At 62.7% G+C, this 55,244-nt stretch carries 59 protein-coding genes and 3 pseudogenes (1 of these 62 running past the window's edge); 28 read left to right on the top strand and 34 right to left on the bottom strand.

The window, feature by feature from the left end; translation table 11 throughout:
* The 6 genes in view from NKI58_RS17790 to NKI58_RS17765 are tightly spaced (at most 48 nt apart) and all read right to left on the bottom strand, a layout consistent with a single transcriptional unit that may run on beyond the window.
* Nucleotides 1-926: the 5' portion of an ABC transporter substrate-binding protein gene (locus NKI58_RS17790; RefSeq protein ID WP_352786797.1), read on the bottom strand. It extends 334 nt beyond the left edge of the window; 926 of the gene's 1,260 nt are visible here — the first part of the coding sequence; the start codon lies at nt 924-926; the stop codon falls past the left edge of the window.
* A gap of 48 nt (nt 927-974) precedes the next feature.
* Complete coding sequence (locus NKI58_RS17785; protein ID WP_352786796.1) at nt 975-1,403, bottom strand: DUF4440 domain-containing protein; 429 nt, start codon at nt 1,401-1,403, stop codon at nt 975-977.
* Between the two features lie 8 nt (nt 1,404-1,411).
* Nucleotides 1,412-2,467, bottom strand: coding sequence for an aldo/keto reductase (locus NKI58_RS17780; RefSeq protein ID WP_352786795.1), 1,056 nt, complete (start codon nt 2,465-2,467; stop codon nt 1,412-1,414).
* Complete coding sequence (locus NKI58_RS17775; protein ID WP_352786794.1) at nt 2,464-2,823, bottom strand: TIGR04076 family protein; 360 nt, start codon at nt 2,821-2,823, stop codon at nt 2,464-2,466. The genes NKI58_RS17780 and NKI58_RS17775 overlap by 4 nt, the downstream gene beginning before the upstream one ends.
* On the bottom strand, nt 2,824-3,312 hold the full coding sequence (locus NKI58_RS17770; protein ID WP_352786793.1) for a DUF3830 family protein: 489 nt from the start codon (nt 3,310-3,312) through the stop codon (nt 2,824-2,826). It lies immediately after the preceding gene.
* Entirely contained in the window at nt 3,309-4,046 is a 738-nt protein-coding gene (locus NKI58_RS17765) for a GntR family transcriptional regulator (RefSeq protein WP_352786792.1), read from the bottom strand. Before NKI58_RS17765 ends, NKI58_RS17770 begins: the two co-directional genes overlap by 4 nt.
* A 126-nt stretch (nt 4,047-4,172) precedes the next feature.
* Between NKI58_RS17765 and NKI58_RS17760 the strand changes: the two genes are divergently transcribed.
* The 6 genes from NKI58_RS17760 (at nt 4,173) to NKI58_RS17735 (ending at nt 9,149) form a co-directional block, all read left to right on the top strand.
* Nucleotides 4,173-4,970 carry an ABC transporter ATP-binding protein gene (locus NKI58_RS17760; RefSeq protein ID WP_352786791.1) on the top strand — a complete coding sequence of 266 codons (798 nt, stop codon included), beginning with the start codon at nt 4,173-4,175 and terminating at the stop codon, nt 4,968-4,970.
* The gene (locus tag NKI58_RS17755) at nt 4,967-5,716 is read left to right on the top strand and encodes an ABC transporter ATP-binding protein (protein ID WP_352786790.1); all 750 of its coding nucleotides are present in this window, start codon (nt 4,967-4,969) and stop codon (nt 5,714-5,716) included. Before NKI58_RS17760 ends, NKI58_RS17755 begins: the two co-directional genes overlap by 4 nt.
* Nucleotides 5,713-6,621: a branched-chain amino acid ABC transporter permease gene (locus tag NKI58_RS17750; RefSeq protein ID WP_023676066.1), complete on the top strand. Its 909-nt coding sequence runs from the start codon at nt 5,713-5,715 to the stop codon at nt 6,619-6,621. The genes NKI58_RS17755 and NKI58_RS17750 overlap by 4 nt, the downstream gene beginning before the upstream one ends.
* Complete coding sequence (locus NKI58_RS17745; protein WP_352786827.1) at nt 6,618-7,595, top strand: branched-chain amino acid ABC transporter permease; 978 nt, start codon at nt 6,618-6,620, stop codon at nt 7,593-7,595. The genes NKI58_RS17750 and NKI58_RS17745 overlap by 4 nt, the downstream gene beginning before the upstream one ends.
* The gene (locus NKI58_RS17740) at nt 7,592-8,890 is read left to right on the top strand and encodes an NAD(P)/FAD-dependent oxidoreductase (protein ID WP_352786789.1); all 1,299 of its coding nucleotides are present in this window, start codon (nt 7,592-7,594) and stop codon (nt 8,888-8,890) included. Before NKI58_RS17745 ends, NKI58_RS17740 begins: the two co-directional genes overlap by 4 nt.
* A gap of 112 nt (nt 8,891-9,002) precedes the next feature.
* The gene (locus NKI58_RS17735; RefSeq protein WP_352452379.1) at nt 9,003-9,149 is read left to right on the top strand and encodes a hypothetical protein; all 147 of its coding nucleotides are present in this window, start codon (nt 9,003-9,005) and stop codon (nt 9,147-9,149) included.
* A gap of 51 nt (nt 9,150-9,200) precedes the next feature.
* Here the strand turns inward: NKI58_RS17735 and NKI58_RS17730 are convergent, their stop codons facing one another.
* From NKI58_RS17730 to NKI58_RS17705, 6 genes are all read right to left on the bottom strand, one after another.
* Complete coding sequence (locus NKI58_RS17730) at nt 9,201-10,037, bottom strand: GNAT family N-acetyltransferase (RefSeq protein WP_352575520.1); 837 nt, start codon at nt 10,035-10,037, stop codon at nt 9,201-9,203.
* Nucleotides 10,038-10,042: 5 nt separating this feature from the next.
* A complete protein-coding gene (locus NKI58_RS17725; RefSeq protein WP_023676071.1) occupies nt 10,043-10,783 on the bottom strand; it encodes an aspartate/glutamate racemase family protein in 741 nt (246 codons plus the stop codon).
* A gap of 2 nt (nt 10,784-10,785) precedes the next feature.
* On the bottom strand, nt 10,786-11,604 hold the full coding sequence (locus NKI58_RS17720; protein WP_352451583.1) for an ABC transporter permease: 819 nt from the start codon (nt 11,602-11,604) through the stop codon (nt 10,786-10,788).
* Nucleotides 11,605-11,608: 4 nt separating this feature from the next.
* Entirely contained in the window at nt 11,609-12,520 is a 912-nt protein-coding gene (locus tag NKI58_RS17715) for an ABC transporter permease (RefSeq protein ID WP_023676073.1), read from the bottom strand.
* A 203-nt stretch (nt 12,521-12,723) separates the two neighbouring features.
* Entirely contained in the window at nt 12,724-14,013 is a 1,290-nt protein-coding gene (locus NKI58_RS17710; protein WP_023676074.1) for an ABC transporter substrate-binding protein, read from the bottom strand.
* Between the two features lie 36 nt (nt 14,014-14,049).
* Complete coding sequence (locus tag NKI58_RS17705) at nt 14,050-15,138, bottom strand: ABC transporter ATP-binding protein (protein WP_352786787.1); 1,089 nt, start codon at nt 15,136-15,138, stop codon at nt 14,050-14,052.
* 258 nt (nt 15,139-15,396) lie between these two features.
* Here NKI58_RS17705 and NKI58_RS17700 point away from each other — a divergent pair, with 258 nt between their 5' ends.
* Nucleotides 15,397-16,110, top strand: coding sequence for a GntR family transcriptional regulator (locus NKI58_RS17700; protein ID WP_023676076.1), 714 nt, complete (start codon nt 15,397-15,399; stop codon nt 16,108-16,110).
* A gap of 8 nt (nt 16,111-16,118) precedes the next feature.
* On the opposite strand, the gene NKI58_RS17695 is transcribed toward NKI58_RS17700, so the two are convergent.
* The gene (locus tag NKI58_RS17695) at nt 16,119-17,216 is read right to left on the bottom strand and encodes a lactonase family protein (protein ID WP_352786786.1); all 1,098 of its coding nucleotides are present in this window, start codon (nt 17,214-17,216) and stop codon (nt 16,119-16,121) included.
* A gap of 190 nt (nt 17,217-17,406) precedes the next feature.
* On the opposite strand from NKI58_RS17695, the gene NKI58_RS17690 reads away from it, so the two are divergent.
* From NKI58_RS17690 to NKI58_RS17655, 8 genes are read left to right on the top strand one after another with little or no spacing between them, the layout of a single operon-like run.
* Nucleotides 17,407-17,958, top strand: coding sequence for a MaoC family dehydratase (locus tag NKI58_RS17690; RefSeq protein WP_352786785.1), 552 nt, complete (start codon nt 17,407-17,409; stop codon nt 17,956-17,958).
* Between the two features lie 3 nt (nt 17,959-17,961).
* Nucleotides 17,962-19,122 carry a CaiB/BaiF CoA transferase family protein gene (locus NKI58_RS17685; protein WP_352786784.1) on the top strand — a complete coding sequence of 387 codons (1,161 nt, stop codon included), beginning with the start codon at nt 17,962-17,964 and terminating at the stop codon, nt 19,120-19,122.
* Between the two features lie 20 nt (nt 19,123-19,142).
* The gene (locus NKI58_RS17680; protein WP_352786826.1) at nt 19,143-20,285 is read left to right on the top strand and encodes an extracellular solute-binding protein; all 1,143 of its coding nucleotides are present in this window, start codon (nt 19,143-19,145) and stop codon (nt 20,283-20,285) included.
* 20 nt (nt 20,286-20,305) lie between these two features.
* The gene (locus NKI58_RS17675; RefSeq protein ID WP_352786783.1) at nt 20,306-21,493 is read left to right on the top strand and encodes an ABC transporter substrate-binding protein; all 1,188 of its coding nucleotides are present in this window, start codon (nt 20,306-20,308) and stop codon (nt 21,491-21,493) included.
* A gap of 57 nt (nt 21,494-21,550) precedes the next feature.
* Complete coding sequence (locus NKI58_RS17670) at nt 21,551-22,288, top strand: ATP-binding cassette domain-containing protein (protein ID WP_352786782.1); 738 nt, start codon at nt 21,551-21,553, stop codon at nt 22,286-22,288.
* A complete protein-coding gene (locus NKI58_RS17665; RefSeq protein ID WP_352786781.1) occupies nt 22,281-23,024 on the top strand; it encodes an ATP-binding cassette domain-containing protein in 744 nt (247 codons plus the stop codon). Before NKI58_RS17670 ends, NKI58_RS17665 begins: the two co-directional genes overlap by 8 nt.
* Nucleotides 23,021-23,971 (top strand): ABC transporter permease, encoded by a 951-nt coding sequence (locus tag NKI58_RS17660; protein WP_352786780.1) that lies wholly within the window; start codon nt 23,021-23,023, stop codon nt 23,969-23,971. Before NKI58_RS17665 ends, NKI58_RS17660 begins: the two co-directional genes overlap by 4 nt.
* Before the next feature lie 5 nt (nt 23,972-23,976).
* Nucleotides 23,977-24,942 carry an ABC transporter permease gene (locus NKI58_RS17655; protein WP_352743909.1) on the top strand — a complete coding sequence of 322 codons (966 nt, stop codon included), beginning with the start codon at nt 23,977-23,979 and terminating at the stop codon, nt 24,940-24,942.
* Nucleotides 24,943-25,010: 68 nt separating this feature from the next.
* Here the strand turns inward: NKI58_RS17655 and NKI58_RS17650 are convergent, their stop codons facing one another.
* Together NKI58_RS17650 and NKI58_RS17645 are read right to left on the bottom strand one after the other, a co-directional pair.
* On the bottom strand, nt 25,011-25,847 hold the full coding sequence (locus tag NKI58_RS17650) for an amidohydrolase family protein (protein WP_352743911.1): 837 nt from the start codon (nt 25,845-25,847) through the stop codon (nt 25,011-25,013).
* 65 nt (nt 25,848-25,912) lie between these two features.
* Entirely contained in the window at nt 25,913-26,701 is a 789-nt protein-coding gene (locus tag NKI58_RS17645; protein WP_352488516.1) for an IclR family transcriptional regulator, read from the bottom strand.
* A 157-nt stretch (nt 26,702-26,858) separates the two neighbouring features.
* Here NKI58_RS17645 and NKI58_RS17640 point away from each other — a divergent pair, with 157 nt between their 5' ends.
* The 8 genes from NKI58_RS17640 to NKI58_RS17605 all read left to right on the top strand — a co-directional run bounded on the left by NKI58_RS17640 (nt 26,859) and on the right by NKI58_RS17605 (nt 34,191).
* A complete protein-coding gene (locus NKI58_RS17640; RefSeq protein WP_352782128.1) occupies nt 26,859-28,178 on the top strand; it encodes an ABC transporter substrate-binding protein in 1,320 nt (439 codons plus the stop codon).
* A 142-nt stretch (nt 28,179-28,320) separates the two neighbouring features.
* A complete protein-coding gene (locus NKI58_RS17635; RefSeq protein ID WP_352786779.1) occupies nt 28,321-29,217 on the top strand; it encodes a carbohydrate ABC transporter permease in 897 nt (298 codons plus the stop codon).
* A 2-nt stretch (nt 29,218-29,219) separates the two neighbouring features.
* Entirely contained in the window at nt 29,220-30,086 is an 867-nt protein-coding gene (locus tag NKI58_RS17630) for a carbohydrate ABC transporter permease (protein WP_023676090.1), read from the top strand.
* A gap of 1 nt (nt 30,087) precedes the next feature.
* Complete coding sequence (locus NKI58_RS17625) at nt 30,088-31,185, top strand: ABC transporter ATP-binding protein (protein ID WP_023676091.1); 1,098 nt, start codon at nt 30,088-30,090, stop codon at nt 31,183-31,185.
* A 4-nt stretch (nt 31,186-31,189) separates the two neighbouring features.
* Nucleotides 31,190-32,302, top strand: a complete 1,113-nt coding sequence (locus NKI58_RS17620) for a mandelate racemase/muconate lactonizing enzyme family protein (protein WP_023676092.1) — start codon at nt 31,190-31,192, stop codon at nt 32,300-32,302.
* A 9-nt stretch (nt 32,303-32,311) separates the two neighbouring features.
* The gene (locus tag NKI58_RS17615) at nt 32,312-32,641 is read left to right on the top strand and encodes an L-rhamnose mutarotase (protein WP_023676093.1); all 330 of its coding nucleotides are present in this window, start codon (nt 32,312-32,314) and stop codon (nt 32,639-32,641) included.
* Nucleotides 32,634-33,710 carry a Gfo/Idh/MocA family protein gene (locus NKI58_RS17610; RefSeq protein WP_352782130.1) on the top strand — a complete coding sequence of 359 codons (1,077 nt, stop codon included), beginning with the start codon at nt 32,634-32,636 and terminating at the stop codon, nt 33,708-33,710. Before NKI58_RS17615 ends, NKI58_RS17610 begins: the two co-directional genes overlap by 8 nt.
* Nucleotide 33,711: 1 nt before the next feature.
* Nucleotides 33,712-34,191: a MaoC/PaaZ C-terminal domain-containing protein gene (locus tag NKI58_RS17605; RefSeq protein WP_023676095.1), complete on the top strand. Its 480-nt coding sequence runs from the start codon at nt 33,712-33,714 to the stop codon at nt 34,189-34,191.
* Between the two features lie 214 nt (nt 34,192-34,405).
* On the opposite strand, the gene NKI58_RS17600 is transcribed toward NKI58_RS17605, so the two are convergent.
* The 9 genes from NKI58_RS17600 to NKI58_RS17560 all read right to left on the bottom strand — a co-directional run bounded on the left by NKI58_RS17600 (nt 34,406) and on the right by NKI58_RS17560 (nt 42,230).
* Nucleotides 34,406-35,362, bottom strand: a complete 957-nt coding sequence (locus tag NKI58_RS17600) for a C-terminal binding protein (protein WP_023676096.1) — start codon at nt 35,360-35,362, stop codon at nt 34,406-34,408.
* A gap of 12 nt (nt 35,363-35,374) precedes the next feature.
* On the bottom strand, nt 35,375-36,133 hold the full coding sequence (locus NKI58_RS17595; RefSeq protein ID WP_023676097.1) for an HpcH/HpaI aldolase family protein: 759 nt from the start codon (nt 36,131-36,133) through the stop codon (nt 35,375-35,377).
* Nucleotides 36,134-36,175: 42 nt separating this feature from the next.
* A complete protein-coding gene (locus NKI58_RS17590; protein ID WP_352782133.1) occupies nt 36,176-36,895 on the bottom strand; it encodes a hypothetical protein in 720 nt (239 codons plus the stop codon).
* A gap of 26 nt (nt 36,896-36,921) precedes the next feature.
* Complete coding sequence (locus NKI58_RS17585) at nt 36,922-38,232, bottom strand: TRAP transporter large permease (RefSeq protein WP_352782135.1); 1,311 nt, start codon at nt 38,230-38,232, stop codon at nt 36,922-36,924.
* Nucleotides 38,233-38,235: 3 nt separating this feature from the next.
* Nucleotides 38,236-38,748, bottom strand: coding sequence for a TRAP transporter small permease (locus NKI58_RS17580; RefSeq protein WP_352786778.1), 513 nt, complete (start codon nt 38,746-38,748; stop codon nt 38,236-38,238).
* A gap of 57 nt (nt 38,749-38,805) precedes the next feature.
* Nucleotides 38,806-39,783, bottom strand: a complete 978-nt coding sequence (dctP, locus tag NKI58_RS17575; RefSeq protein WP_352786777.1) for a TRAP transporter substrate-binding protein DctP — start codon at nt 39,781-39,783, stop codon at nt 38,806-38,808.
* A gap of 91 nt (nt 39,784-39,874) precedes the next feature.
* On the bottom strand, nt 39,875-40,420 hold the full coding sequence (locus NKI58_RS17570; RefSeq protein ID WP_352590400.1) for a flavin reductase family protein: 546 nt from the start codon (nt 40,418-40,420) through the stop codon (nt 39,875-39,877).
* A complete protein-coding gene (locus tag NKI58_RS17565; protein WP_352451596.1) occupies nt 40,420-41,514 on the bottom strand; it encodes an LLM class flavin-dependent oxidoreductase in 1,095 nt (364 codons plus the stop codon). Before NKI58_RS17565 ends, NKI58_RS17570 begins: the two co-directional genes overlap by 1 nt.
* On the bottom strand, nt 41,514-42,230 hold the full coding sequence (locus NKI58_RS17560; protein ID WP_352590403.1) for a GntR family transcriptional regulator: 717 nt from the start codon (nt 42,228-42,230) through the stop codon (nt 41,514-41,516). Before NKI58_RS17560 ends, NKI58_RS17565 begins: the two co-directional genes overlap by 1 nt.
* A gap of 435 nt (nt 42,231-42,665) precedes the next feature.
* Here NKI58_RS17560 and NKI58_RS17555 point away from each other — a divergent pair, with 435 nt between their 5' ends.
* Nucleotides 42,666-42,932 carry a hypothetical protein gene (locus NKI58_RS17555; protein ID WP_352620994.1) on the top strand — a complete coding sequence of 89 codons (267 nt, stop codon included), beginning with the start codon at nt 42,666-42,668 and terminating at the stop codon, nt 42,930-42,932.
* A gap of 43 nt (nt 42,933-42,975) precedes the next feature.
* Here NKI58_RS17555 and NKI58_RS17550 read toward each other — a convergent pair whose 3' ends face one another.
* The 5 genes from NKI58_RS17550 to NKI58_RS17530 form a co-directional block, all read right to left on the bottom strand.
* Complete coding sequence (locus NKI58_RS17550) at nt 42,976-43,194, bottom strand: hypothetical protein (RefSeq protein WP_352590409.1); 219 nt, start codon at nt 43,192-43,194, stop codon at nt 42,976-42,978.
* Nucleotides 43,195-43,197: 3 nt separating this feature from the next.
* Nucleotides 43,198-43,377, bottom strand: a complete 180-nt coding sequence (locus tag NKI58_RS17545) for a hypothetical protein (protein ID WP_031193315.1) — start codon at nt 43,375-43,377, stop codon at nt 43,198-43,200.
* A 127-nt stretch (nt 43,378-43,504) separates the two neighbouring features.
* A complete protein-coding gene (locus tag NKI58_RS17540; RefSeq protein WP_023676108.1) occupies nt 43,505-43,663 on the bottom strand; it encodes a hypothetical protein in 159 nt (52 codons plus the stop codon).
* 147 nt (nt 43,664-43,810) lie between these two features.
* Nucleotides 43,811-44,269, bottom strand: a complete 459-nt coding sequence (locus NKI58_RS17535) for a GFA family protein (protein WP_502897406.1) — start codon at nt 44,267-44,269, stop codon at nt 43,811-43,813.
* A gap of 13 nt (nt 44,270-44,282) precedes the next feature.
* Nucleotides 44,283-44,501, bottom strand: coding sequence for a hypothetical protein (locus NKI58_RS17530; protein ID WP_254818791.1), 219 nt, complete (start codon nt 44,499-44,501; stop codon nt 44,283-44,285).
* A gap of 147 nt (nt 44,502-44,648) precedes the next feature.
* Between NKI58_RS17530 and NKI58_RS17525 the strand changes: the two are divergent.
* Nucleotides 44,649-46,949: pseudogene (locus NKI58_RS17525) on the top strand (FdhF/YdeP family oxidoreductase).
* Nucleotides 46,950-47,016: 67 nt separating this feature from the next.
* On the opposite strand, the gene NKI58_RS17520 reads toward NKI58_RS17525, so the two are convergent.
* Both NKI58_RS17520 and NKI58_RS17515 read right to left on the bottom strand, forming a co-directional pair.
* Entirely contained in the window at nt 47,017-47,358 is a 342-nt protein-coding gene (locus NKI58_RS17520; protein ID WP_352620992.1) for a response regulator, read from the bottom strand.
* 14 nt (nt 47,359-47,372) lie between these two features.
* A complete protein-coding gene (locus NKI58_RS17515) occupies nt 47,373-49,151 on the bottom strand; it encodes a chemotaxis protein CheB (RefSeq protein ID WP_352853570.1) in 1,779 nt (592 codons plus the stop codon).
* A gap of 335 nt (nt 49,152-49,486) precedes the next feature.
* Here NKI58_RS17515 and NKI58_RS17510 point away from each other — a divergent pair, with 335 nt between their 5' ends.
* Nucleotides 49,487-50,083 carry a response regulator gene (locus NKI58_RS17510; RefSeq protein ID WP_036238319.1) on the top strand — a complete coding sequence of 199 codons (597 nt, stop codon included), beginning with the start codon at nt 49,487-49,489 and terminating at the stop codon, nt 50,081-50,083.
* Between the two features lie 116 nt (nt 50,084-50,199).
* Nucleotides 50,200-50,907 (top strand): annotated as a pseudogene (tnpC, locus tag NKI58_RS17505) (IS66 family transposase); the annotation flags it as partial.
* 117 nt (nt 50,908-51,024) lie between these two features.
* Here tnpC and NKI58_RS17500 read toward each other — a convergent pair.
* The 3 genes from NKI58_RS17500 to NKI58_RS17490 form a co-directional block, all read right to left on the bottom strand.
* Nucleotides 51,025-51,858, bottom strand: a complete 834-nt coding sequence (locus NKI58_RS17500; RefSeq protein WP_352590416.1) for an SDR family NAD(P)-dependent oxidoreductase — start codon at nt 51,856-51,858, stop codon at nt 51,025-51,027.
* A 68-nt stretch (nt 51,859-51,926) separates the two neighbouring features.
* A complete protein-coding gene (locus NKI58_RS17495; protein WP_352590419.1) occupies nt 51,927-52,649 on the bottom strand; it encodes an SDR family oxidoreductase in 723 nt (240 codons plus the stop codon).
* Between the two features lie 33 nt (nt 52,650-52,682).
* A complete protein-coding gene (locus NKI58_RS17490; protein ID WP_352786775.1) occupies nt 52,683-53,999 on the bottom strand; it encodes an aldo/keto reductase in 1,317 nt (438 codons plus the stop codon).
* 147 nt (nt 54,000-54,146) lie between these two features.
* Between NKI58_RS17490 and NKI58_RS17485 the strand changes: the two are divergent.
* Nucleotides 54,147-55,043, top strand: a pseudogene (locus NKI58_RS17485) (LysR family transcriptional regulator).
* Nucleotides 55,044-55,244: the final 201 nt, after the last annotated feature.

Here is a 55,244-nt window from a genome sequence, read left to right as displayed (position 1 = left end):
GCCGCCGGGTTCGACGGTTCGATGCCCGAAAATTCCTTGTAGTTCTTGGTGAAATACTCGGTCGATGCGGTCGGGCTGGTGCCGGAGGAAGTGCCGTACGCATCCTTCAGGTAATCCGCGCCAACGGATTCGATGAAGTCCGGGCTGTTCATGCCGTCATTGAGCAGGAATTTGTGGACACCGCCCTGCGAAATCCAGGTGCGGGCGATGGTTGCGCCGTCGACAGGCGTGCTGACGAGATAAAGCCCGTCGGGCTCGCCAGCCATCGCCGCCGTCACTTCCGAGGCATAGCTCGACTGCTTTTCATTGTAGGGCGTGTCGGAGACGATGGTGCCGCCGAGTGCCTTATAGGCGCGCGAAAATTCCGCCACCATGTTGACGCCGAAGTCGTTGTTGACGTGGATGACCGACAGCTTCTTGAAGCCTTTGTCGATGGCATATTTGGCGGCAGCGACGCCCTGCAGCGCATCAGATGTGATGGTGCGGAAGAAGATGCCGTTGGTCTTGCCGTCGCGCCCGAGCGCCGTCAGCGTCGGCGACGAGGAAGCAGGCGACACCTGGACTATCTTGGCCGGAGCGGTGACCGAGGTCAGGATCGGGATCGACACAGAGGAGATGATGCCGCCGATGATCACCGGCACCTTCTTGACCTGCACGAGCTGCGTCGCGGCGTCGACCGCAATGTTGCCCTGGCTCTGGCTGTCGCGCGTGTCGGTCGCGAGATCGCAGCCGCGGACGCCGCCCGCATCGTTGATGTCGCGGAAGGCCATCTCGACCGATTTGGCGCCGGCCTGGCCGTACTCGCCGGCCGGGCCTGTCAGTTCCATGACGAGGCCGACGGTGATCTTGCAATCGGCGGCTTGCGCTGCGCCGGCCGCTGTCAGCAGTGCGAGCGCGGTGGTGATCTGAAGTATGGTCTTTTTCATTGTTGTTCCCCTTTCGTTGCACGACTCTCATTGATGTCTTGAGCCTGTTCAGCCTTCCGGCATCTGCAGCCAGGTTTCATGCAGATGTCGCCATTCGACGCCGTTGGGCGCCGATGAACTGGTGGTGAAAACGGCACCCGAGCGGCGGCGGCTATGTTTGCCGGCGCGCTGCTGCGCTTCGATGTAGCTGACGACGATCGTGTCGCCTTGTTGCCAGCCGGGCCGGATTTCCTCGATCGAGATGGTGAAATCGCCGTCACAAGTGGCGCGGCTTGCCCTGACATGGTCGAGCACCGCGTCACGATCGAGGACCTGGCCATCCGGCACAACCATGCAGAAGCCTTCGCCCATGACGCGTTCGAAGCGCCTGAAATCTGAATTGTCCGCACTCGCCGTATTGAACCAGTCGACGAAGAAGCGGTGGAGATCGACCACCTCGGCGCTGGCGCGGGAAAGCAAGGAGGGCTTTTCGTCCATGGCCGCGTTCATTTCCTGCCTGCATTCAAATTGTAATGCATGATCGAGCCGTGGCGGCCGTGACGGTCGCGTTCCAATGTGTAGACGTCGCCCCGCGGCCCACGGCTTTGCGCGATCACGGCAGCGATCCTCGCCCGGTCGTCGGCATCGAGCGCGACGTCCATGATTCTGGCATTGGCAAGGGCGTGCGCCTGGTTGCGGGCGCCGACGATGACGGCCGCCACTTGCGGCTGCTCCAGCACCCAGGCGCTGGCGATGGTGGCGATATCGACGCCGTGGCGGTCGGCGACGGCCTTCAGTGTGCGAAGCAACTCCTGGAAAAGCTCCCAGCCACCAAAGTCGTCAATGATCAGCTTGTATTTGACCAGCGATCGGTTTTCGAGCGGCGTCTGCGGCTCGGCAGCGCCAAGCCATTTTTCGCTGAGGAAGCCGCCCGCCACCGAACCGTAGCAGAGGAAACTGACGCCATGCCGGCTGGCGAGCGCTGCAAGGCTGTTGGCTGGCCGCTGGTCGAGCACCGAGTATTGCAATTGCTGGCTGACCAGCGGCACACCGGCGGCCAGGATCTCGGCCAACCGCGGCGTGTCGAAGTTCGTGGTGCCGATGTTGCGCACCTTGCCTTCCCTGCGGATTTCGTTGAGCCAGCCCATCGCTTCGACGTAGCCGGGCAGCGCATAGTCCCACCAGTGGAACTGCACGAGATCGAGCCGCTCGGTCTTCAGCCGCCGCAGCGACTGCTCGACGATGCCTCTGATGTAGTCGCGACTGATATTGGAAAGCCTTTCCAGGTCAGGCACCAGCTTGGTGTGCACCTTCATTTTGGTGGCAGCGTCGAGGCCACGCTCATTGGCAAGGCGCAGGCGCGCCGCGCCGATCAGCTCTTCGACACCGGTATAGATATCGGCGCAATCATAGGTCCTGATGCCGGCGTCGAAGGTGGCGATCAGGTCGGTTACCGCCTGTTGGCGGTCGATCGCGCCGTGCCCGCCGGCAAGCTGCCAGCCGCCGCGGATAACGCGCGAGATCGTATAGCCGGGGCTGAGCTCGAAAGCCTTGGCGGTCATCTCCGGTCATTCTCCTTCGGCAGCGGCACCGCCGTCGTTTCGGCATGGCTGAACCGCCGCTTGCCGGTCCTGACGATCCGGAGCCGGCTGGCACAATTGGGATCCGGACAAGCGATCTCGGCGTCCGACGTCATCCAGTCGTTCCTGTGGGTCGGGCGCTGCTTTGCGGCCAGAAGCGGCAACACTGCCGCAATGGAATAGATCGAGAAACCTTGCCCCGCCGGCATCGACAGCATCTCGCCCTTCAACTCGAAATAGTCGCCGGCCTTGGCGCCGCAATAGATCGGCCTGCCCTCGGGGACAACCGCCTCGACGCGAAGGTCGAAGAGTTCGAAACTGTCGTCGGTCTCAGCCATTCAGATCTCCACCCGGGTGAAGGTGATGTCGCAGGCACCGTTGCGGCGGATCACGCCACAAGCGGCTGCGAATTTATCGCGATCCTCAGGCACCACCTGCGCGACGACGCTTCCGGCAAGCCAGCCGATCGGGAACAGCAGGCGTGCACCCGCTCCGTAGAACAGGCCGACGTCAAAGATGGCATTCGGGTTGCCGCCCCACATGCGCGGCGGCACGTAGGACAATACGACGTCGCCCGGCTGCGGCGTCAGCGTTGCGTTCTCCGCCGGCAAGGGCCTGGCATAGGTTTGGCCCTCAAGTTCGGCTGATGGAACCGGGCAGGAAATCTCAGGCCCGGTCCACATAGCATGGATGCCTGCAACGACGCGCGGCTGACCGAGATACGCCAGCAGGAAGGCAACGTTGTCGGGCGCCTTTTCAGGCAACAGCAGCGCGGTCACGGAAAGCATCGAGCGTGGCTCGGTGATGTTGATGCCAGGCACCGTCATGCCCTCAATCCTTCCTTGCTTGTGGATTGGAGCTTGTCGCGCAGAAAGGCGAAGGGCCGGCTGATGTCGGCCACCAGAGCCTCACGCGCCGCTTGCGCATCCTGCCTTGAAAGCGCTGCGACGATGCTGCGGTGATAGTGGGCCGTATCGACCTCGCCGGCGTCGGAAAAGGCGTAGATGGCTACGCGGATGCACGGTCCGGATTGCAGCCAGAGGCTCTCGATCATCGGGATCAGCACGGCGGAGCCACAGCATCGGTAGATCTCGAAGTGGAAGCTCTGATTGAGCATCGCCTCCCGGTCGATGTCCTTCTTGTGCTTGAGCGCGCGCATCTCGTCCCATTGCCCCAGCATGGCTTCGACCGAAGCGATCTGGCGCGGGTTCATGCGCGTGGCGGCCAGCGCGATCGCTTCGCCCTCGATCAGAGAGCGGGCGCGCAAGAGGTCATCGATGCGCTCCAGCGTGATCGGCGGCACGCGCACCGAACGGTTGGGAAGCGCCTCCAGTGCCTTCTCGGTGATCAGCCGTCCGAGCGCCTCGCGCACCGGCATGGTGCTGGTGACCAGCGCGTCGGCGAGGCCGCGGATGGTCAGAACCTGGCTCGGCTCGAAAAGGCCGCCGATCAAGGCGCGGCGCAGCTCCGAATAGACGCGATCCTGCACGGTCTCGCGGCCGACGGGCGTAAGCTGGGCTGCGATCATCTCATTGTTCTTTTCGATGGCGGCCTTCTGCATAGGCAATCCCGGTCTTGGCCGTTTTCGGCTTGCGGAAGAAATTAAAGCCGAATAGCGTGATCAAAGCAAGCGTGATCACAAATCAAATCATAGGCGACGAAGATCGCTTTTCGGCCAGAGGAATTGATGAGCGACACGACGGAACGGCAGGAGGAGATCCGTACGCCGGTCCTCACGGCCAGGAACGTCCTCAGACGCTTCGGCGGCCTGGTCGCGGTCAACAATGTCTCGTTCGACGTCCGGCCGGGCGAAATACTTGGCCTTATCGGCCCGAACGGCGCCGGCAAGACCACGATGTTCGACCTGCTCGCCGGCAGCATTCTGCCGACCAGCGGCGAAATCTCCCTCAACGGCGTATCGGTGTCGGGGGAAGCTGCCCATCGCCGCATTGGCCGCGGCCTTGGCCGCACGTTCCAGATCCCCCGGCCCTTGCCTAACCTGACGCTGATCGAAAACGTCATGCTGGCCGCGCAAGGGCAGGCCGGAGAAAAACTGCTCGCCAATTTCCTGACGCCCCGGCGGGTCGCTGCCGAAGAAAGGGCTGCCGAGACAAGAGCCGTCGAACTGCTCGAGCTCGTCACGATCGCTCACCTCGCGCACGAACCTGCGCGCGTGCTTTCAGGCGGCCAGCGCAAGCTGCTCGAACTGGCCCGCGTGATGATGGCCGACCCGGCGATCATCCTGCTCGACGAGCCGGCGGCCGGGGTTAACGCAACCCTGCTCGAGATCATTATCGACCGCATCCGCGACATCAATGCGCGCGGCATCACCTTCCTGCTGATCGAGCACAATATCGACATGGTGACGCGGCTTTGCCACCGCGTGCTGGTCATGGCGAGCGGCCAGCTTCTGTGCGAAGGCACCCCGGAGGAGGTGGCGCGCGACCCGCGCGTCATCGAGGCCTACCTCGGAGGCACGGCATGAGCCAAAAGGTACTCGATGTCCGCGATCTCGAAGCCGGCTACGAGCCTGGCGTTCCGATCGTGCGCGGCGCTTCGATCACCGTCGACCAGGGCGAGATCGTCGTCGTTCTCGGCCCCAACGGCGCCGGCAAGTCGAGCCTTATCAAGGCCATCGCCGGCCTTGTCCCGATCACCGGCGGCACGGTGCTGCTGGACGGCAAGGATATCACGGCGTCGCCCGCTCACATCATGGTCCGCCTTGGCCTTGCCTTCGTGCCACAGACAGAGAACATCTTCCCGCTGATGTCGGTCGAGGACAATCTCAGGGTCGCCTGCGGCATCCTGAGGCCGCGCGAGGTCCCAGCCCGCATCGAGGAAATGTATGCGGCCTTTCCCGATCTCGCCCGTCAGCGCAGAACGGCCGCGGGCAATCTGTCGGGTGGACAGCGGCAGATGCTGGCCGTCGCCCGGGCGTTGATCATCCATCCCAAGGTGCTGGTGCTCGACGAGCCGTCGGCCGGCCTGTCGCCGAAATTCGTGGCGATGGTGTTCGAGATGCTGGCCGGCATCCGAAAGTCCGGCGTCACCATTCTGCTGGTCGAACAGAACGCCAAGGCAGCGCTTGCCATTGGAGACCGCGCCTATGTGCTGGTCGAGGGCAAGGAGCGGCACCAGGGCGTCGCCTCCGAGCTCTGGAACGACCCGGTCGTCGCTGAACTCTATCTTGGCCGGCGCCGCCTCGACCTTGGACAAGGAAGCGCGGCATGAACCTGCAATTCGTCGTCGACGGACTGCTGGCAGGGTCGATGATCGGCCTCGGCGCCATCGGCGTGACACTCACCTATTCGATCCTGCGCTTCTCGAACTTCGCCCATGGCGACTTCATGGCCTGGGGCGCCTATGCGACGCTCGCCGTGGTTGGCGCCATTGGCGCGATTTTCGGCAAGATCGCGCCGATCGCGCCCCTCTCCTTCGGTTGGCCGCTGATCGTCGCGCTCATCATCGGCATGGCGGCCACCGGCCTGCTGGCGCTGGCGCTGGACATGGTGCTGTTCGCGCGGCTGCGGGCCAAGGGCCAGGCGATCATCGTGGTGATGGCGAGCTTCGGCGCCTCGATGGCGCTGAGAAGCCTGCTCGAATTCATCTTCACCTCGCGTCCGACCTATTTCAGCCGGGCGATCCAGATCGCCATGCCGATAGGTTTCGGCATCCGCATCACCCCGGACCAGATCGCGCTGCTGCTGCTGACCGCCGTGCTGGTGCTCGGCGTGCATCTCCTGATGACGCGGACCCAGACCGGCCGCTCGATGCAGGCATTGAGCCAGAACGCGGCACTTGCCCGCATCGTCGGCATCGACGTCGCCAGGGTGGTGCGCGTCACCTGGATCATCGGCGGCGCGCTGGCCTGCGTTGCCGGCGTCATGATCGGCATTCTCATCCAGATCCGCCCGTTCATGGGTTTCGAGATGCTGCTGCCGATGTTCGCGGCCGCCATCCTCGGCGGCATCGGCAGCGTGCCCGGCGCCGTTCTCGGCGGCCTGATCATCGGCATGGCCGAAGCGGCTGCCGTGCAATTGATCGGCGCCGAATGGCGGGCAGCCGTCTCGTTCATCATCCTGATGGCGGTGCTTTTCGTGCGGCCCATCGGCCTTTTCGGAGTGAGGGAACGCTGATGGATCTGCTCGGCTACGGCGCCTTCTTCCTGACCACCGCGCTGATCTTTTCGCTCATCACGCTCGGGCTCAATCTGCAATGGGGGCTGACCGGGCTTTTCAATGTCGGGGTCGCCGGCTTCGTTGCCATCGGCGCCTACACCTCGGCGCTGCTGACCACGCCCGACGATGCCGCGCGCCTGGGCGGCTTCGACCTGCCGATCCTTATCGGCTGGCTTGGCGCCATGCTGTTGGGCGGCGTCGCCGCCGCCATCACCGGCATTGCCACGCTACGTCTGAGATCGAACTATCTGGCGATCACTACTTTCGGCGTCGCCGTCGTCGTGCAACTGGTAGCGCTCAATGCCCAGAAGCTGACCGGCGGGCCGTTCGGCATCGGCTTCATTCCGCGTCCGTTCGGCGGTCTTGCCGAAACGCCGTTGCTGTTCAACCTTTCGAACCTTGCGATCGTCTCGGTGGTGACGCTGACCGTCTATCTCGCGCTGGAGCATCTGTCGCGCAGCCCGTGGGGGCGCGTGTTGAAGGCGCTTCGCGAGGATGAGCGGGCCGCGATATCCCTAGGCAAAAGCGCACGGTTCTACCGCGTCCAGGCCTTTGCCGTCGGTGGCGCCATCATGGCGCTTGCCGGTGCGCTGCAGGCGCATTTCACCGGCTTCATCGCCCCGGACAATTATTTGCCGGCGCTGACTTTCCAGGTCTGGGTGATGCTGATCGTCGGTGGCTCGGGCAGCAACATCGGCGCCGTCATCGGCAGCATCCTGGTCTGGGCGATATGGGCCGGATCGGGAGCCTTGACCAGTACGTTGTTCTCGCCCGAACAACAGGCCCGCGCCGCTTCGCTGCAGATCGTCGCCATCGGCGTGATGCTGTGCGTCATCCTTCTGGTCAGGCCGAACGGCCTGTTTGGCGACAGGCCGCGGCGTCCAAGGTTCGGAAAGCGTGCACGCGTGGCCCCGAGCGAGAGCGGCTCATGAACGCTGTGACCCGGCCGCACGGCGTTTCCCTTTGGCATGCCGTCAGCCGCAGTCGCCGCGACCGGCCCACCCTCGAAGGCGCACTCGATGTCGATCTGGCAATTCTCGGCGGCGGGTTTTCAGGCCTTTCCACCGCGCTGCACAGTGCCGAGAAAGGCATCTCGGTTGCCGTCCTCGAGGCGGAAATCATCGCCTGGGGGGCAACCGGCAGGAATGCCGGCTTCGTCGTGCCGAATTTCGCGAAAAGAGACCCCGACGATATCATTGCCCAGCTCGGGCCCGAACGCGGCGAACGCCTTGTCGATTTCGCCGCCGGCAGCGCCGACCTCGTCTTCGACCTGATCAGGCGGCATGCCATCGAATGCGATGCCGTCCAGAGCGGCTGGATACAACCAGCCCATTCACCGGCCGCTTTGCAAAAGACCAGATCGCGCGCCGAACAATGGGCACCACGCGGAAGGCCGGCCGTTGCGCTGGATAGACAGGCGGTCGAAGAGCTGACCGGCGTTCGCGGTTATCTCGGCGGCTGGATCGACAGATCGGGTGGCGTCCTCAATCCGGTCGAATATGCGCGCGGATTGGCCGACGCGGCGGAAAAGGCCGGAGCGCGCATCTTCGAGCATACGCGTGTCGCGTCGATCGATCACATAGGCGATGGTTGGGCTTTGAAGACGGCCTCCGGTTCGGTACGCGCAGGAAAGGTGCTGGTCGCCACCAACGCCTATGGCGGAGCGCTGGATCGCACGTTGCAGCGAACCTATTTCCCGCTGAAAATCTTCCAGATCGCGACAGCGCCGCTGCCGCGCGAAATACGCACTCGCCTGCTTCCTGGCGGGCAAGGCGTCGGCGACACAAGACGCAATCTCTTCACCTTCCGCTTCGACGGCGAAAACAGGCTGATCACCGGCGGCATGCATGTTTTTGGCCCCGGTGCCGACACGCGGGTGCCGCGGGCGATCTGGCGGCGGCTGGCGAAGCATCTCGATCTCCCGGACATCCCGCCGCTTGAATACAGCTGGTCGGGGATGGCTGCCGTCGAGCCCGACTTCCTGCCGCACCTCGTCGATCTCGGCCCCGGCCTGATTGCGGGCTTTGCCTGCAATGGGCGCGGCATCGCCATGACGACTGCCATGGGCAAGGTGCTTGCCGACTGGGCGAGCGGAACAAAGCCTCAGGATTTGCCGCTGCCGTTTGGACCGCCGTCGCCGATCCCGCTCCACAGTCTGATGCGGCATGCGCCAAACATGCTGCTCCCCTGGAGCATGCTGCGCGACCGGCTGGATGGGGTAGGCTAGCTCGCCCTCGCTGCGCGCGTAGGATACCAAGGCTGATCGACGGCGCGTGTCCGTCCGCCGTCCTGATACCGAACCGCTAGACTCGCTCAAATCATGTTGTTAACGACAGCGGATGAAGCAGAACTATCTTTATCTCATCATCGGCGCTTTGGCCGTCGCCGTTATTGCGTTGGGGATTTACGTTTATCGCGAGGAGACTAGGCCGAAAGGCGTGGAACTTCGCATCGACGATTCCGGCATTTCAGTTCAGGAAAAATAGACCGCGTAGTCCTGTTGCCCGGCTTTGCACTGGAAGTCGGCTTGTACCGCCTCACCCCAACTCCAACGTCGTTATCGCAAAAACTCCGGACTGCTTGAGCTGCGGCGCCTTTCCCTTGTACATCCGAGCCGTCTCGAAGCCCGGTTGAAGGCCTGCGGACGACAGCAAGTCTGCAAATTGCCGGCTGGTTTCGGGAACGTCGAGATGGACGTTTCCGGGACCGGACATGTGCGCGAGCGCGGCGAAGAGATGGCTTGCCGCGTCCAGGCTGTCGGCAAAGAGCGGGCCGATCTTGCAGCCGTCCCGGCATTGGCGCGCGACGCCGTATCCCGCAATGGCGCCGTGCTTGAGGATGGCAAGCGCCATATGCGGCGGGCGCAGCCAGTGTTCCAGGAAGGATCGCCTCGGGCCGGGAAAGAAGCAGCGGTCATAGTCCAGTATGTCCGGCACGAGTTCCGGCCCTATGGCGCGAATGTCGTTGCCGACGGCTGCCGGGACATTCGGTGACCCCATGAACCGGATCGTCCGGTAGGCCGGTGCAAAACCCATGCTGCGGTAGTTGGCCTGCTGTTCGACGACACCGTCGAGGCCGATCGTGCGCTTGCCGAGCCGCGCCGTGCCGGCATCCCAAACGACCTTGCCATGGCCTTGGCCACGCCTGTCCGGCCGGCAGATGTAGAGGCCGATGAAGCCGAAACCGTCGCCATAGGCGACGGCCGAAATGCCGGCCGCCATCTCGCCATCGATAAAGGCGCCGATGAAGCCCTGCGGGTCGGCTGCCTGAAACAGCGCGGCATCGTTAAGGCCGGGATTCCAGCCTTCCGCCGCCGCCCAATCGACAAGGGTTTGCACTTCTTCACGTGCGAGCGTTCGGATCGTTCGGGGCATTGCGATCACTCGGCGGCGCCAGGCGCGAAGGATTTCAACGCGCCATGATAGGACTTTGCCAACGGGCTTGCATAGGCGCCGCGCTTGGATGTCGTCAGGCCAAGGGCGATCAATGCCTCGGCCTGTTTCACGGCAGCGCCCACGCCGTCGATGACCGGAAGCCCGAATTCCCGCTGCAGCGCCGCCGCCAGATCGGCCATGCCGGCACAGCCGAGCACGATCGCCTCGGCGCGATCCTCGTCGATGGCGCGCGCAATCTCGTTGCGCAGCCTGAGCAGTGCGTCGGACGCCGGATCTTCGAGGGCAAGAACCGGGATGTCGGCGGCGCGCACACGCGCGCGCCCTGCCATGCCATAGCGCTGCACCAACCCTTCGACCGGCACGCGCGAACGTCCGGTGGTGGTGACGACGGTGAAGCGCTGGGCGATGAACGAGGCCGTGCTGAGCGATGCCTCGCAAATGCCGATGACCGGAATGTTGGCCATGGCGCGCGCGGCATCGAGGCCGGTGTCGTCGAAACAGGCAATGATCGCGGCTTGCGCGCCCGAGCGTTCGCCGGCGGCGATCTCGACCAGCAGGCCGGGCACGGCAAGTGCTTCATCGTAATAGCCTTCGATCGATACAGGTCCCATCGACGAGGTGACGGCAACGATCTTCGTCGATTGAGCAGCGACCGATCGGGCGGCGACCGCGATAGTATCGGTCATGCTGGCGGTGGTGTTTGGATTGACGACGAGGATCTGCACTGTCAGGCACGCTCGCGGCGGCGGCCGACATAGACGATTGCGCCGAGCGTCAGCAGGATCACCAGGAAGGAAAACACGGTCGTCACGGTGCCCAGCGCATAGAGCACCGGCGTCGTGACATTCGTCGTCATGCCGTAGATTTCGAGCGGCAACGTGTTGAACGTGCCCGAGGTCATCAGCGTGCGGGCGAACTCGTCATATGACAGAGTGAAGCCGAACAGGCCGACGCCGATCAGGCTGGGCGCGATCATCGGCAGCACGACATGGGCAAAGGTCTGCCACGACGATGCTCCGAGATCGCGCGCGGCTTCCTCATAGGCTGGCGAGAACCGGTTGAAGACAGCAAACATGATCAGCACGCCGAAAGGCAAGGTCCAGGTCAGATGGGCGCCGAAAGCGGAGGTGTACCAGGCGGGGCGGAAGCCGATCTGCTGGAAGACGACGCCGATGCCGAGACTGATGATGATCGACGGCACGACCAGGCTGGCGACGGCCAGATAGAACAGTGCGGTTGCGCCGCGAAATTTCTGCCGGAAGGCCAGGCCGGCGAGCAGCGACACGGCGACAGTGACGACCATCACCATCAGGCCAAGGACGAGCGAGCGTTTGAAGCTGCCGCCGAAGTCGCCGACCGCCTGGCGCTCGAACAAATTGGCGAACCAGTGCAGCGACACGCCGTTCAGCGGAAATGTCAGACCGCCGTTCTCGCCCTGGAAAGAGAGGATCAGGATCGCCGAAAGCGGGCCGTAGAGGAACAACACGAAAAGACCGAAGAACGCCGCCAACACATAGAATTCGAGGGTGCGCTTGTCCTGGCTCATCGCCTCACAGCTCCTTGCGGATGTCGACGATGCGCAGGATGCCCGCGACCATCAGCAGCACCAGCACCAAGAGCACGACGGCGTTGGCGGCGGCTGCCGGATATTGCAGCAGCGACATCTGGTTCTTCATCATCAGCGCGACGGAGGCGCTCTGCCCGCCGGACATCACCTGCACCGTCGAGAAGTCGGCCATCACCAGGGTGACGACGAAAATGGTGCCGATCGCCATGCCGGGCTTGGCGAGCGGAATGACGACGTTCCACAGAACCTGCCAGCCGGAAGCGCCGGCGTCGCGCGCGGCTTCTATCAACGACTTGTCGATGCGCATCAGCGTGTTGAAGATCGGCGTCACCATGAACAGCGTATAGAGATGCACCATGGCCAGCACCACGGCGAATTCGGAATAGAGCAGCCATTCGATCGGCTTCGGGATCAGCCCCATTTGCACCAGCGTCGAGTTGACCAGGCCATTGCGGCCAAGCACCGGAATCCACGAGATCATGCGGATGATGTTGGAGGTCAGGAACGGCACCGTGCAGACAAGGAACAGCACCATCTGCATGGCCGTGGTCCTGATATGGAAGGCAAGGAAATAGGCGACCCAGAAACCGATGAACAGCGTCAGCGCCCAGACGATGGCGGCGTATTTCAGCGTATTCAGGTAGGTTTTCCAGGTAACCCAGGAGCCGAGCGTGTCGGAATAATTGGTGGTCAGGAAATCCGGATACATCGCCGCGAAATCGTAATCCCAGAATGAGACCACGGCGATCATCAGAATTGGCAGCAGGAGGAACGCGCCGAGGATCAGGGCAAGTGGTGTTGCCTGGAGATAGGGGACGAGGGCGCCGATCGAGAGCCGGCGGCGTCTGGCGGGTTTGGCGGCGGCGGTGGCGGGGCGTTCGAGCGCGGCTGTCATGAACATCTCGGTATAAGTCAGCGATGCGGCGAAGCCGCCTTTCCTTCTCCCCCTTGTGGGAGAAGGTGGCCGAGCGAAGCTCGGTCGGATGAGGGGTGTTCCAGCTTGGCACCAACAGCGCTCCGGCCGGCACCCCTCAACCGTCTTGGCGCTGCGCGCCAATCCACCTTCTCCCACAAGGGGAGAAGGGGAAGACGTTGTACCTACGCAGCGATGAACTCGTTCCAGCGCTTCACCATGTAGCGGTCTTCGTCCATGACCGAGTTCCAGCAGGCGACCTTGCCCATGCGCTCTTCGAAAGAGCCGCCGTCACGCACGGCGCCAGCCTTTTCCATGACCTTGCCGTCCGGCGACAGGATATCGCCCTTTGCCGGCTTGCCTTCGATCCAGTAGCCCCACTCGTCCTCGGACATGAACTTCTTGGCCGACACCATGTTGGCCGAGTAATAGCCCTGGCGGTTGAGATAGCCGCCAACCCAGCCGGACGTGTACCAGTTGATGTATTCATAGGCGGCATCGAGTTCGGCGCCGGAGAGATGGGCTGCCAGGCCAAGCCCGCCACCCCAGGACCGGTAGCCTTCCTTGAGCGGCTGGAACCGGCACGCGATGCCCTTGGAGCGGACCGCGGCCACGGCCGGCGACCACATCGACTGGATCACCACTTCGCCCGAAGCCATCAGGTTGACGCTCTCGTCGAAGGATTTCCAGAAGGCGCGGAACTGGCCGGCTTGCTTGGCCTTGATCAGGAAGTCGATCGTCTTGTCGATCTCCTCCTTGGTCATGTTGCCCTTGTCGGCGTATTTGATGTTGCCGGTGGCTTCCATGATCATCGCCGCATCCATGATGCCGATCGACGGGATGTTGAGGATGGCGGTCTTGCCCTTGAAGGCCGGATCCATGATGTCGGCCCAGGTGGTGATATCGCGGCCGACGAGGTCGGGGCGGATGCCGAGCGTATCGGCATTGTAGATCGTCGGCACCATGGTGAACCAGTTGGTCGGCGCCTTGGCGAAGACCTTGCTGTCCTGCGCCTCGACGTAACCGACCGTGTGCGGCGCGGTGCCCTGGGCGATAACGCTGTCCGGCGCCAGCTTGCCGGTTTTGAACAGCGGCACCAGCTCGTCGTAATATTTCAGCTTGGTGACATCCATCGGCTGCAGGACGCCTGTCGGGAACACCTTCTTGCAGATCCAGTATTCGATGTCGGCGATGTCGTAGCTGTCGGGCTGCGTCACGGCGCGCTGTGCGGCGGCGTCGGAATCGGTTGCTGTCATCTCCAGCGTGATGCCGAGATCGGCCTTGCACTTGTCGGCGATGGCATTGAGGTTGGATACGCCGGTGCCGAACTGGCGCAGCGTGATGTTCGATTGCGCCCAGATGGTCGGAAAGCCAGATATGGCGCCGGAACCGGCGGCGAAACCGACGGCGGCGGCACCTGTCTTGAGCAGCGAACGTCGCGATATTCCAGTCTTCTTGTCGGTGGTGTTGGTCATGTTCAGTTCCCCTGTTTTGATTGGTTATGCTGGATTTCAGGAATCGAGACGACCAAGGACGATCGCGTCCTCGGCGTCCCAGGCGATCGGCACTGCGTCGCCGACGGCAACCGGGCTGGCGAAGAAGCTGGTGTCGTCGACGATTACGGTGAAATCCTCGATGCCGGCGCCATTGACCGAGAGCTTCACGGTCGAACCGCGGTACTCGACGTTTGAAACGATGCCGGTGAAGCCGAGCCCGGCTGCCGGCGGCTCGCCGATGCGCACGTGGTCGGTGCGAATGGCGATGTCGATGGGTTCCCCGGTCTCCCTGCCCTGCCCGCTGGCCGCGAGCGCGACGCCGCCTGGCACGTCGAAAACGACCATGCCGTCGCGACTGCCGGCGACGCGCCCGGAGATGACATTGTGGTCGCCCATGAAACGAGCGACGAAGGCCGTGGCCGGCCGCTCGAACACCGTGCGAGGGTGCGCCGCCTGCTCGATACGGCCATCGTTCATCACCACGATCAGGTCGGCCAGCGCCATCGCCTCTTCCTGGCTGTGGGTGACGTGGACGAAAGTGATGCCGAGCGACGTCTGCAGCTTCTTCAGTTCGGCTCGCATGCGGATCTTCAGGAAAGGATCGAGCGCCGAAAGCGGTTCGTCGAGCAACAGCGCCTCGGGGTCGGTGATCAATGCGCGCGCAAGAGCAACGCGCTGCTGCTGCCCGCCGGAAAGCTGCGCCGGGCGGCGGCTGGCATAGGCCTCCATCTGCATCAGCTTCAGCATGTCGAGTGCCTTGGCGCGGCGCTCCTCCTTGCCGACGCCTTTCATCTTCAGGCTGAAGGCGACATTGTCGATCAGGTCGAGATGCGGAAACAGTGCGTAGGACTGGAACATCATGGCAGTGCCGCGCCTGGCCGGCGGCAGGTCGGTGACCACTGTGTTGCCGAGACGCACGTCGCCACTCGATATGCTCTCGTGCCCGGCGATCATGCGCAGCGTCGAGGTCTTGCCACAGCCGGACGGACCGAGCAGGCAGCAATAGGTACCCGCAGGGATTTTCAGGCTGATGCCTTCGACGGCAGTCGTCGCGCCATAGACTTTCGAAACGGACACAATGTCGATTTCGGCGGCTTTGGACATCCAGCTTCCCCTTTGGTCGGATTAGCCAAAGCATCATGCGTGCCAGTTGCGCGCCGCCGCACCAACCGACTGAATCCTCGAAGAAATCAGGGCCGCCTCTATATAGCTGCCGATACGTCGCCCTTGTGCAATGCACAAATTATAGGCGATTGCCGCCGATCTTCGCAAAGATCGTATGCAATCTTTTTCATCTCTGTATTCACTTTGTCTCTCGTCCAAGCGATGCGATTCAGGGTAGAAGAACGCAGGACCACTGCCATGAACATTGCCGACCAGACCTTCCCTGCTATCGAGGCCGCCAACGAGGATCGCGCGCAGGCGATCCGCGACCAGTTGCGCGACGCGATCGTCGATCGCCGGCTAGCGCCGGGAACAAAGCTATCCGAAGGCGAAGTCGGCACGCTGTTCGATGTCAGCCGCACCGTGGCGCGTGCGGCACTGCAGATGCTTTCCTTCGAGGGATTGGTGCGCACCGAGCGCAATCGCGGCGCCTTCGTCGCCAATCCGTCGCCGGAGGAAGCGCGGCAGGTTTTTGCTTCGCGCCGGCTCATCGAACCAGGCATCGCGATTGCCGCCGCCGGACGGATGACGCCGGCGCATGTCGCCGCGTTCAAGGCCCAGCTCGACGAAGAAGGCCGTTTCATCGCCGAACGCGGACCGAACGCAAGGCGATCGGAGATCAAGGCGTCGGGGGATTTTCACCTGCTTCTGGCGTCGGTCGCGGGAAACGTCATCCTGCAGCGCTTCATGGAGGAATTGGTCGCTCGTTCATCGCTGGTGATCGCACTCTATGGCCGCTCGGGCATCTCGAGCTGCGGCCACAACGAACACACGCAGATCCTCGAGGCGCTGGAAAATGGCAATGCCGAACGCGCCAGCGCGCTGATGCTGCACCACATCGACCATATCGAGGCCGACCTCGATTTGCGCGTCAGGAGCGGCCCGGCACTCAGGCAGGCGCTCGAGTTCTGAGATCGCGCTCAACGCACGATCCTCACACACATCGGCGTGCCAATATCGATGGATCGGCCGGTGTCGGTCAGCCGGCCGGTTGCGGCATCACGGGCGAAAATCGAGATGCGGTCGGCATTCTGGTTGGCCGAGAACAGATGGCCGCCCGAGGGCGTCAGTGCCAGATTGCGCGGCGTGGCGCCGCCGCAAGGCGTATAGCCCACAAGGGCAAGCCTGCCGGTTTGCTGGTCGATCGAAAACACCACTATGCTGTCATGGCCGCGGTTGGAGCCGTAGAGAAAGCGGCCGTCAGGCGAGATCTGGATGTCGGCGCAGTGATTGCCGTCGCGCGCCTCGGGCGGCACGGCCGGCTTGCTGTCGATCACCGTAAGCTTGCCTGATGCTTCGTCCAGCGCCAGCGAGACAACCGTCGAATCCAGCTCGTTCATGACGAACACGAAGCGACCGCCCGGATGCAGTGCGAGATGGCGCGGACCCGCGCCTGGCGCAAGCGCCGACTCGGCGAGCTTCGTCAGGCTGCCGTCTGAGCCGGTGCGATAGGACACCAGCCGGTCGATGCCGAGGTCAGCGACGATCGCCATGCCGCCGGCAACCGTCTCGGTTACGCTATGGGCATGCGGCCGCTCCTGGCGGGCCGGATCTGGTCCGGTCCCGCTATGGGCAACGCTCGACAACGGCGCTGTCAGGCCGCCATTCTCACCCAACCCATAGACCACGACCGAGCGATCGGGGCCGCCCTCGCCCATGCCGTAATTGGCGACCAGCAGCTTCGTCCGGTCCCGCGTGATGGTGTTGTGCGCCGTGATGCTGCCCAGCGTCGGCTGCTTGTTGATGTAGGACAGCGTGGCGGTCTGCCTGTCGAAACGGTAGGCCGAGACCACCCCTTCGCGCCAGGTGAACACTTCTGAGTTGGCATAGATGTGGGAGCCGTCCGGCGTCACCGACAGGAAGGTGGGATTGTCGATGTCTCCCGTCTCGGCCAGTTTCTTCGTCTGCAGCGTCCCTTCGTCGAAACTGTAGACACCCAGCCCGATGCCGCGCGCGCCCTGAAAATACGGGGCGTCGCGATTGAGGCTGCCGACGAAAACCAGACAGGCATTCTGCATCACTTCCTCCCTTGTTCCGCCGGCATTGGCCCCGACGGAGCAGGCAAAATTTGGCCGAGACTCGCTTGCAACACAACCCCATATGTGAAAATACTATTCACAAAAGAAGATTGACGGGAGGATCGATTATGCATTTCGCCGGTCTGCGGCGCGCCCTGATGGACGATTCCCGCTCCCAGAGGAAGTCGTCATGAGCGGTTTCGCGCCAACCGTGGGCGTGGCATCGACACACCCCGCCAACATGCGTAGGGATCACGCCGACCTTCCCGTCTGGAACGCGGAGAACTGGTTCTACGAAGACTGGCCGGTCGGCCAGAAGATCCGCTCGCTGCGCCGGACCATTGCCGAGGGCGACAGCCATCTCTTCAACACGCTTGTGCTCGACATCCATCCATACGTGCAGGACCAGATGTTCGCCGAGACGCAAGGCATTTTCGGCAAGCGGCTGGTGGCAGGGGCCTTCGTGTTCTCGGCCGGGCTCGGTCTCGTCGCCACCAATTGCATCAACGCCTTTTCGTATGGCTACGACAAATTGCGCTTCATCAAGCCGGTGTTCATAGGCGACACGATCTATTCGATCCGCTCCAACATCGACAAGAAGCCAAAATACAAGGAAATGGGGCTGATCCGCGCCAGCTATGAAGTCTTCAAGGGTGAAGGCGAGCTCGTGCTTTATTGCGAGCACCTGCAGACGGTGAAGTACCGCAATCCGGCCGATTTCGCCGGCAAGACGGAGAAATAGGCAATGGCTGCCATTGCCGAACTGCCGCTGACCGGGCTCATCGTTGTCGATATGAGCCAGTTCTTGTCCGGACCTTACTGCTCGCTGCGACTGCTCGACCTCGGCGCTCGCGTCATCAAGATCGAACGGCCGGACGGCGGCGATCTGTCGCGCCGGCTCTATCTCAGCGACACCGAGATCGGCGGCGATTCCACCATTTTCCATGCGATCAACCGCGCCAAGGAAAGCCTTGCCATCGACTTGAAGGACGAGGCCGACCTTGCGGCGCTGCGCGGCCTGCTGGCCAGGGCCGACGTGCTGATCCAGAATTTCAGGCCCGGCGTCATCGAACGCCTGGGCTTCGATTACGAGGCGGTGCGCAAGATCAATCCGCGCCTGGTCTATGCCTCGATCAGCGGCTATGGCGAGGAAGGTCCGTGGGTCAAGCGGCCCGGGCAGGATCTGCTGGCGCAGGCCCGCTCCGGCGTGATGTGGCTGAACGGCGACGAGGACCAGGGGCCGGTGCCCTTCGGCCTGGCGATCGCCGACATGCTGGCGGGTTCCGCCGCCGCGCAAGGCATCCTCGCCGCACTGGTGCGGCGCGGCGTGACCGGCAAGGGCAGCCATGTCGAGACCAGCCTGCTCGAAGCACTGGTCGACTTCCAGTTCGAGGTGCTGACCACGCATCTCAATGACGGGCGCCGGCTGCCGCGGCGGTCGAGCTTCCGCAGCGCGCACGCCTATCTCTCGGCGCCCTACGGCGTCTATCCGGCCAAGGACGGCTATCTGGCGATCGCCATGACGCCGATCTCGAAACTCGCCGATCTCCTCGGGCTCGAGGAGCTTGCGCCCTATCGCGACCAGCCGTCGACCTGGTTCACCGCCCGGGACGAGATCAAGGCGATCATCGCGCAAAAGATCGCAACGAAGACGGTCGACGAATGGCTTGCCATTCTCGAGCCTGCCGACATCTGGTGCGCCAAGGTTTTGAGCTGGCCGGAAATGATGGCCAGCGAAGGCTTCCAGGTCCTCGACATGCTGCAGACGGTGACGCGCGAGGATGATGTTTCGATCCTCACCACGCGCTCGCCGCTCAGGGTAGACGGCATCCGCGCGAAGGTCGAGCGGGCCGCGCCACGCATCGGCGAGCACAGCGCAAAAATCCGCGCGGAGTTCGGGCTGTGAGCGACGTCACGCTCAAAGGCATGACCTGGAGCCATCCGCGCGGCTATGACCCGATGGTCGCCTGTTCGGCAGTGTGGACGGAACGCACCGGCGTCGCCGTTGAATGGGACAAGCGCTCGCTGCAGGATTTCGAATCCTTCCCGGTCGAGGAACTGGCTCGTGCCTACGACCTGATCGTCGTCGACCATCCGCATGTCGGCCAGATCACCGCCGAGAACTGCCTGGCGCCGCTCGATGTCGCCGGCCGGGAAGCCGAACGTGCAGCACTTGCGGCGGGCAGTGTCGGCCGGTCCTTTCCGAGCTACAACTGGCAAGGCCGGCAGTGGGCGTTTCCGATCGACGCGGCCAGCCAGGTGCAGGCATGGCGGCCCGACATGCTTTCGGCTGCGCCGGCGAGGTGGGCCGATGCCCTCGATCTGGCCCGGCAAGGCCACGTGCTGTTGCCGCTCAGGCCGCCGCATTCGCTGATGGTGTTCTACACGCTTGCCGGCAATCTCGGCCGACCCGCCGGTGAAGGCCCTGGCGACCATGTGGATCCGGCAGCGGGCAAGCAGGTCTTCGAGATGATGCGCGAGATCGCAGCCCTCGTCGACCCGGCCTGTCTTGGCATGGATCCGATCGCGGTTCTGGAGCAAATGGCCGGATCCGGCTCGCGGATCGCCTGCGCACCGCTGATCTATGGCTATGTCTCCTATGCCATCGCCGGGTTTCGACCCAACCGCCTGGCTTTCGCGGATATCCCGGCCGCTGGCAATGCCGGCCCCAAAGGCTCGGCGCTCGGCGGGACCGGCATCGCCGTGTCGGCCTTCTCGAAGGCCGGACAGGAAGCAATCGACTTCGCCTACTGGATCGCCAGCGGCGACGTGCAGCGTGGCCCCTACGCCTCGGCCGGCGGCCAGCCCGGCCACGCCGCGGCCTGGGCGGATGCCGCCGTCAATGCCGCCGCCGGCAATTTCTACAAGGACACCCGGGCCACGCTCGAAGGTGCCTGGGTGAGGCCGCGGCATGATGGCTACATGGCCTTCCAGCAGGCGGCGTCCGATCGCATCAATCTCGGCCTGAGCGAAAGGCACAATGCCGCTCGCGTCGTTGCCGGTCTCAATCGCCTGTTTCGGGAGAGCCTTTCGACGCAGGTGTCCGGCGTTGCCGGCGGAGGAGCCTGAACAACCGAACGGAGGAGAACATGAACAGCCTGATCCGCGGCCTTATGGCCGCAACCGCACTTGCATCGGTCACGACCATAGCCTGCGCTCAAGACGTTTCGGGCGTGATTGCTGGATTGCCGACCGAACTGAAGGCACAATATGACGGCGCGCCGCAAAAGGTGCTGCCGTCGGCCTGGGATAATTTCACGCCGGCGCCAAAGCCGTGGAAATGGTGCCACTCCGAGTCCTACCAGGGCAATCCGTGGCGCGTCACCGTCACCAAGGAGTTGAAGCGGCTGGTCGACGGCCTGATCGCCGACGGCACCGTGGCGAGCTTCGAGGTATCGGATTCCAACAACGACGCCAGTCAGCAGATCAACCAGATCCGCGCCTTCATCGACAAGAAATGCTCGATCATCACCTCGATCCCCGGCTCGGCGACGGCGCTGGACGATGCCATCGATGCCGCAGCCAAAGCCGGCATCCCCTTCATCACGGCAGCTGGGTCGGTGACCAGCCCGAATGCGATCAACGTCGATTCCAATTATGCGCGCTGGGGCTACGACATGATGACCGCGATCGGCAAAGCAATGCCGGACGGCGGCAGCGTGCTTCTGGTCGAAGGCATTGCCGGTCACCCGATCGTCGTGCAGGAGCGCCAGGGCGGCGACAAGGCGCTGGCCGAAAATTCAAAGCTCAAGGTCTCGCGCAGCGTCAACGGCAACTGGACGGCCAACGTCACCAAGACAGCGGTGCTGCAGGCAATCGCCACCAATCCGGCGCCGATCGATGCAGTGTGGACGACGGGCAGCGAAAGCCGCGTCGTCGCCGAGGCCTTTGCCGAGGCCGGCCGCCCTGCCCCGCTGATCACCGGCTCGATCACCGGCGATGCGCTCGGCTACTGGAAGGCCAATCCCGACAAATACCGGTTCGAAGGCCATGCGGTTCTGCCGCACTGGACGGCCGAGACGCTGTTTCGTGTCGGGGCGCGCATGCTGGATGGGCAGAAGCCGAAGCTCAACACGCTGCTGATCCCGATTCCGCCGGTGCACAATGCCGACCTCGGCGCCTGGTACAAGGACTGCATGACGCCGGACGCCGTCTCGATCTTCCCGGTCCCGCCGAAGGATCCGATGCCGGAGGAATGGCTCGATGCCTACTTCGCCAATCCGGCACCGACCAAGGGCTGGGATTATTCGAAGGTGCCGGACGCCTGCGCCAAGTAGCATTTATGCGGGCCGGCTCCGCACCAGCGGTGCCGGCTTTCTCGATCAGGATTGCTCATGCTGGAAGTCCAGGCCATCTCGAAACGCTACGGCGAAACGATTGCGCTGGCCAATGCCTCCATCGCATTCCGCGCCGGCACGATCCACACCATCCTGGGCGAGAACGGTTCGGGCAAGAGCACCCTGGTCAAGCTGCTGTCGGGGATCGTCCAGCCGGACAGCGGCGCGATCCTGCTCGACGGAGCGCCCTTTACCGGCCTCTCGCCGGCGGCGTTCCAGACCGCCGGGTTGGCCACCGTGTTCCAGGAAGTGCTGATCGCGCCTGACCGTTCGGTGACCGACAACATCCTGCTCGGCCTCGACGGCTTGCTGACGCGCACCGTGCCGCGCGCCGAGCGGCGGCAGCGCGCACAAGCGGTGCTGAAGCGCTTCGCGGTGACCGAGATCCCGCTCGACCAGTTGGCGGGGCAATTGCCGCTTGCGGTTCAGCAATTGGTAGTGCTCGCCCGCGCCGTGGTGCGCAACCCGCGCATTCTCATCCTTGACGAGGTTACAGCGGCGCTCGACTTTGCCGATCGCGAGGCGGTCTTTGCCATGATGCGCAAGCTTGCCTCCGAAGGCTGCCTGATCCTGTTCATCACCCATCGCATGGACGAGGTGATGTCGCTTTCGGACCGGATTTCCGTGCTGCGCGGCGGCAGCGTGGTGACGACTGAGGAACGCGGCACGTCCACCGCATCCGAACTTCTCAGAGCGATGGCGCCACGCACGGCGGCGGAGCTGGCGCATGGCTGATCGCGCCAGCCTTTCGGTGCGTGGCCTGGTGATCGCGCCGGGCGCAAGCCCCATGACGCAAACCATTGCGCCGGGCGAGATCGTCGGCCTTGCCGGCCTCGACGGCCACGGACAGGAGCGGTTCCTGAAAGTGCTGGCCGGCCTGGAACGCCCGGCCGGCGGCGAGGTGACCGTCGAGGCGCCAACCGGAGCGCGCGCGATCACCAATTTCCGCAAGGCGGTCGCCGGCGGCATCGCCTATTTGCCGCGCGACCGGCGCACCACCGGCATTTTTCCGACCCAATCGGTGCTCGACAATTTTGCCGTCTCGACGCTGTCGCGCGATATGCGTTTCGGCCTGCTCAGCTTCGCCGCGCGGCGGCAGCGCTATGAGAGCTACCGGGACAGACTGTCGATCATCGCGCCACGGCCGGACGCCCCGATCACCACGCTTTCCGGCGGCAATCAGCAGAAGGTGCTGCTGGCCCGCGCATTGGCGCTGGAACCGGCGATCCTGCTCCTCAACGACCCTACCCGCGGCGTCGACGTGGCAACGCGCCACGTCCTTTATGACGTGTTCCGCAGGCTTGCGGCGGACGGCATGGCGCTGGTCATCCTATCGAGCGAGATCGAGGAGATCCTGCTGCTTTGCCATCGCGTGCTGGTGTTCCGCGAACGGCAGGTGGCGGCTGAAATCACCGGAGACGAGATGAAAAGCGATACGGTGATCGCCGCCATGTTCGGGCGCGCGGCATGAGCGGGTTGCGGCGCATGGCGGCGCGATGGCGCGGCGCCGGCTTTGCGGCAGTGCTGTTGGTGATCCTGATCGCGGTCAATCTGCTGCTCAATCCGGCGCGCTTCCATCCTGCCGCCTGGGGCGCGCTGATCGGGCTCGCCGCGCCGCTGATCGGCGCAGCGCTCGCCTCGGCTCCAGTGATCCTCGCCGGGCGCGGCGGCATCGACATTTCCGTCGGGCCATTGATGGGCTTCGTCAATGCGATGGTGATCCAGCTGCTGTTCCTCAGGCTTGGCATATCTTCGCCGCTGGTCATCGTGCCGGCGGCGCTTCTGATCGGCGCGATCGTCGGCGCTGCCAACGGCTTTCTGGCGACCATCGTCCGCATCCAGCCGATCGTTGCGACGCTCGGCACCTATCTGATCCTCACCGGCATGACGCTGACCGTCCTGCCGGCGCCGGTCGGGCCGGCGCCGGGCTGGCTGAAGGCAATGGCCGGACCCTGGTCGGCGCTGCCGCTGGCGCTGATCTTGCTGTTCTGGTGGCTGGTGCGACAGACGCCTTATTACGACCAGCTGATGGCGGTGGGCAGCGACGACCGCGCCGCCTACACGGCCGGCATTCCGGTGACGAAAGTGCGTTTCATCGCCTATGTCATGACCGGCATACTTGCCGCCTGTGCCGGCCTGATGCTGACCGCGCTGATCGGTTCGGCCGACCCTAATATCGGGCCAACCTACACGCTGATCGCGATTGCCGCGGTGGCGCTCGGCGGCGTCAGCCTTGCCGGCGGGCGCGGCGGGCTCGCCGGCGCCGCCATCGGCGCTGTCGACATCTTCCTGCTGCAGAGCGTGCTGACCGCCTTCAACGTCTCCACCTATGTGCTGCAGATCGCCTATGGCGCGATCCTGGTTGTGGCCGTCATCATGACGGCGCTGCAGGAGCGGCTCTCGGGAGGGAAAGGCTGAGAAGCATGCGCCAGACCTGGTTCCAATCCACCAATGCGCGTGTCGCCGGTGCCTTTGCCGTCGCTGTCGCCTTGCATCTCCTTGGCACCTTGCTCATCCCGGGCTACTCCCAGCCGTTCGCCATCCGGGCGCTGCTGGTGATCGCCTCGCTGCTGGCGGTGGCATCGATCGGCCAGACCCTCGTCGTAATCCTGGGCGGTATCGATCTGTCGATCCCCTTCATCATCGGCTTTGCCAATGTCGTTGCCGCACAGCTCTACGGCGTCGGCTGGAATTTTGCCCTTGTCTGCGCAGTCGTCGTCGCGCTCGCCATACTGATCGGGGCGCTGAACGGCCTGATCTCACGTGGGCTCGATATCCACCCGCTGATCGTCACGCTCGGCACTGGCATGATCGTGCAAGGTGCCGTCCTGTTGTGGACCGGTGGCTTTCCATCCGGATCGGCGCCTGCCGCGGTTTCCGCCTTCGTTTCGATCGGCGGTTCGGTCGGACCGCTGCCGGTGCCGGGGCTGGTGCCATGCGTCGCGGTGCTGACCTTGCTGGTGGCGCTGGTGCTGGCGCGCACGCCATACGGCCGCCGTCTCTACGCCCTAGGCAGCAATCCAGGTGCTGCGCCGCTGGCGCTGATCGATCCGGTCCGCATGTGGACCGTGACCTATGCCGCGAGCGCCTTCTTCGCCGCCGCGGCCGGCGTGCTGCTGCTCGGCTTCACCGGCTCTGCCTATGGCGATGTCGGCCAGCCCTATCTGTTCCAGACGATCGCGGCAGTGGTGGTCGGCGGCGCCGCCCTTGTCGGCGGCCGCGGCAGCTATTTCGGCACCATTGCCGGCGTGCTGGTGCTGACGGAGATCAACACGCTGCTGATCGGCCTCGGCTTCCGGCCCTCGACCGTGCAGGCGGCACTTGGCCTGGTCATCGTGCTCCTGGTTTCGCTCTACGGTCGCGAGCGGCACGTGTCGGCGACGATCTGAGGCCACCTATTCGTTTTAGCCGCATTTGTGCGACGCCATGTGATTCCATCACTTAGCTGCAAAATGCTCTACAAACTCCACAGCCGCTTGGCGTTGCCGGACAGCAGTTGCTGCCTTTCATCGGCGCTGGTGCCGGCGAGCAGCGCGTGCGTTGCCGCCACCCAGGTCGCAAGCCCGCCGCCAAGCGTGCAGACCGGCCAGTCGCTGCCCCACACAACGCGGTCCCAGCCGAAGCATTCGATGGTGTGCTCGACATAGGAACGCAGCGTTTCGACAGTCCAGGATCCGGCATCCGCATAGGCGACCACACCGGAAATTTTGCCGACGACGTTCGGGCGCCGCGCGATCTCCGCCATGTGCTCGCGCCAGGGGTGCTCGGCACCACCCTTGATGTCGGGCACGCCACAATGGTCGAGCACGAACTGCACATCCGGCGCGACGTCGGCGAGTGCAATCGCCTTGGGGATCTGGTGCGGCAGAACGACAAGGTCGAAGGTCAGGCCGCTGCCGGCAAGCCGCTTGATGTTTTCGCGAAACAGCGCGCCCTCCGAAAGCTCGTCCGGCATGACGTGCAGCACGCGGCGAAAGCCTTTGACGAAAGGATCGGCGCGCTGGCGCTCGAGATAGGCGGCAAAGCCGGGCTCTTCCGGACGGCAGGAGGCAATTGCCCCCCGCAGCAAGCTGGCCTTTTCCCGCGACAGCGCTTTGACACGGCTGGTTTCAGCCTCGATGTCGGCAGGATCGACATCGACCTCCATATGCAATGCGCCCTCGATGCCGGCACGGCGGGCCTGGACTGCATATTCGACGTAGGAGAAATCGCGGTTGAGCGCCGGCACGCCGGCCAGCCAGGGATAGCGCAGCGCGGACTGGTCGATCAGGTGCAGATGGGTGTCAAAGATCATGGCGGCGCTCCTCCCTGGCGACTTCGAGATCATCTCACGGAGAAATTCTTCATTCAAATAAGAATTCATCGCGATTGCTTGACGGTCGATCCCGCCAGTTGCGACAGCTTTTCGGTCGCTGCCAGCAGCAGCTCTATCGTCCTGGTGATGTCGGGCGCCTTGGGTGCGTTGACCAGGGTTATGTAGGGGATCGACAGTGCGGCGATGGCCTTGCCATCCGAGCCGAGAACGGGCGTCGACAGATTGAACACGCCGGCCGTCTGCATCGACGCCATCATCTCGTAGCCGCGTTCCCTGATCTGGTCGAGGCGGGCGAAGAATTCCGGCGATTGCGGCGGCTTGTCGGTACTGCGCAGATGTTCTGAGATCATCATCTGCCGCTCTTCCGGCGGGCGGAACGCCAGCAATACATGGCCGGACCCGGTGTCGAACAGGCTGATATGCGAGCCGACGCGGATGGAGATGCCCCAGTAATCCGGCGCCTCCTGCTGTGCGATCACCACCGCGGAACCGCGGTCGAAGACGACCAGCTGATTTGCCTGCTGTGTGGTTTCGGCCAGTTCGCGCATCAGCGGCGTCGCGTAGGAAGCCAGCCGGCGCACCGGCGCGTGCAGCTGCGCCAGGCCAAACAGCTTGAGCGTCAGCGAGTAACGGTCGCCATCCGGCCGCGTGACATAGCCGCGCCGCACCAGCCGATCCAGCATGCGATAGAACTCGTTCGGGCTGCGGTCGAGTTTCTTGGCGATTTCCGCCTGCGTCAGGCCGCCGTCGACGCCGGCCAGCAGCTCGAGAATGTCGAGCCCCTTGTCCAACGCCGGGGCTCGATAGCGCTCGTCTTCCTCGTCCTCTGCCATTGGGCTTCTCCAGTGAATTTCATATTTCATATACGCATAACGGTTGCTTCCGGAAGAACTTTCGGCTTGACGATCTTATAAATATTTTGTTTGTATATGAATGAACCTGCCGATCGACCTCACTACGCGATCGACGCAGACTCTTGGGAGGATACCAATGACGAAACTGTTTTGCGGCCTGTCGGCCGGCGTAACGCTGCTCGCACTTGGTGCGAGTGCTGCCCTTGCTGCCGACCTGCCCGGTAAATTCGACGGCGTCACCATCGACGCCAAGCTGATCGGCGGCCAGCAATATGAAGGGCTGTACGCGCGCATCGGCGAATGGGAAAAACTGACCGGCGCCAAGGTCAACGTGATCTCGAAGAAAAACCACTTCGAGCTCGACAAGGAGATCAAGTCGGACATCGCCTCCGGCAGCATCAACTGGTGCGTCGGGTCGAACCACTCGTCCTTCGCGCCGCAATATCCTGATATCTACACCGATCTCAACAAGCTGCTGCCGAAGGAGGAGATCGACGCCTTCGTGCCGTCGACGATCAAGGCCTCGACGCTCGAGGGCAAGCTGGTCATGCTGCCGCGCGCGCAGTTCGACGTCTCGGCGCTCTACTACCAGAAGAGCCTCTACCAGGATGAAGCCAAGAAGGCCGCCTACAAGGCCAAGTACGGCAAGGAACTGACACCGCCCGACACCTGGGACGAGGTCGCCCAGCAGGCGGAATTCTTCGCCAGCCCGCCCGATTTCTATGGTACCCAGTTCGCCGGCAAGGAAGAGGCGATCAACGGCCGCTTTTACGAGATGCTCATCGCCGACGGCGGCGAATACCTCGACAAGGATGACAAGCCGGCCTTCAACTCGGAAGCCGGCGTGCACGCGCTCGACTGGTTCGCCAATCTCTACAAGGCCAAGGCGGTGCCGGCCGGCACCACCAACTATCTGTGGGACGATCTCGGCCAAGGCTTTGCCTCGGGCACCGTCGCAATCAACCTCGACTGGCCGGGCTGGGCAGGCTTCTTCAACGATCCGAAGTCGTCGAAGGTCGCCGGCAATGTCGGCGTGAAGGTGGCGCCGAAGGGATCGGCCGGCATTCGCACCGGCTGGTCGGGGCACCACGGATTTTCGGTCACCGAAAACTGCGCCAGCAAGGAAGCCGCGGCATCGCTGGTCTGGTTCCTGACCAATGAGGACAGCCAGAAGCTCGAGGCGGCAAGCGGCCCACTGCCGACCCGCACGGCGGTGTGGGACTGGGACATCCAGCAGGCGGCCAACGATCCTTACAAGAAGGAAGTGCTGGCGGCTTTCCAGGAAGAGGCAAAGCACGCTTTTGCCGTGCCGCAGATACCTGAATGGATCGAAATCTCCAACGCCGTCTATCCCGAATTGCAGGCCGCCATCCTTGGCGACAAGACCTCCAAGCAGGCGCTGGACGACGCTGCCGCCAAGGCCACGCAAATCCTCGAGGACGCCGGCAAGCTTTGACCATTCTCCCAAGGGGGCGCCGCGCTCATCGAAGAGCGGCGTCCCCGAACTTTTTACGAACCATGCGCAACACGCTTTGTCTTGATCCCAGCTCGCCGATGGCGGCCTTCGGTGTCCGGGCACCAACCAGAACCGGATCGCCATGAAAGGCTGGAGACCTTCGCCGCCATTGCTGCTCCTGCTGCCGGCGGTGATCGTTCTGGCGGCGGTGGTGGTGGTGCCGCTGCTGCTTTCGCTCTATTCCAGCTTCACGCCGTTCCGGCTGACCAGGCCGGAGACGTTCTGGGTCTTCATCGGCGCGCGCAACTACGTCACCATCCTGACCAGCCGCGCTTTCTGGGTCGCCTTTGCCCGCACCGTGGTGCTGCTGACGGTGGCGCTCAACCTGGAAATGCTGATCGGGCTCGGGCTGGCCCTGCTGGTGGAGAAGGCATCGCGCGGCCAGCGGATCCTGCGCACCATCATGATGTTTCCGATGATGTTTTCGTCGATCCTCGTCGGCTTCCAGTTCAAATTCATGTTCAATGACAATATCGGCCTGGTGAACAATGCCCTGCAGGGGCTCGGCCTGACCGATCGCGCCATCCCGTGGCTGATCGACGGCAATCTCGCCTTCATCGCCATCCTGATCGCCGAGATCTGGTCGTCGACCTCGGTGTTCGCGATCCTGATCCTGGCCGGGCTGCTGGCGATGCCGCGCGAACCGGTCGAGGCGGCCCGCGTCGACGGCTGCACGCCGTGGCAGACATTCCGCTATGTCACCTGGCCGTTCATCATGCCGTTTGCCTTTATCGCCATGACCATCCGCTCACTCGACGTCGCGCGCGCCTATGACATCGTAAAGATCATGACCGACGGCGGCCCCGCCGGCCGCACCGAACTGGTCTGGACGCTGGTCGCCCGCACCGCCTACAGCGACGCCAGGATGGGAATGGCCAATGCCATGGCCTATTTCTCGATCCTGCTGTCGATCCTGTTCACCGTCTATTTCTACCGCAAGCTCGCCGCAGCGCGCACGCAGATCGCGGCGGAGTGGTGAGGATGGACCAGAACAGCCTGCATCGCGTCGGCAACAAAGCGCTCGGAATCGTTCACGGCATCGGACTGTTCCTGGCCATGCTGGTCATCTGCCTGCCCGGCATCTGGATCGTGCTGTCTTCGCTGCGGCCGACCGTCGAAATCATGGCCAAGCCGCCGGTGTGGATCCCGCAGCAACTCTCGCTCGACGCCTACGTCGCCATGTTCAGCGGCGTCGGCCAGGGCGGCATTCCGGTGCTCGATTACTTCCGCAATTCGCTGATCATCTCGGTGACCTCGACGGTGATCGCCATCGTCATCGGCATGGCCGGCGGCTACGCCTTTGCGCGCTACCGCTTTCGCGCCAAGTCGGCGATGTTCCTCGGCCTGATGCTGACGCGCACGGTGCCCGGCATCGCGCTGTCGCTGCCGCTGTTCTTTGTCTTTGCGCGGCTCGGCATCATCGACACGCATTTCGGGCTGATCCTGGTCTATGTCGCGCTCAACGTGCCGTTCACCGTCTGGCTGATCGACGGCTTTTTCCGCCAGGTGCCGAAAGATCTCGCCGAAGCCGCGCAGATCGACGGCTGCACGCGCTGGCAGGCCTTCTGGCAGGTCGAGTTTCCACTCGCCGGGCCCGGCATCGCCTCGGCCGGCATCTTTGCCTTCCTCACCTCCTGGAACGAGTTCGCGCTCGCCTCGCAGCTGACGCGCTCGATCAACTCCAAGACCCTGCCGGTCGGCCTGCTCGACTATACGGCCGAATTCACCATCGACTGGCGCGGCATGTGCGCGCTCGCCGTGGTCATGGTCATACCGGCGCTCACGCTTACCTTCATCGTCCAGAAACACCTCGTCGGCGGCCTCACTTCCGGCGCGGTGAAAGGCTGACATGGCAACCGTATCGCTCAAGAACCTCACCAAAAGCTACGGCCCGGTGGCGGTGGTGCACGGCATCGACCTCGAGGTCGCCGACCGCGAGTTCATCGCGCTGGTCGGGCCGTCCGGTTGCGGCAAGTCGACAACCCTGCGCATGATCGCCGGCCTCGAGGCGATCAGCGACGGGATCATCGAGATCGGCGGCCGCATGGTCAACGACCTGCCGCCGCGCTCGCGCAACATCTCGATGGTGTTCCAGTCCTATGCGCTCTATCCGCATATGACCGTGCGCGAAAACCTCGGCTTCTCGCTCAAGATAGCCGGCGCCGCGAAGGAAGAAATGGACCGTCGCGTCGCCGAAGCGTCCGGCATTCTCGGCCTCGACCAATTGCTCGACCGCCGGCCGTCGCAGCTGTCCGGCGGACAGCGCCAGCGCGTCGCCATGGGCCGCGCCATCGTGCGCGATCCCGACGTCTTCCTGTTCGACGAGCCGCTTTCCAATCTCGACGCCAAGCTTCGGACGCAGATGCGCACCGAGATCAAGAAACTGCATGCCAAGGTCCGGTCGACGGTGATCTACGTCACCCATGACCAGGTCGAAGCGATGACATTGGCGGACCGTATCGTCATCATGCGTGACGGTTTCATCGAGCAGGTCGGCACACCCGACGAGGTCTTCCGCCGGCCGCAGACACGCTTCGTCGCCGGCTTCATCGGCTCGCCGCCGATGAACCTGCATGAGGCGGTTGTCGACGACGGACAGTTGCTGTTCGCCAGCGGCGAGAGATTGCCTCTGCCCAGCCAGTTCAAGGCCAATGTCGGAACCGGCGACAAAGTCGTGTTCGGCCTCAGGCCCGACGACATCTATCCGACCGGGCATGGCATCAGCTCCGGCGAAGACGTCGACGTCCACCAGGTGGAGTTGCCGGTGACCGTCACCGAGCCGCTCGGCAACGAGACGCTGGTGTTCGCCGAATTCAACGGCAGCGACTGGGTATCGCGGATGCTCAATCCAAAGCCGCTGAAAGCCGGCGACCGGGTCAAGATGAGCCTGGACCTGTCGCAGGCCCATCTGTTTTCCGCCGAAACAGGCAGGACATTGCGAGGTTAAAATCATGGCAAAGATCGAGAAAATCGAACTGCGGATGGTCGACCTGGTGCCGAAGGTCAAGCGCACCGATGCCATCCAGAGTTTTGTCAGCCAGGAAACACCGATCGTCACCATCACCGACGCCGACGGCGCGGTCGGCACCGGCTACAGCTATACGATCGGCACGGGCGGCTCTTCGGTGATGCGGCTGCTGGCCGACCACCTTGCGCCGCGGCTGATCGGCCGCGATGCCGACATGATCGAGGCGATCTGGCACGAGCTGGAGTTCGCCACCCATGCCACGACGATCGGCGCGATCACGGCAATCGCGCTGGCGGCCATCGACACTGCCCTTTGGGACCTGCGGGCCAAGAAACAGAGGCTGCCGCTGTGGAAGCTGGCCGGCGGCGCCAAGGACCGCTGCCCGCTCTACACGACCGAAGGCGGTTGGCTGCATATCGAAACCGAGGCGCTGGTCGCGGATGCGCTGGCCGCCAAGGGCAAGGGCTTTCGCGGCTCGAAGGTCAAGATCGGCAAGCCGCACGGCTCCGAGGATCTTGTCCGGCTGACGGCGGTGCGCCGGGCGGTTGGAGACTCCTACGAAATCATGACCGACTGCAACCAGGGCTTCTCGGTCGACGAGGCAGTCCGCCGGGCCGAGCGCTTGCGTGAACTCGATCTCGCCTGGATCGAGGAACCGTTGCCGGCCGACGACATAGACGGCCATATCCGCCTGTCGAATGCGACGTCGACGCCGATCGCCGTCGGCGAGTCGCTCTACTCGATCCGGCATTTCCGCGAATATATGCAGAAGGGCGCGTGCTCGATCGTGCAGGTCGATGTCGGCCGCATCGGCGGCATCACGCCGTGGCTGAAGGTGGCGCATGCAGCCGAGGCGTTCGACATACCGGTCTGCCCGCATTTCCTGATGGAACTGCATGTCAGCCTGACATGCGCCGTTCAGAACGGCAGATATGTCGAGTATATTCCCCAGCTCGACCAGCTGACCGGCAAGAAAATGCGTATCGAGGACGGGCACGCATTGGCACCGGACGAACCCGGCATCGGCATCGACTGGGACTGGGATGCGATCAAGGCGAAGAGCATCGCGGAATTCACCATGGCGATAGAAAAATAGGAGGCGGACATGCAGCGAATGGGAATGGTGCTCGGCCTCAAGCCGGAGAAAGTCGCCGAGTATGTGCGGCTTCACGCTGCTGTGTGGCCGGACGTCCTCAAGATGATTTCCGCCTGCAACATCAAGAATTATTCGATTTATCTGAGGGAGCCGGAGCACCTTTTGTTCAGCACCTTCGAGTACCACGGCACCGACTATGCCGCCGACATGGCGAAGATGGCCGCCGATCCCACGACGCAGGAATGGTGGGCGCTCTGCATGCCGTGCCAGGAGCCGCTGCCGACCCGCAAGGAGGGCGAGTGGTGGGCGTCGATGGACGAAGTCTTCCATTATGACTGATGACATTTTCGATCCTGCCTCGCTCTCCCAGGCCTGGGCACAGCCGTCAAAGCCCAGGCCGATCGTGATCTTCGGCGCCGGCTCGATCGTCGGCGATGCGCATTTCCCGGCCTATGGGAAAGCCGGTTTCCCGGTTGCCGGGCTTTTCGACCCCGACCTGGCCAAGGCGGAAGGACTGGCGCAGAAATGGGGCGTCACCGCTTACCGGTCGGTCGAGGAAGCTGCGTCAATCAAGGACGCCGTCTTCGATCTGGCGACGCCGCCGGCCTATCATGCCGGGGTGCTCAGGGCGCTGCCCGATGGTGCGGTGGCGCTGATCCAGAAGCCGATGGGCAGCAATCTCATCGAGGCGACCGACATCCTCGAAATCTGCCGCTCCAAAGGCCTGAAGGCGGCGGTGAATTTCCAGCTGCGCTTCGCGCCGATGATGCTGGCGCTCAGGGATGCGATCGCCAAGGGCTGGCTCGGCGACGTGGTCGATTTCGACGCATGGCTGGCGCTGGCGACACCCTGGCAGCTCTGGGAATTCCTGTTGCAGGCGCCGCGCGTCGAGATCACCATGCATTCCATCCATTATCTCGACCTGATCCGGCAATTGCTCGGCGACCCCAAGGGGGTTCATGCCAAGACACTCGGCCACCCCGGCCATAAGGTTGCGCAAACGCGCACCAGCGCGATCCTCGACTATGGCGACACCGTGCGCTGTGCACTGTCGATCAATCACGATCACAAATTCGGTCGAAAACATCAGGCCTGCGAATTCCGCATCTGCGGCACCGAAGGCGCCGCTTACCTCAAACTGGGCGTCAACCTCGACTATCCGCGCGGCGAGCCGGACATTCTCGAAATCTACCCCAAAGGCGGCACGGACTGGGTTGCGGTTCCACTCGTCGGCGCATGGTTTCCGGACGCCTTTGCCGGCCGCATGGCCAATGTCCAGCGCTACGCGTCGGGCGAGGACGCCGAGCTTGTCAGTTCCGTCGAAGACGGCTGGAACACGATGGCGCTGGTCGAAGCCGCCTACCGATCGAGCGCGGCGCCGGCAACACCGATCGCGGCGAGGCCCTGACATGGAGCAGACTGTCTATTTCGAGGACTACCGGATCGGCTCGTCGCGCATGACCAGCGGGCGCACCATCACCGAGACCGATTTCGTCGTCCATGCCGGCCATACCGGCGATTTCTTTCCCCACCACATGGACGCCGAGTTCATGAAGACGACGCCGTTCGGCCAGCGCATCGCCCACGGCACGCTGGTGTTTTCGGTCGGCGTCGGGCTGACGGCCAGCGTCGTCAACCCGGTTGCCTTCTCCTATGGCTACGACCGGCTGCGCTTCATCAAGCCGGTGTTCATCGGCGATACGATCAGGACCCGCACCACCATCTCGGCTAGGGAAGACGACCCGAAGCGACCCGATTCAGGCCGGGTCGTCGAGCGCTGCGAGGTGATCAACCAGCATGGCGACGTGGTGCTGGTCGCCGATCACATCTACATCGTCGAGCGTCGCGACAAGCCGAGCAGAGCCTCGACGGATGGCGCTGAAACCTAAAGACAAAAAAACCGCCTTGCGGCGGGTCCTCGGTGCGAATCAGCACCATACGCAAATTAGTAGCATAGCTGCCGGCACAAAGCAAGAACAAAATGTGGCAAACCGGACAACCGCGACAGGTTGCGCTGCCCCTTATCGCCCTGCGAACGCCGACTTGCAGGACTTGGGTTCCGCGGAGCAGGCGGATAGAGGTGGTGCAGACATCGGGAATTGGTCATATCCGGTTGACCGGATATACCGGCTTGCCGCCGCGCAGGACCGATGCGACATCGGCAAACACCTTGTTGCGAACCTCCGCGTAAGACTGGGTCGAGTAGTGCGCCGCGTGTGGACTGACCAGGACGGTGTCCAGCGCCAGCAGCGGATTGTCGGGCGAAGGCGGCTCCCGCTCGAACGTGTCGATGCCGGCGCCTGCCAGATGGCTGCGCCGGATCGCGTCCGCCAATGCGACCTCGTCGACCAGGCCGCCGCGGGCCACGTTGATGAGTATCGCCCCTTCCTTCATCCGCGACAGGGCTTGCGCCGACATGATGTTTCTGGTCTCCGGTGTCGCTGGAACGTGCAGCGAGACGATATCGGCCCTGGCCAGCAGATCGTCGAAGCCGACCGGTTCGGCACCACTGGCCGCGATGCGCTCGGCCGGCATATGCGGGTCGTAGGCGATGATGTGGTAGCCGAAGACCCGCGCCCGCTCGGCAGTCAGCCGCCCGATCTGGCCGAAGCCGATCAGGCCGAGGATCTGCCTGTCGGGCCGCGTGATGCCGGCGCCGTCGGTCATTGCAGCCCAGCGGCCGGCGCGCACCGCGCTGTCGAACTGTTTCAGCCTGCGCGTCAAGGCCAGGATCAGGGCTATGGCGTGGGTGCTGACTTCAACCAGATTGGCGTCCGGCACGTAGGTTACCTGAACACCGGCACGGCTGGCGGCCTCGACGTCGATCGAATCGAGCCCTACGCCGAACCGCCCGATGACCTTGAGCCTCTTCAGTTCCGCCAAAACGCGAGCCGTGATCGGCTCCCGCAATACCATCAATGCGTCGGCGTCGCGGCAGTGTTCGATCAGGGCATCTTCCGTGAGCAGCGTCTTTTCGACAAACTCGGCGCTCAAGCCGTCGAGGTAGCGCAGCTGCTCTTCCTCGACTGACAACACGCCGTCGGTCTTGATGATCTTCATGGCAAACTCTTGCTATGAGGCGCTGCGCGCCGAGGCGACGCCGGCGGCAAGGCCGGCCCCGAGAAACATCGTATCGCTGGCCAGCATGTAGAAGCTGATGCCGTGCCGCGACCATTTGCCGACATCATCCGCCGAAGGGCGAAAGATGCCGACGGCCTTGCGCGCCGTGCGCGCCGCGGCCGCGATCCTCATAATCGCGGCATTGAGCTTGTCCTGGCCGGCCGGCCCCATCGCGTCGATCGAGACCGACAGGTCGCCGGGGCCAATGAAGACCACGTCGACGCCGTCGACCTGGACGATGTCGTCGATGTTGGCGAGCCCTTCGGCCGTCTCGACCTGGATGGCGACCGTCAGGACCTCGTTGGCCGATTTGAGGTAGTCCGGAATCCTGTAGCCATAACCGGCGGCGCGGCCCGGGCCGACACCGCGGGCGCCGACCGGCGGGTACCGGCAGGCCATGACCGCCATGCGCGCTTGCTCGGCCGTGGAGACGCGGGGTACCAGGACACCCGACGCGCCGGCGTCGAGCGCGGCCGCCATCCACTCCGGCGTGTGGCCGGGAACGCGCACCATCGCGGGAATCCTGTGGACATCGGCGGCGCGGATCAGATCCTCGAGCCGTTCGCGGCCGATCTGCGAATGCTCCCAGTCGATGCACAGGAAATCGACCCCGCTGGCGGCGGCCACTTCGACCGCCACAGGGTGCGGGATGGCACAGAAGGTACCGATGAGGCGATCGAGAGAGACACATTTCTTGCGAAAGTCGTACATGAAATCTCCAGAAATTTTCGGCGTCGGCGAAAACTGTTCGCGCTAGGTTGCGGTGGTCCGCGACAAAGGAGGCATGGCTTCCGTCGACATCGGGAAATGCCGGCTGCCGCCTGAAAACGGCGGGAAGGTCTTGTAGTCGGCGCGCATCTCCAGCCGCGCCGGCGATTGCAGTGCGTGCGTCAACGCCGCTGGGCTGTCGAACATGACGCGATTGCGCTGCATATGGTCGACCCGCGGCCAGGGCAGCGAACCGCACCAATCCAGTCGCGACAGAACCTCGATGTGGCGAATGCCGGGAAAGCCCCGCATCAATTGCGGATGATGCGTCACATAGTGGTAGAGCCAGGCATTCATGTCTTCGGCCGGCCCGGGATAGTGGACAAGATAGCTGCAGGGGAGCCCGGACGTCTTGACGCCAGCGTCGTCGACGGGAAACGGACGCACGCACATTGCCTGTTGCGTCGGCCTCGAACCGGCGATGCTCGACAGCATACCAGGTGCGGCAAGCGCCTGCAGATGGCCGGACGGCGCCAGCGCCGCCTCCATGTCCGCCAGTTCGTCGAAATAGAGCTGGAAGCCAAAGACCGGCGGTGGACCATCGTTGTTGAACATGTCCGTCGCCACTTCGGGTAGATAGATGTTTGCAAGCGCAAGACCCGGCGTTGAAGCAATCACACGCCGCACGGCGTCAACATCTTCGCCGGCGATGGCCAAATTTGCCTCGCGGTCATCATGAAAGAAAGCAAGATAGGCAAAGCGCATGTGGACACCTGCTGGATCGAGTTCGACTAGATCAAATTCGGAAGAAAGAGAGCGATCTGCGGAAAGAGGACAATCAGCAGGATCAGCAGAAGCGTCAGCGCGATGTACGGCGCCGCAGCCATGGCAACCGTCTTGAGCGATGTGCCTTTCGGCGCAACGCCGATCATGATGAACAGCAGCAGACCAAACGGCGGCGTGGTGAAGCCGACCTCGTAGGCGAGCAGCAGGATCAGCCCGAACCATACCGGCTCGTAGCCGAATTGCTGGGCGATCGGCAGGAAGATCGGCAGCGTGATCAGCATCATCGAGACCTGATCCATGAACATGCCGAGCAGCAGGATGACGAGCACCATCATGAGCAGCATGGGATACGGTCCAAGATCGTAGCCCACGATGAACTGGATAAAGCCGTTGGAGGCGCCGGAGAAGGCGAATATCTGCGAGAACGTCGTCGAAGCCGAGATGATCAGGAAGGTCATGCCGGTGACCTTCATCGCATCGTCCAGCGACTTCCAGACAACCGACCAGCTGAACCGTCGGTAGACAAACAACAAGGCGAAGACGGCGGCACAGCCGAGTCCGGCCGATTCCGTCGGCGTCGCTATCCCAAGGATGATCGTGCCGACCACCATGAACACGATGACGCTCATCGGAATGATGTTGACGGCGACCGCCCTCACCTTCTCGGCCGCGGGAACGGCGGGTACCGGATAGTGCGGAGCGGCGTCCGGATCGATCTTCGTCTGCGCGAAGATCAGGGCCGCGTACATGACAACGAGCAGCAGTCCAGGCAGAGCCCCCGCTATGAGCAGCGCGCCGACGTCGATCTGGGCAAGCGAGCCGAGCAAGACGGCCAGCGAGGATGGCGGGATGATGACGGCAAGGCTTCCGGCGCCAAGCACCGGGCCGTAGGCCATATGCGGCTTGTAGCCTCGCTTCAGCATCTCGGGCACCATCAGCGAGCCCATCATGCCGGTATTGGCGAGGCTGGAACCTGACAGCGCGGAAAAGATCGTGCCGGCGGCGAGGACGACATAGGCGAGGCGTCCGCGCAGATTGCCGATGCACAGGTCGAGCGCATAGATGACTTTCTCGCCGAGGCCGGAGCGGAAGAACAGGCTGCCCATGACGAGAAACATCGGCAGCGGGGCAAGCGCATAGGTCGAGACAGCGTCGGAGAAGTTGGCGACCATCTGCGTCACGCCGATCGAACCGCCGAAGAACATGTACAGCCCGATCACATTGGTGACGAAGAATGCGAAGGCGACCGGCAGCCCAAGGCCCATCAAGACAAGGATGGTGCCAACGAGCACAGCGAATGGAAACAGCCAGGCCACTACTCAGAGCCCTTCCATTTCCAGCGGATCGAGCGTGTACAGCGTGTCACGGCCGAGCAGATATCTGAGCCATTCCAGCGCCGAGAGATAGAAGGCGAGCATGATGGGCAGAAAGACCAGCCATTTCGGCATATCGAAACTGCGCGTTTCGTATTCGCCGCCCGCAACGGCACTTGTCAGCGAAGACAGAGCGACGCTGCCGAGGTAGAGGCTGACGGCAATGCAGGCGAGGTAGACCAGCTTTTCAAGCACCGCCCGTGCCCGCACCGGCAGCGCCTGGCGCAGGAACTCGACGAAGACATGGCCCTTGCTGTGGACCAGCCAGGGCATCGGCAGAAATGCCGCATAGAGCAGGCCGTATTCCGTCGCGGACACCGCCCAGGCAAGCGGCCTCAGGCCGAGATTGCGGACGCACACATCAGCAACCACCGCGACGATGATGAGGCCAAGCACCGCTTTTGCCGCCGCGGCCAACGCAAGGCTCAGCTTCCCGATCGCTGCAAACAATCTGTCCATTCCCGACGACCCTCATGTCCACCTTGATGAAGGGCGCACCAGCGCCCTCGGCTCGGGCTACTGGAAGAATTTCTTCAACTGATCGATGTTGGTGGGATCGCGTTTGGTCATTCTCGCCCAGCTCGCCTGCGTGGCAGCCGCCAGGAATTTGTCGCGGCCGGCGCCGGTCAAGCTGATCACCTTCTGCCCGCCGCCGATCATTGCCTGTGCCTGCTTTTCGGACTCGGCGAGATTGGCGTCATAGCTCACGCGCTCGTATTCGACGGCCGTGTCGGCAAGCAGCTTCTGCGCCTCGGGCGACAGCGTGTCCCATTTGGCCTTGTTGATCGAGATCAGCACATCGGTTTTGAAGAATTGCGGGTCGACACGGTATTTGGTGAATTTGTCCCAGCCGAACGACGCATAGCCAAATACGGTATACGCGTTGGCATTGACGACGCCGCGCTCGAGCGAGGTGTAGACATCCCCCGGCGCCTGCACGATCACCGTCGCGCCTAGCGATTCGAGGAAATCGCGGTAGAGCGGCGAGGAACGGATTTTCAGGCCACCCCAGTCGATGCTGCCTTCGCTATTGAGCTTGGGTTCGTCGACGGTGAAGACGTTGAAGCCCGAACCCGCGTCGACATGCGCCAGCAGATGGGCATTGGCCTTCTTCTCGAAAATTCCGTTGATGAAATCCCAGCCGCCATTGTCGCGGACCTCCCACGGCGTCTTCGACGATGCGGAGAAAACCTCGCCTTCGGGCACGAGCTCCAGGAACTGCCCTGCCGGTGTGTCGATCACATCGATCAGGCCCCTCCTGAGCGCCGCGCCCTGCTGGATCGGCGGAATGACCTCCGGCCCGCCACGGACGTTGATCTGGACCACGCCCTTGCCCTTTTCGTTTACTTTCTGAACGAATTTCAGGAAGCTCTGGGCGTAGCCGTTCTGCGTCGGCGTAAAATGCACGGCGTTGAGGACGACCTCTTCGGCCGTGGCGATACCCGCTACACCCGACATGAGTGCAGCCAAAACAAGGGATTTCCAAATGCGCATTGCCGTACTCCCTCTGATAGTTCGCCCATGATCCGGCCCATGATCGGGCCGATCTGAAATTGCAATCGCTGCGCCGCCGCGTGAACGGCGGTTAGTTGGCATCATCTCCTACTGTCAGGAACCGTCCATGCGCGTAGAAGACCGGCGATCGGTCAGCGCGGTCCAGCGCGACGCCTGAGACGATGCCGATGACGATCATGTGCGACGCCCGCACAATGATTTCGGCCACCCGGCATTCGAATATTGCCCGTGCGCCGACAAGCAAGGGCGCGCCGGTTTCGCCACGCACCCATGATCCGGTCGAGAACCGCGCGGCGCCCTTGGCTTTGGTCATGCCGCCAAAGGCACGTACAACGTTCTCCTGGTCGCCGGCGGGAAGATTGACCGAAAACGGCAAACCTTCGCGAATGGCCGAGGCAAAGGTGCTGCCGCGGTTGACGCAGGCCAGCAGCGACGGCGGCTCGGCGCTGAACGAGCAGAGAGCCGTCGCCGTGATGCCGCAAAAACCGATCTCGTCATGTTCCGATGCGAGGATGGCGACCGAGCCCGCCACGGCCCGCATCGCCTGCTTGAAGGCGCGCGGATTGATGGCGTCGTGCCCATGCACCCACGGGGTCGGAATGGCGGCCGCCGGCATCAATTGACTCGAAGCCCGGCCTGGCGCATCAGCGGCAGCACGCGGTCGCAGAAGAAGGGCAATTCGTAGGTGTAGTTGACGAATGTGAGGGCGGCGCCGGAATAACCCTGGTCCATGATCTCGGTGAGATCGTCGACGATCTTTTCCGGCGTTCCGATGAGCGGGAACGTTCCGGCACCACCGGCGAACCTTTGCCGATATTCGGTGAAAGCCTTCGCATCGTGCGAGTTCGCGAATTCCTTCTTCTTGCGCATGTGCTCGTCGACCGCACCCTCGTCCGCGCATTCCAGCGCGTAGTGCCGGTAGTAGTCCTCGGCTTCCTGCTGGGTCTCCCGGCAGACGACGTGACAGACCGTATAGACGCCGACTTCGCGCCCGACTTCGGCCGCGCGGTTGGTAATGTCGACCACATGCGCACGGCCGTCGGCAATTTCGGAAAAAGTCGAAAACAAATAGTCGCAGTGGCGCGCCGCATAGTTGCGCCCCGGCGCGCCGAAGGCGGCGTTCATGGTCACCGGTCGTGGCGCCTGCAGACTTGGCGGGCGGCTGACCACCCCCTTCAGATCATAGAACTCGCCGCCGAAGTCGAACGGCTCCCTCGATTGATAGGCACGCACGATGATGTTGATCCATTCCTCCGCTTGATCGTAGGTTCGATCGCCGACCGTCTGCCCGAACATCGCGAACTCGTCGGGGTTCCAGCCGCAGACAATGTTCAAGCCAGCCCGCCCGTTGGAGATGTGGTCGACCGTCGCCAGCGCTTTTGCAGCCTGCAGCGGATGTACCAGCGGCACATGCACGGTCATGAACAGGCCGATGTTCTCGGTGGCGACAGCAAGTCCCGCCGCCCAGGTGAAAGTCTCGAACGACCATTCCCGCACATGCGTCAGACCGCCGAAGCCGCGCCATCGGGCGATCGGCAGCAGAAACTCGAGGCCGGCGCGATCGGCGATACAGGCGGAGTTGAGGTTGTCTTCCCAGCGGGCACGCCAGCGCTCGGGAACGGTGGTCATTGCCAGGCCGCCATCGGCATTCATTGAAAAGACGCCGAGCTTGAACCTGTTCGGCCCTTTCAGCGGGTGCTGCTTCCTGATCATGCTTTCCCCCGACGCGACATGCCCTCACCTTCACCGTTGGAGTTTTGAAACGGCGGGCTCAGCTTCATGAAACGCTCCTCGGCGTTCTGAATGAAGTGGGTCATGCGGTCGTAAGCGGCGACGGCGTCGCGCTTGACGAATGCCTCATAGATTGCGCGCATGCCGGCAACGATAACGGCCTGCGTCGGCTGGTGCGACAGCGTCCTTAAGCGGACGACGAGCACGTGATCGGCGAACCTTGCAATCGTTTGTGAAAGGCGCTCGTTCGCGACGGCGCCGAGCCAACAATTCCTGAATGCCGAATTGGCCTGGAAAAAGCGGTCGGCATCGCCGGCGGCGGCCGCAGCCTCGGCCTCCCGAAGCGCGGCTGCCAGCGTCTTGAGGCCAGCGGCGTCAAGTGTCCGTGCGGCGTGCGCGGCGGCACGCGGCTCGAGCAAGCGGCGGACCTCGAAGATGTCGGCGACATCCGTCGCGGTAAGCGTGGGCAGGGTGAAGCCGCGTGTGGTGCCGACGAGATAGCCCTCATGCACCAACTGCATCAAGGCGTCGCGAACAGGCATTCTGGAAATACCGAGCTGGGCGGCAATATCGACGTCGACGAGCTTCTGGCCAGGCGCCAATTCGCCATGCTGTATCGTCAACCGGATTTGTTGATAGACCTGGGCACGCAGATTGCCATCGCCAACCCGTTTGAGCTCTATCGTTTCCGTCATCCACGCCTTCCCATGCGAAGATTTGAGGCTGTGTTCTCGTAGTCGTGCCGTTTGAAATGCAGCCACGTGTCGGCAGAAATCGACCTATCAGCCATGTTCCCGGCTCAAGTGGAGCATAGGCTGGATCACCTGGCAAGATGTTTTAAGTTTATAATGTATACTGTTTGAGTTCGCTGTCCGGAGGGCAATGGATCGCGCCATCTGTGCTGCCGCGCCGCGCGACGGCGGGGACAGCTAACGATCCGTGCGGTTCGGTAAAAAACGTACAGACGTTTTTCCGTGACACATCGAAGTTGACGGATTTAACTAAAATTACTTGCGATCTGCGCGCGCCGGCACGCCCACCCCGATCCCCTCGCCGGGACGCATTACTGGATCGCCCGCCGTGTCGAAAGGTGCGGCGGGCTTTTCGTTTCGTTTGGCGGGGAGGCGCTTATGCGAGACTTGCCCAGGAATATCGACGCCGACGTCGTGATCGAAATCAGCAAGCTGCTCGACGACCGGGCGAAGTCCGTGCCGGTGCCGGTGCACAAGCTGGCGGCGATGATCCGGCTGGGCGTCGAGACCCGTCTGACCGATCACTCCATCGAGGAGCTGATCGTGGAAATGGCCGCGACGCGCGGGCTTCCGATGCTGTTCGACTTGCCGGTGGCAATTGTCGACAATGTCGTGCCGTTCGCCTCGGCGCGGCGTCCCCGCTGACACTTCGCTCGAACCACACCGATCATCGCGTCGCCGCCCGACTTCACTTGCCCTGATGCGCGGGCCGAGTGTCGCCTTTCTTTTCGGGGTCGTGGGTATGGTGGCTGTCGCGTTCGCCGCCGCCGCCGGAGACCTTGCTGTGGCTGCGACGGTCGGAGTCGGCCGGCGGCTTTTCGACGCTCAGCGGCTTCTTGGCGTTTTCGTGCGCGGCGCCGGGACCGCCCTGGCGGATGCTGGCAGGAGTCTTCTTCGACGTGGACATGACCTAGCGATCCTGGACGTTGCCTTGATGGGTGGTGTTGACCTTCGTATTGCCTTGCTGGCCCTGCTTGTCGGGATCCGGCACGGTCGATTGCGGCGCCTGGTCGGCTGCTACCGATTTTTTGTCACCGGCGCCCTTTGGGCTCAGATTCTTCGGCGGCACAGGCGGAGGTTTTGTGCTCATGGCGTTTCTCCTTCCGCCACCCAAACAAGCGGCTCGGGAGAAAGGTTCCCGAGGGTCCGATACTAACGGTGATTGCCGCAACGAGCCGGGTCCACAGGCCGTGGCTTGGGGCCGGCGGGATCCAGGATTATTTCTTGATGATGTTTCCGTTGTTCAGATCGAAGGCCTGGGCACCGAACGCCTGCCTGAAGAAATCCTCCTGCAGATCGCCCCATTCGCCGAGATAGGCGCCGCAATTGCTGCAATGGATCGGCGTCGAATCCTTCGGGTTGTCGGGAATCTCCATCAGGATCGTCCCGCACGCCTTGCAATCGAGCTTGTCATCCAAACGGCGGCCCATTGGCACATGATCGCGCGTTTTCGGCCGCGCGCCAATTGTCGTTTTCGTACGAGGCTGCGAACGGTACTTTTCCACCTGCAGGCGGGCAGTAGGCTATCGGTCTGCCGGATTTCCGAACGCCGGATCTCGCCGCCTCGAATACGTCCCCACCCGCGGCAGCTCGTCTGGAAAGTCGACCCAGGGAAGCCTCATGTCCCAATATGCGTGAGCCTGCGGCGGAAACCGTTCGGGATGATCGAGGAAGCCGATCGCCAGATAGAGTTCGTCGGGCAGGCCCTGGTCGACATAGCCGATCGATGTTCCGCAATCCGCACAGAAGGACCGAAGCACGCCTGGGGTTTTCGAAAAGGTCTTCGGCGTGCCGGTGAGCAACGAGAATTCGGAAGGCCGATAACCGACCCACACCGTTAGTGGGCTTCCTATCGCCTTGCGGCAGTCGTCATCGTGATCGGAGCAAATCCAGAAAGGCTCGCCGCGCATCTCCGCCGTTATGGCGCCGCAAAAACAGGACCCCGTTTCAGTTCGTGGTATTGCCTTGCTGCTGGATTTCATTGCTGGCCTTACGTCATTGCTGGCCTGGCATTTCGGTATTTTCCTTGGGGTTCTTTTTGATGCCGGCGGCAGGCGAGGTGTCGGCTGGAGCATTGCCACCCTGGTTCTGCTCAGGGGCTCTTTTGAGCGGCGAGGTTTGCCAGCCCATATCGCCGTACAAAAAGCCTATGAGAAAGCCGACGATAATAATGGCCGAAATCACCATCGCAATTAACGCGTTACGTCGCTCCATTTCGCGCGGCTCCTTTCTTCGAGCCGAACAAACGATGGCGGAAATGGTTCCGGCGAGACGGACCGGCGTGACGGTACGGACCCAGCCCGGAACATTCAGCCTCACCGCGGGGTTCGTATGAGTGCTCTTCTACAGGGAGTGGCTTGCATGAAACCCGCCGTAACCGATCGCATCCAAACCAAGAAATACGACCACCCGACAGGCGGCTGGGGATCGCTCAAATCCCTGGTCCGCAAGGCGCGCGGCGAAGGCCTGCTATTGTCCGGGATATGGAGCACGCTGCTCAAGCAGAACAAGGCCGACGGCTATATGTGCGTGTCTTGCTCATGGGCAAAGCCAGCCCAGCCGAGACCGTTCGAATTCTGTGAAAACGGTGCCAAGGCGACGATGTGGGACCAGACCAAGCTGCGCTGCGAAACCGCTTTCTTCGCCGAGCATCGGTGACGGAACTGCTCGATTGGCCGGACCACGATCTGGAGAAGCAGGGCAGGCTTACCGAGCCCATGCGCTACAATGCCGCCACCGACCGTTACGAGCCGGTCTCCTGGGACGATGCGTTCCGCGACATAGCTGCCGAACTGCGGCGGCTCGATCCCAAATCGGTAGTGTTCTACACGTCTGGCCGCGCCTCGCTCGAGGCCTCGTTCATGTACCAGCTTTTTGCACGAATCTATGGGTCTTCGAACCTGCCCGATTCGTCCAACATGTGTCATGAATCGACCTCGGTCGGCTTGCCGGAATCGATCGGCTCCCCGGTCGGGACCGTGCAGCTCGAAGACTTTGCGAAATGCAACATGATGTTCTTCTTCGGGCACAACACCGGGGTGACGGCGCCGCGCCTGCTGCATCCGCTGCAAGAGGCACGTCAACGCAACGTGCCCGTCTTTACCTTCAATCCCTTGCCAGAGCGGGGACTGAAACGCTTCAAGAACCCGCAAAACCCTGTCGACATGCTGTCGCCCGGGCCTGGCACCAAAATGTCCAGCGACTTCTTCCAGGTTCGTTCGGGCGGCGATATCGCCGCGATGACGGGTATCGCCAAGGCCTTGCTGGCGCTCGACGATGCCGCCCGCGAAAGCGGCAGGACGCGTGTCCTCGACCCGGCTTTCATCGCCGAGCACACGCATGGCTTCGCCGAATTCGAAGCCTTCCTGCGCAAAACCCAGTGGAGCGATATCGTCGCGCGATCCGGCATTGCGCAGACCGACCTGGAGCATGTCGCCGAGGTCTACAGCCATGCCAACGCGGTGATCGGCAATTACGGCATGGGCTTGACCCAGCATCGGCACGGCACCGAGAACGTCCAGATGCTGTGCAACCTTTTGATGCTGCGCGGCAATATCGGAAAACCCGGCGCCGGCATTTCGCCGCTGCGCGGCCATTCCAATGTCCAGGGGCAGCGCACCGTCGGCATATCGGAAAAGCCCGAGCTCGTCCCGCTCGACAAGTTCGCCGAATTCTACGCCTTTGAACCGCCGCGCGAGAAAGGTCTCGATACGGTCGAGACGTGCGAAGGCGTCATCGACGGATCGGTCAAGGGCTTCGTCGGGCTCGGCGGCAATTTCGTGCGGGCCGTGCCGGAAACCGGCCTGGTCGAGAAAGCCTGGCGTGGGCTCGACCTGCATGTCGAGATCGCGACCAAGCTCAACCGGAGTCACCTGATCGCCGGGCGGACAACCTATTTGCTGCCTTGCCTGTCACGGCTGGAAAGAGATCATCAGGCAAGCGGCGACCAAAGAGTGTCGATCGAGGATTCCACCGCCTGTATCCACGGCTCGTTCGGATCGCGACCTCCGGCTTCGCCGAATCTGCTTTCCGAACCCAGGATCGTTGCCGAGCTTGCCAAGGCGACAGTGCCGGGCAGGAGTTCGATCCCATGGGACGAGTGGGTTGGGGATTATTCCCGCATCCGCGACGAAATCGAGCGCTGCTACCCCCAACACTTCCGCGACTTCAACGAGCGTTTCCTGACGCCCGGCGGCTTCCATCGCGACATCAAGGCGAGCAAGCGGGTGTGGGAGACGCCGAACAAGAAGGCCAACTTCAAGCTGCCAAGTGGCCTTGAAACCGATCCCGACATCGATGTCGCCGGCGATGATGTGCTGACACTGATCACGGTCCGCTCCAACGATCAGTTCAACACGACCGTCTACGGCTACAACGACCGGCTGCGCGGCATCAGCGGCACACGCATGGTGCTGTTGATGAGCGAGAAAGATATCCAGCGCCTCGGTTTGAGCGTGGGACAGGAGGTCGATCTCGAAGCCAACGCGCAGGACGGTGTGGAGCGCCGCGTGCACGGACTGCGCATCACGCCTTACTCGGTGCCGGAGGGAAATTGTGCCGGTTATTTATCCCGAGCTCAACCCGCTGGTTCCTTTGTGGCACAGAGCCGAAAAGGCTCATGTTCCGGCGGTCAAATCGGTACCGGTGCGGATATTGCCATAGGCGTTTGTCGTTCGCGGCAGGCACGCACCACGCCGATGTGACCTGGCGCGACTTTCAAATCGCGACCTCAGCCGGCTCGTGCGAGTTCATCCACGGCATTCAGGATCGCACTCTGGCTCGCCGGCTTCTGCACGATCCTGCAAGCGCGGAACCCGGCCGGAATTTCGCGTTCGCCAAAGCCGGAGAGGAAGGCGAACGGAACACCACGCGTCCGCAACGCTTCCGCAACGGGATAGCTGGTTTCGTCGTTCAACTGGATATCCAGTAACGCCGCGTCGACGCCGCCTTCGCCAATGAGCCGGAGTGCCGCCGTCACCGACGAAACAGGTCCAGCCACCTGATGGCCGGCTTTGCGCAGGTAAGCCGCCGCATCGTCGGCGATCAGCCATTCATCCTCGACGATCAGCACACGCACCTTTCCGGTCACGACGATTCCTCGCGGGTCAGAGGGAATGCGATTTCCGCCTCCAAACCATTTGAGCGGAAACTTGTTTCAACTTTTCCGCCCAGCCTATAGCCGATTTCTCCGCGCAGAAGGGTAAGGCCGAAGCCGCTGTCGGTTGGCTCCTTGATGCGGGGGCCGCCCTTCTCGCGCCAGACGAGCTTGAAGGTTCCATCCACCACCGACCATTTCACAATTATCCGCCCGGCAGGCTTCGACAGTGCGCCATATTTGGCGGCATTGGTCGCCAGTTCATGGATTGCCATGCCGAACGAAAGCCCCTGTACAGGCTTGAGGCTTACCCGCTTGCCATCGAGCTCGAACCGTTCGGCCCCGAAGGCGTCGAGTTCCTGGTGCAGCAGTTCCTCGACGGAGGCTTCCGTCCAGCTCTCGCGCGAGAGCAGACTATAGGCTCGTGACATTGCATGCAGGCGCCCGATCAAGGCTTCGGCGAACTCCTCTTTCGACGCCGAGTATTCGCGCGTCCGGTTGGTGATGCTGGCGACGACCGCCAGCATGTTCTTGACGCGATGGTTCAGCTCCGAGATGAGCACCTGCTGACGCTCTTCCGCCTGCGCCAGCGTCGTCACGTCGATCATGGTCACGACCACGCCTTGGATGCTGCCGCCTTTGTCCCGGTAAGGGTTGATGCGAACCAGATAGAACCGGCCCTTGTCGTCGCGCGCAAGGTGATGGTTCAGGGTCTCTCCCGTCTCGAACACCGCCTGGATGTGCCGCTTCAACTCGGGGTAGTCGAGCTGGCTCGAAAGATCGGTCAGCGGTCGGCCGACATCGGACGGACGCAAGTTGAAGAACGATGACGCGGCGGGAGTAAAGGTCCGCACCACAAGGTTGCGGTCGAGGAAGATGGTGGCGATTTCCGTGCTTTCGAACAAGTTTCTGAGATCGCTGTTGGCGCGATCGAGTTCCTCTATCTTGCCGGTCAGCTCCGCGTTGATGGTGTTTAGCTCTTCGTTGAGCGACTGCATTTCCTCCTTCGAGGCCTCAAGCTCATTGGTCGACTGTGCCTCTTCATTGACGGAGAACGTCTTCGTCTTTAAGCTGGAAAAGTCGTGACCGGAATGGCCGCGCAGAGTGGGGTCGATTTCATCGGCGGCCCGATCCATGTCAGCCTTGTGCTCGCCACCCCCCTCGGCCAGCCCGTTCAGCACATTGAAGCCGCGGCCAAACGCCTGAAGCTTTGCGCCGATCTCCTCGGCGGGCGCTGCGATATCGATCAGGCCGCTCGAAATCGCGCTTTGCGGCATGTCCGGGTTGCGCGCGCCGGAACCGTCGGAGGCTTGGGCAATCGTCAGTCCGCCATGTTCCTTGATCGCCCGGGCGCCCAGCGTGCCGTCCGAATCGCCCCCCGACAGGATGATGCCTATGGCGTACTCCCCTTGGTCCTCGGCCAGTGCACGGAAGAAGATGTCGATCGGTGTGCGCTCGCGGTTAAGCGTGTTCGGCCGGCGCAGCGAAAGCGCGCCCTTACGGATGGTGAGGACGACGTTTTGCGGCATCACATAGACTTGGTCGGGTTGGACCGCCATGCCCTCCTCGGCGACGATGACCGGCATGCCGGTGTAACGTGCGATAACGTCATGCAGCAGGCTTTCGCGCTCTGGGCTCAGATTAGTGACGACGACGAACGCCATGCCGGTGCCGCCGGTCAGCCCTTTGAACAGGCCCTCCATCGCGGGAATGCCGCCGGCCGATGCGCCGACGCCGACAATGGGAAATCTTCCGTTCTGGAACACCATGCCACGCCTCGGTAACAGCCGCGGCTGCGAAACCGCCAAATCGGACCTCAGACTAATGCATGTCGCGCAAAAGTGTGCAGCGGTTTTGCGATAACGAGATGAATAAAAACAACAGCCTAAAGCGCGTCGCATGAGGCCGGCAAAACGCGACGTGCTTTAGGGACCGGACCGAGCCTCATGCCAGTAAATAGTCCTCGAACGGAACAAAGCACCGCCGGTGGGCATTAACATCCGGTTTTCGAGGCGGTTCCAATGGCAAAACGACCACCTGAGATAAAGCCAGCAAAATGTCCGCGCCGACAGCCGTGACTCCCGCAGAAAGAAGGAACAATGAGGTGCGCGACCTGCAAGGCTTGCATATCCTGATCGTCGAGGACGAATGGATGCTGGCGGGCGATCTTGCACGTTATTTCAGCAAGATGGGCGCCGTCGTGCTTGGCCCCGTGGCGACAGTCGAACAGGCGTCGAAGCATACCGATGAGGCGGAAGCCGCAATCCTGGACGTCAATCTCAACGGAAGACGGGTATTCCCGATCGCGGACGAACTGATGCGCCGCGGCGTGCCGTTCGTGTTTTTCAGCGGCGACGAAGACATCGTTATTCCTGAGCGCCTTCGGTATGCCAGCAGCCTCAGAAAATCCTCGGACGGCCAGGCTGTTTTCGATGCTCTCTTCCCCTCCGAGCCCAAAGCATCAAGCGGAAATCTGGCGACCGAGCCGTCAGACGACGTATTTTCCCTGCTGCCTAAGCTCAGGCTCGCAGCGCGTCTGCTGCTGGGAGACGTTGACGCTTCCGACCGGCTGGTCGAGCGGACGCTCGAGCAGGCGATCGGCGAGATCGACAGGAGACGATCCGGTTCCTCCACTGAGGACTGGCTTAACGGCATCATGCGAAACATCGTCAAGGCACGCGGAGCAAACCTGCTGCACTGACCATGCCCGCCGGCAACTAGTATCTCTGCACATGGATTATGACTCTTTGGCGGTTGGCTTTGGATAGGCCTTGGCCAATTTGAGGCGCGCCTGTTCGGTTGAGAACATCCAGTTGCGGCGGTGCTCCGCCTGGTGTGGCCTTCACCTACGCTCGGGGCATTCATGCCGAACGGATATTGCAGGGCTTCTCCGGCATCCTGCAGGTCGATGGCTATGCCGGATACAACAGACTGATCGCACCTGACCGTGTCGGCTCGGACATCCGGCTTGCCTATTGTTGGGCACACGCTCGCCGCAAGCTGGTGGAGATAACCCGCAACGGAGCAGCACCTATCGCCGAAGAGGGCGTCAAGCGGATCAGCGAACTGGATCGGATCGAGGCCGAACTGCGTGGCCTTTGATCCGGAGGCTCGCCTCGCCGGACGACAGGAACGATCAACGCCACTGGTCACCGACATGCAGACCTGGCTCGTCCATCACCGCGCCCGTGTCGCGACCAAGTATCCACTCGGCGAGGCCTTGGCGTACATCGCCAAATATTGGGATGGTTTGAAGCTCTTCCTGACCGACGGCCGCATCGAGATCGACAACAACAGCGTCGAGCGAACCATCCGGCCGATGCCCTCAATCGCAAGAATGCACTCTTTGCGGGGCACGACGCTGGAGCCGAGAACTGGGCCACCATCGCATCGCTCATCGAGACCTGCAAACTCAACGCCGTCGATCCGCAGGCCTACCTGACCAATACGCTCACCGCCATCGTCAACGGTCACAAGCAGAGCCGGATCGATGAGCTGCTGCCTTGGGCTTACAAGGGGAAGTAATGTGGCCCCGAAGACTACAGTCGGCCCAAAGCGGACTTCGGAAGGTACGCAGATAGAGGATCGGCGAATGCCCCAAAGCCCGCACGCAGGGTGTGGACTCAGGGCGTTCCAGCGTCCTCAGTCTATGGCGAGAGAACTCGACAGTTCTCGGTACGCTTCGATCTGCTGCTGCAAGAGAGCAATCTTCTGCTCCGCCACCTGGATAGCGTCAGAGCCAGCGAGGAAGCGCCGTGGCAGTTCGTCCTGCTCAGCGAGCGTGATTAGAGCGCGTGCCAGCTTAGCGGGGTCACCGCCCTGCTTGCCGTGCTGGGACGTCCAGAAGGCAATCTGTGCCGTGCGTCGCTCGTGATAATCTTCGATCGCGATTTCCGCGTAACTAGTGGACTCCTCGGTCAGAAGCTCCGTGCGGAAAAAGCCTGGGTTGACGATCATCGTCTCGACGCCGAACGGACCGACTTCAGTCTGCAGCGCTTCCATCCAGCCATCGAGGCCAAACTTCGAAGCAGAGTAGGCTGTGCAGAATTCAAAGCCCATCAGACCTGCCGTCGAGGAGATCGAGACGATCTGGCCGGAGCGCTGCTTGCGCATGACCGGAAGGAACGCCCGCGTCACTATCATCGGACCGTCAAGGCTCGTGCTTAGCTGCAACTGCATCTGCTTGGGAGACAGTTCCTCGAAATACCCGGCGTAGAAGCTGGCCGCGTTGTTGACCAGCACGTCGATCCGTCCGAACCGCTCAAGGGTCGCCTGCGCGGCGGCGTCGGCGTCAGCGGCCTTGGTGACATCGAGTTTCACGACAAGAAGGTCGTCGGAAGCACCTAGAGCGTTCGCCACCTTGTCTGGATTACGGCCAGTCGCGACCACCTTGTGGCCGGCTGCCAGGGCCGCCTTGGCAATGTCCAGGCCGAGGCCACGTCCTGCCCCGGTGATGAACCACACTTTGTTACTCATCTCATGTGTCCTTTCATGTTGTCAGCCCTTCACCGATCTTGCGGCGCATGGGGCTGCAAGACAGTTGTTCACATCGCCTGCACGGTCGGGCGGACCAGGATCCCGTTGAGGGACGTCCGCTTCGGCCGGCTGAGAGCAAAGGCTATGATTTCGGCGATGTCTTGAGCCGGAATTGCAACGTTGTCGCGGTAGTCCTGAGCAGACTTTTTGCTTTCCTCGTGTGTGATGTGGTCGGATAATTCTGTCGCCACCGCACCAGGCTCGATGACTATCACGCGGATGTCTGGCTGGAGTTCGACGCGAAGCGCCTCGGACCAGCCGTTGATCCCCCATTTGGTTGCCGAATAGGCAGCGAACCCGGCTGGAGCTACGCGACCTGCCACAGAAGAGATGTTCACCAGATCTCCCTTCTTGGCGCGGAGTTGGTCAAGGAAAACCTCAGTCACAGTCATGGCACCCAGGAGATTGGTTTCGACCATCTGCCGATGCTCGGATCGCTTGTCCGATCCAAACGGCGCTGTGAGCATCACGCCTGCGTTGTTGACTAGAACATCGGCGCCGCCGAACTCCTGGACGCGCGCGGCGGCTCCAGCGATGGAGTCCCGGTCGGTCACGTCAGCCTGGATCGCGATAGCGCCTTCGCCGAGTTCGTCTGCGAGTGCCGCGACACGCTCGAGGCGCCGCCCTAGAAGGGCTACGCGATATCCTTCTGAAAGAAGCTCACGTGCCAGCGCCTCACCGATTCCGGAGGATGCACCAGTGATTACAGCGACCCGATTGTTGTTATTCATGGCAGTCTCCTTCGTTGTGCTCTCTGGCTGGCCCTACCGATCCGGAAAGACCGGAGCGAGGACCACAGAGGTGGCAGCGCCTCGGACAAGAAGCGCCGCAGGTACCCGGCTAGACTTCAGCCCGTCGGTTCTTGTGGGTTGGTCACCTGACCGGTGACATGCCGGGTCGCCCTTGGAACTCGTTCCAAGTTTTGCGCCGGTATCGATCATCGCGAGCATTGGTGGGCTGAGACGCGCGCCCTGGACCGTGATCCGGGCAAAGCCGTCATCGATCTCCTTGACATCGGCCGCACTCAACTGGACCTGCAGCGCGTCCATGTTCTGGTCCATCTGGTCCTCCGTTATCGGGCCGGGAATGGGCACGATCCACGGCTTACGGGCGAGCAACCAGGCAAGGGCGACCTGGCCGGGCGCAGCCTGATGACGTGCGCCTACGCGCTGTAGCAGTTCGACCACCGGCCAGTTGGCGCGGCGGGCTTCAGGCGTGAAGCGCGGCAGGTTGGCCCGTAGGTCGGCAGGGCCATGCACGAACATGGGGGTGACTGTACCGGTCAGGTATCCCATGCCGAGCGGGCTCCATGGCACGAACCCGATGCCAAGCTCCTCGCAGGTCGCCAGAACCTCCACCTCCGGATCGCGGGTCCAGACAGAGTATTCATTCTGCACCGCCGTGACTGGCTGCACTTTGTGGGCGCGGCGGATGGTCGCTTCGCCTGCAGCGGACAGGCCGAAGTGGCGGACCTTGCCTTCACGGACCAATTCCTGCACCGCTCCGGCCACGTCTTCGACGGGCACGGTCGGATCGACACGGTGTTGGTATTGAAGATCAATGTAGTCCGTCTTCAAGCGGCGGAGCTGTTGCTCGGTCACCCGCTTGATATTGTCAGGGCGGCTGTTGACGCCTGTGACCTGGCCTTCGGGCGTGATGTCGAAGCCGAACTTGGTCGCGATGATCACCTGGTCGCGGATCGGCGAAAGCGCCTCGCCAACAATATCCTCGCCCAGGAAGGGTCCATAGACTTCAGCGACGTCGAAAAAGGTCACGCCCCGGTCATGCGCCGCCCGGATGATCCGCACGGCCTCCTGCCTGTTCGTGGGCGGGCTGTACATCCCGGCAAAGTTTTGGCAGCCCATCCCCATGGCAGAGACTTCCAGCGAGCCGAGCATGCGACGCTGAAGGTTCGATGACCTTGCACCTGTGGCTGCGGCACCCGATGTTGCCGTTTGAGCTCTCGACTCGGAAAGAGGCAGCAGCGACGCTGCGGCGATGCCTAGCCCAGCGGCGAACAATTTACGGCGGCTTGGCATCTCGGGAGCGCCTGTTTCGAAATCGTCTGCATAGTTCTTCATGGTGCTGCACCTCCACTGGGTTTGATCAACCTCCGAAACACATCAGCGTTTGCGGCTGTGTCTTCGTAAGTGAGCGCAGAATACGATGGCCGTTCCTTTCAAAAAAAATGGCATTCGGGTTGATGCGACATTAACCAGAGGTTCATAATGGACAAGGATCAGCTTGATGGGCTTGTGGCGTTTGCGCTTGTCGCCGAGAAGCGGAACTTCACGGCGGCGGCAGAAGCACTCAGGGTTTCGCCGCCTGCGATAAGCAAGATGATCAGACACCTCGAAACTCGCCTGGGCGTCACCCTGCTTACAAGAACGACACGAGCTACGAGCTTGACCGAAGCCGGGGAGAAATTCCTGCAACAGGCGGGACCGGCGCTGGATGCGATCCTTTCCGCTATGAAGGACGCGGGAAGCGCAGCGGACAAGCCTGCCGGTCGTCTGCGCTTGAATGTCCCGCAGACCGTCTATCCGAACTTCCTTAGGCCGCTGATCGCGACCTTTATCGAAAAGTACCCGGATGTGACGGTTGAGATCTTCTTCGAGAACGCGGCCACCAACATATTCGAGCGCGGGTTTGATGCAGGAATACGGGTGTCAGACATCCTTGCCAAAGATGTCGTGGCGCTCAAACTCTTCGGTCCCATCCGATAGGTTGTGGCTGCTGCACCGGCCTACCTTGACAAGCATGGGCACCCTGAACATCCAAAAGACCTGTTGGCCCATCCTTGCATCTGCGCGGGAGCTGGCAATCGTGTGTACGATCGATGGGAGTTCGAGACCGACGGCAAGGAATTTGAGGTTCAGGTAAAGGGGCCGCTGATCCTCAATGATGTTCTGCTGGCGATCGATGCGGCCGTCGACGGCTTGGGGGTCGTTTACAGCCCTGAAGAAGCGATCAGCGACAAGTTGACGAGCGGCAAGCTCGAAGTCGTTCTGGACCACTTCACCGGGACAAGCTCGGGTGTGTACCTCTACTACCCGCAGCGGTCTCAAGTTCACCCCAAACTGCGGGCCTTCATCGAACATCTCAAAGGCCTGGAGAAGAGGTAGCGCGAGCTTCCTATTGGACGCAGCTTTCGCTTCCCACAGAACCGCTGTCAACGCGAAGAATATTGACGGCCTTCGTCACCTTGGTGCTGCGGATCGCAATCCAACAACGTCCGCTGTTGTGATGGGTTTCGGATGCCGGCCGTCTACTGAGATGGCGTGGCTCGAGGCCGGCGTCCGGAAGCCTCCAGGGAAGGAACCCGC

Source organism: Mesorhizobium sp. M0522, assembly GCF_040321085.1.
Taxonomy (GTDB): domain Bacteria; phylum Pseudomonadota; class Alphaproteobacteria; order Rhizobiales; family Rhizobiaceae; genus Mesorhizobium.
The sequence above is the reverse complement of the archived record's forward strand: the minus strand, read 5'-3'. Positions and strand labels throughout refer to the sequence as shown.

Coding starts and splice junctions, on each gene's coding strand:
- NKI58_RS17735 (WP_352452379.1), top strand. CDS start 9,003: ATGAAGCAGAACTATCTTTATCTCATCATCGGCGCTTTGGCCGTCGCC.
- NKI58_RS17645 (WP_352488516.1), bottom strand. CDS start 26,701: ATGGCAGAGGACGAGGAAGACGAGCGCTATCGAGCCCCGGCGTTGGAC.
- NKI58_RS17700 (WP_023676076.1), top strand. CDS start 15,397: ATGAACATTGCCGACCAGACCTTCCCTGCTATCGAGGCCGCCAACGAG.
- NKI58_RS17750 (WP_023676066.1), top strand. CDS start 5,713: ATGAACCTGCAATTCGTCGTCGACGGACTGCTGGCAGGGTCGATGATC.
- NKI58_RS17720 (WP_352451583.1), bottom strand. CDS start 11,604: ATGAGCCAGGACAAGCGCACCCTCGAATTCTATGTGTTGGCGGCGTTC.
- NKI58_RS17765 (WP_352786792.1), bottom strand. CDS start 4,046: ATGCAGAAGGCCGCCATCGAAAAGAACAATGAGATGATCGCAGCCCAG.
- NKI58_RS17650 (WP_352743911.1), bottom strand. CDS start 25,847: ATGATCTTTGACACCCATCTGCACCTGATCGACCAGTCCGCGCTGCGC.
- NKI58_RS17540 (WP_023676108.1), bottom strand. CDS start 43,663: ATGGAGATTCCCGACAACCCGAAGGATTCGACGCCGATCCATTGCAGC.
- NKI58_RS17555 (WP_352620994.1), top strand. CDS start 42,666: ATGCGAGACTTGCCCAGGAATATCGACGCCGACGTCGTGATCGAAATC.
- NKI58_RS17535 (WP_502897406.1), bottom strand. CDS start 44,269: ATGAAATCCAGCAGCAAGGCAATACCACGAACTGAAACGGGGTCCTGT.
- NKI58_RS17545 (WP_031193315.1), bottom strand. CDS start 43,377: ATGAGCACAAAACCTCCGCCTGTGCCGCCGAAGAATCTGAGCCCAAAG.
- NKI58_RS17595 (WP_023676097.1), bottom strand. CDS start 36,133: ATGTACGACTTTCGCAAGAAATGTGTCTCTCTCGATCGCCTCATCGGT.
- NKI58_RS17730 (WP_352575520.1), bottom strand. CDS start 10,037: ATGCCCCGAACGATCCGAACGCTCGCACGTGAAGAAGTGCAAACCCTT.
- NKI58_RS17785 (WP_352786796.1), bottom strand. CDS start 1,403: ATGGACGAAAAGCCCTCCTTGCTTTCCCGCGCCAGCGCCGAGGTGGTC.
- NKI58_RS17620 (WP_023676092.1), top strand. CDS start 31,190: ATGGCAAAGATCGAGAAAATCGAACTGCGGATGGTCGACCTGGTGCCG.
- NKI58_RS17600 (WP_023676096.1), bottom strand. CDS start 35,362: ATGAAGATCATCAAGACCGACGGCGTGTTGTCAGTCGAGGAAGAGCAG.
- NKI58_RS17580 (WP_352786778.1), bottom strand. CDS start 38,748: ATGGACAGATTGTTTGCAGCGATCGGGAAGCTGAGCCTTGCGTTGGCC.
- NKI58_RS17625 (WP_023676091.1), top strand. CDS start 30,088: ATGGCAACCGTATCGCTCAAGAACCTCACCAAAAGCTACGGCCCGGTG.
- NKI58_RS17680 (WP_352786826.1), top strand. CDS start 19,143: ATGACCTGGAGCCATCCGCGCGGCTATGACCCGATGGTCGCCTGTTCG.
- NKI58_RS17695 (WP_352786786.1), bottom strand. CDS start 17,216: ATGCAGAATGCCTGTCTGGTTTTCGTCGGCAGCCTCAATCGCGACGCC.
- NKI58_RS17490 (WP_352786775.1), bottom strand. CDS start 53,999: ATGAAGAACTATGCAGACGATTTCGAAACAGGCGCTCCCGAGATGCCA.
- dctP (WP_352786777.1), bottom strand. CDS start 39,783: ATGCGCATTTGGAAATCCCTTGTTTTGGCTGCACTCATGTCGGGTGTA.
- NKI58_RS17610 (WP_352782130.1), top strand. CDS start 32,634: ATGACTGATGACATTTTCGATCCTGCCTCGCTCTCCCAGGCCTGGGCA.
- NKI58_RS17775 (WP_352786794.1), bottom strand. CDS start 2,823: ATGGCTGAGACCGACGACAGTTTCGAACTCTTCGACCTTCGCGTCGAG.
- NKI58_RS17760 (WP_352786791.1), top strand. CDS start 4,173: ATGAGCGACACGACGGAACGGCAGGAGGAGATCCGTACGCCGGTCCTC.
- NKI58_RS17640 (WP_352782128.1), top strand. CDS start 26,859: ATGACGAAACTGTTTTGCGGCCTGTCGGCCGGCGTAACGCTGCTCGCA.
- NKI58_RS17635 (WP_352786779.1), top strand. CDS start 28,321: ATGAAAGGCTGGAGACCTTCGCCGCCATTGCTGCTCCTGCTGCCGGCG.
- NKI58_RS17740 (WP_352786789.1), top strand. CDS start 7,592: ATGAACGCTGTGACCCGGCCGCACGGCGTTTCCCTTTGGCATGCCGTC.
- NKI58_RS17605 (WP_023676095.1), top strand. CDS start 33,712: ATGGAGCAGACTGTCTATTTCGAGGACTACCGGATCGGCTCGTCGCGC.
- NKI58_RS17710 (WP_023676074.1), bottom strand. CDS start 14,013: ATGACCAACACCACCGACAAGAAGACTGGAATATCGCGACGTTCGCTG.
- NKI58_RS17590 (WP_352782133.1), bottom strand. CDS start 36,895: ATGCGCTTTGCCTATCTTGCTTTCTTTCATGATGACCGCGAGGCAAAT.
- NKI58_RS17660 (WP_352786780.1), top strand. CDS start 23,021: ATGAGCGGGTTGCGGCGCATGGCGGCGCGATGGCGCGGCGCCGGCTTT.
- NKI58_RS17670 (WP_352786782.1), top strand. CDS start 21,551: ATGCTGGAAGTCCAGGCCATCTCGAAACGCTACGGCGAAACGATTGCG.
- NKI58_RS17705 (WP_352786787.1), bottom strand. CDS start 15,138: ATGTCCAAAGCCGCCGAAATCGACATTGTGTCCGTTTCGAAAGTCTAT.
- NKI58_RS17630 (WP_023676090.1), top strand. CDS start 29,220: ATGGACCAGAACAGCCTGCATCGCGTCGGCAACAAAGCGCTCGGAATC.
- NKI58_RS17530 (WP_254818791.1), bottom strand. CDS start 44,501: ATGGAGCGACGTAACGCGTTAATTGCGATGGTGATTTCGGCCATTATT.
- NKI58_RS17715 (WP_023676073.1), bottom strand. CDS start 12,520: ATGACAGCCGCGCTCGAACGCCCCGCCACCGCCGCCGCCAAACCCGCC.
- NKI58_RS17550 (WP_352590409.1), bottom strand. CDS start 43,194: ATGTCCACGTCGAAGAAGACTCCTGCCAGCATCCGCCAGGGCGGTCCC.
- NKI58_RS17665 (WP_352786781.1), top strand. CDS start 22,281: ATGGCTGATCGCGCCAGCCTTTCGGTGCGTGGCCTGGTGATCGCGCCG.
- NKI58_RS17755 (WP_352786790.1), top strand. CDS start 4,967: ATGAGCCAAAAGGTACTCGATGTCCGCGATCTCGAAGCCGGCTACGAG.
- NKI58_RS17770 (WP_352786793.1), bottom strand. CDS start 3,312: ATGACGGTGCCTGGCATCAACATCACCGAGCCACGCTCGATGCTTTCC.
- NKI58_RS17615 (WP_023676093.1), top strand. CDS start 32,312: ATGCAGCGAATGGGAATGGTGCTCGGCCTCAAGCCGGAGAAAGTCGCC.
- NKI58_RS17515 (WP_352853570.1), bottom strand. CDS start 49,151: ATGGTGTTCCAGAACGGAAGATTTCCCATTGTCGGCGTCGGCGCATCG.
- NKI58_RS17675 (WP_352786783.1), top strand. CDS start 20,306: ATGAACAGCCTGATCCGCGGCCTTATGGCCGCAACCGCACTTGCATCG.
- NKI58_RS17690 (WP_352786785.1), top strand. CDS start 17,407: ATGAGCGGTTTCGCGCCAACCGTGGGCGTGGCATCGACACACCCCGCC.
- NKI58_RS17780 (WP_352786795.1), bottom strand. CDS start 2,467: ATGACCGCCAAGGCTTTCGAGCTCAGCCCCGGCTATACGATCTCGCGC.
- NKI58_RS17560 (WP_352590403.1), bottom strand. CDS start 42,230: ATGACGGAAACGATAGAGCTCAAACGGGTTGGCGATGGCAATCTGCGT.
- NKI58_RS17685 (WP_352786784.1), top strand. CDS start 17,962: ATGGCTGCCATTGCCGAACTGCCGCTGACCGGGCTCATCGTTGTCGAT.
- NKI58_RS17655 (WP_352743909.1), top strand. CDS start 23,977: ATGCGCCAGACCTGGTTCCAATCCACCAATGCGCGTGTCGCCGGTGCC.
- NKI58_RS17500 (WP_352590416.1), bottom strand. CDS start 51,858: ATGAGTAACAAAGTGTGGTTCATCACCGGGGCAGGACGTGGCCTCGGC.
- NKI58_RS17495 (WP_352590419.1), bottom strand. CDS start 52,649: ATGAATAACAACAATCGGGTCGCTGTAATCACTGGTGCATCCTCCGGA.
- NKI58_RS17570 (WP_352590400.1), bottom strand. CDS start 40,420: ATGCCGGCGGCCGCCATTCCGACCCCGTGGGTGCATGGGCACGACGCC.